A 57,671-nucleotide genomic window follows, 5' to 3' on the forward strand; every position below is an offset into this window, starting at 1 on the left:
AATACAGCTTGCAAAAACTCAGTTTCGTTCGGATTCTTTTTTGTAACCGAATCGATAAAATTAGTAATACTTTGTGACATGATAGTATGATTATAAAGACGTTAAAAACGCATTGTTAATGATTACAAATATAAATCAAAATGATAAATTTGACCTATTTTTTTCTAAAAATGCATAAAATTATCTTTTATACAAGCATTTATAAATAAATACTAATATAAACGCATACTTTTTACGAAATCGTTGTAGTATGTGTAAAGAAAATTAAATTTAACTAATAATTAAAGGTTTAACTTTTTACCCCTCTTTAAGTGTTAATAGATTTTATATATTTGCGCGCAATTAAAATGCCACAAATGTTCAAAAAATATATTTTATCTTTACTACTAGTGCTCTTCAGTACTTTTATAGCTTCAGCACAATGGAATACCTCGCATGAAATAGGAATACTAACCGGTCCTATTGTTTTTAAATCCGATTATGGAGAGCGTGGCGACATGGAAACCAATGTAGGCAATTCAGGTTATTCCATCGGTTTTGTTCACTATTTAAACTTTTCTTCTAGAGCAGATAATGAGCGTTTTTTTTCTGAACATTTTAAAATAAGATCTGAAGTATCCTATGCCACCACCAACTTTAATCATTTTGGTAAATGGGTAGATGAGGGCAAACCTTCGATAGGAAAAGAACAACTTAAAGCCATGTCAGGCTCGTCCAGAATAATTAATCTTGGCGTACAAGCAGAGTTTAACTTCATTAAAATCCATGATTTCGAAAACAGTATTGGTACTTTTGGCCCTTATGCTAGCTTAGGACTTACTTATAGTTTTTATGATACAAAAGCCTCTTCTACAATAGGCCCTTTAGGGCTGGCTAGTACTACCTTTCCCAAATACCTAACCCCTTCTGACGGAAGACCGCACGGTTTTTCTAGCGAAAGCAAATCGGTTGTGTCTGTGGTTGCTGGAGTAGGTACAAGATACAAACTGGGTAGAATGAGTGACTTATTAGTTGATCTCCGTTTTCAATATTTTACATCGGACTGGGTGGATGGACTGAATCCGAATAAAGATATTTATAAAGAGAATAAGTCCAATGATTGGTTGGTTGGTTTTAATATTGGTTATATCCATTACCTAGAATTCTAATAAAAAAAGCTCAATTTTAAAATTGAGCTTTTTTTATATCATAATTCGGAACTATACTAATGCTTGTTCTAAATCGGCAATCAAATCCGATACGTCTTCAATACCAACACTTAGTCGCACCAAATCATCGGTAATTCCTACTTCTTTTCTCTTCTCTTCAGGGATAGACGCATGCGTCATTAAAGCGGGGTGATTTGCCAACGATTCTACTCCACCTAATGATTCTGCCAAAGTAAACACTTTCAGCTTTTCTAAAAATGCGATTGCATCTTCTTTCTTTTCAGACTGAAAGGTAAAGGAGACCATTCCGCCAAAACCACTCATTTGCTTTTTGGCTATTTCATGAAACGGATGCTCTGGCAAACCTGGATAATATACTGTTTTAATCTTAGGATGTGAATTTAAAAAAGCTACTACTTTTTCGCCATTTTCACAATGTCTTTGCACACGTAAATGCAAAGTTTTAATACCTCTTAACACCAAAAAACTATCCATTGGCCCCAAAGTGGCTCCGGTAGCAAACTGTTGAAAATGCAATTGATCACCCAATGCTTCGTCTTTCACAATCAAAGCTCCAGCAATCACATCCGAATGACCACCTAAATATTTGGTTGCAGAATGCATTACAATATCGGCTCCAAGATCTAAAGGTTTTTGCAAATAAGGGGTTGCAAACGTATTATCTACCGCAAAAAGAATATTCTTAGCTTTAGTAATTTGAGCAATTGCTGCAATATCCGCTAATTTCATCAACGGATTAGTAGGCGTTTCTACCCAAACCAATTTAGTGTTTTCGTTGATTAAAGATTGAAATTTTTCCAAATCATTCATGTCAACAAAATGAAATCTGATGCCAGAATCTTTATAAATACGGGTAAACATTCTATACGTTCCGCCATACAAATCATCCATAGCGATAATTTCATCCCCGGCCTTGAAGGAACGCAACACACAATCTGTTGCCGCTAATCCTGAAGAAAAAGCCAAACCGCGTGTACCGTTTTCAATACTCGCCAAGGCCTGTTCCAAGGCTGATCGTGTTGGGTTTGCCGCCCTGCTATATTCGTATTCAGGATTCAATGGCTGCCCCGGACTAGTTTGTACAAAAGTAGAGGTTTGATACACCGGCGGCATCACTGCTCCTGTGGCAGGATCATGATGTTGTCCACCATGAATTGCTTTAGTATTGAATTTCATAACTATAATTGTTTTTATTTTTTTGTTGAACGAACTTTAGGTCTAAATAAAAAAGAGTTACCCAAAACCACAAATACTACTGATCGTCAAAGCAATACATAATAGACACAAGCAATAATGGTAACCATAGAAAATTCATAATATCTTTTTGTTAAGAATAGATCTATTAGTTTTAAAAATGCAAATTTACCGTTAAATAATGAGAATACAAGTTATAACTGAGCTACCTTTGAGTGTAATCAACAGTTTTTTATCCATGACTATAAGAATACTTTGCGTTTTTTTGATCCTCATTTTAAGTGCTTGCTCCAATGAATTAGAATTTTCCACAAAAGAATTCAAAGAGAAAAGCACTATCCTCTGTAAAGAAAATTGTACCGAAATAAAATTACAAATCCCGTTCACCACTAGTAATTCTATTGCCGCTGATAGCATCAACAAAAAAGTATTTGGAGTGGTCAAAGAATTAGTATACGTTAACGAAAATCCTGTTGCTGATAACGATTATGAGGGTTTAACAAAAGCATTCATCTCCACTTTTGAAAGCACTAGAGATGAATATCCAAACTCTACTTTTGGTTGGGATGCCAAAATCGAAGGCGAAGTTACTTATCGTTCCAAGGCTATTATTAATTTAGAAATTAACCATTATACTTTTACAGGAGGCGCACATGGTTTTGAAGGCAAACAATCATTACTATTCGATCCCGCTACTGGAAAAAAAATCACCAACAGAAGTCTTTTCAAAAATTACGATGCGTTCAAAAAAATGGTTGAAAAAAAGTTTCGCATCAAATACAACATTCCGTTGACTGGAAACATCAATCAAACGGGTGGCTTATTTGAAGACGACACCTTTCAATTACCCAAAAATATATTTTTTACCAGCGATGGATTACTGTTATATTACAATCAATACGAAGCCGCTGCTTATGCTGAAGGACCTAAAGAATTATTTCTTCCGTATACCACCATAAACAACTATCTATTGATCAAATAAAAAATGCTTCAAAACCTGAAAGATCTCAAAGCATTTCTAGTGATTCCGTGGTGATGTTTTACAGAAATTTTCTAATACTCATCATAATTCCAAGGTGTATTCCTTCGTGAAAAGCATTAAAGGTCATGGCTTCTTCTACATTGTGCAATGTGAATCCAGTTGATGTAGGGTATTCTGTATACTTTTCAAAAACGTTGTTTTCGTAATCATTTTTCATTTGCTCTACCGTTGAAAAAAGTAAGGCTTTAATTTCTGCTAATTCTTCAGCAGTAACAGTATGCTCAGGTTTGGTTCCTTTTTTATATTTCTCTACCATTTCGTCTGAAACTTGCATGGGTAAACCTGATAATTTGTAAACTAATAATTGTTGGGTAACTACAATATGAGCAATATTCCAAAATAAATTATTAGAAAATCCTTTGGGAATTTCATTTAATTGCTCTAAAGTATATTTTTCTAGAAAAGGAGCTACCATTTTTCGGCTCGTTGCTGTCAACTCAAATACTGCATTCATAGTTTTTATTTTTTGGATAAAAATACTCATTTTTAGTAGAAATGATTTTCCTTTGTAACCATAAAAAGTCAACTACATGAACAAAATATACTATTTAGCTTCTTGCGATACCTGCAGAAAAATCATAAAGGCCTTGCCTGCAAACCACAATTTAGCCTTTCACGACATCAAACAAAACCCAATAACTATTGAAGAATTAGAGGAAATGCATCGCCTTTCAGGAAGTTACGAAGCATTGTTTAGCAAAAAAGCACAATTGTACAAGTCGATGAATTTAAAAAATCAAAACCTTACCGAGGACGATTTTAAAAAATACATTTTGGAGCATTATACCTTTTTGAGCCGACCGGTATTTATTATTAATGACAAAATTTATATTGGCAATAGTCAACAAAACATACATCAAGTTCATCTAGCTCTCCATGTCTAAAAGAAATCTTGCCTTAGTTGGTGCCACTATCGTTTCGATCATCTACGGTGTAACGTTTACCATTGCCAAGGATGTAATGCCATTGTATATCGATGCTTTCGGTTTTATTGTTTTACGCGTTGGAGGTTCGAGCCTTTTGTTTTGGCTCACTTGGCTTTTTATGCCTAAGGAAAAAATTGCTCCTCAAGATTTTCTAAGGATTTTTGCTGCAGCTTTTTTTGGCGTAGCCCTTAATATGCTTACCTTTTTCAAAGGATTAAGCCTTACTTCTCCCATTTCGGCGGCGGTAATTATGGTTTCTACACCAATGATTGTACTGGTTTTATCAGCAATTATAATGAAAGAACGCTTAAAGAAAAGAATGATTCTTGGTATTGTTCTCGGATTACTTGGTACCACATTTTTGATTCTGTATGGCAAATCCATTGGCGCCACCTCTGATGCTGGACTGGGCAACTTTTTGGTATTAGTCAATGCCATTTCGTATGCTTTTTACTTGATCCTTGTCAAAAAACTAATGCATACCTACCATGCTTTTACCTTTGTCAAATGGATTTATCTTTTGGGCTTCATCATGGTTCTTCCTTTTGGATGGAGCGAATTGGAGGTTGTACAATGGCAAACTATTCCTTTATCTATTTATTATAAAATTACTTTTGTCGTCGTGGTTTCTACCTTCTTGACGTATTTATTGAATTTACTTTCGATGAAAGAATTAAAACCTACTACGGTGGCCGTTTTCATTTACTTACAACCTCTTTTTGCTTCCATTTTTGCGATAGGACTAGGCAAAGACCAACTCAACTGGGTCAAAATTGGTGCTGCAATATTGATTTTTTCTGGTGTCTATCTAGTAACAATGAAAACTTCTCAAGAAACGGATGCTAATTAATAGCCTTCGCTCAAAAACACACAAATAACTTTTTGTTATCTTTACAGCTTTTTACAACAATTATGATACAATCCATGACGGGTTTCGGCAAAGCAACCTTGCAATTGCCTACCAAAAAAATCTCTATAGAAGTAAAATCCTTAAATAGCAAAGGCTTGGATTTAAGTGTCCGAATGCCCTCTTTATACCGTGAAATGGAATTGGGGCTTCGTACTCAAATTGCTTCAAAACTAGAAAGAGGTAAAGTTGATTTCTCCATTTATATCGAAAGTACTGCAGAACAAACCTCCACACGAGTAAATGTTCCTATTGTAAAAGCCTACATCGAGCAATTGCGTGAAGTGTATCCTGATGCTGACGCAACCGAATTGATGAAAATGGCCGTACGCATGCCAGACACCATGAAAATAGAGCGCGAAGAAATCGATGCCAACGAATGGGCGCAAATCCAAACCGTTATCGAAGAAGCGTTGCAAAACATATTGAATTTCCGAAGAGACGAAGGCCTTTCGTTAGAAAAGGAATTCCAATTGCGTATTGCTAACATTCGTCAATTCATGAACGAAGCCTTGGCTTTGGACCCAGAACGTGTGCAAGCCATCAAAGATCGTTTGCAAACCGCTATTGCTGAATTGCAAGTCAACGTAGACGAAAATCGTTTTGAACAAGAGCTTATTTATTATTTAGAAAAGCTAGATATCACCGAAGAAAAAGTACGTTTAACCAACCATTTGGATTATTTCCTAGACACCATCAAAGGAACTGAAGCTAATGGTAGAAAACTAGGTTTTATCACACAAGAAATGGGTAGAGAAATCAACACTATGGGTTCTAAATCCAATCATGCTCAAATGCAGAAATTAGTCGTTCAAATGAAAGATGAATTGGAGAAAATTAAAGAGCAAGTACTGAATGTATTATAAGTAACTAGTGAATAGTGATTAGTAATTAGCTAATGACTATTCACTAATCACTAATTACTAAAAATATGAAAAAAGGAAAATTAATAGTTTTTTCAGCTCCGTCTGGTTCAGGAAAAACAACAATCGTTAGGCATTTATTAGGAAAAGAAGATTTGAATTTGGAATTTTCTATTTCGGCAGCAACCCGTTTACCTCGTGGCGAAGAAGTAGATGGCAAGGATTACTATTTTATGTCATTGGAACAATTCAAAAAACACATCAAAGCTGAAGAGTTTGTTGAATGGGAGGAAGTCTATCGCGATAATTTCTATGGCACACTAAAAAGCGAAGTGGAACGCATTTGGGCTATGGGCAAAAATGTGATTTTTGATATTGATGTGGCTGGCGGATTACGCATTAAACATAAATTTCCAGAAGAAACCTTAGCTGTTTTTGTGAAACCTCCAAGCGTTGATGAATTGAAAAGAAGACTCAAAGAACGCTCTACCGAAAGCGAAGACAAAATCAACATGCGCATTGCCAAAGCCTCAGTAGAATTGGCTACCGCTCCACAATTTGATGTGATTATCAAAAATTACGATTTGCCTATTGCACTTGAGGAAGCGTATCAATTGGTGAAGGATTTTGTTTCTGAATAGTGATTAGTAAATAGTAACTAGTGATTAGTAAAAAGTAATTAGTGATTAGTAAAAAGTAATTAGCTTGAAATGGGGGAAATAAAATCATATAAAGATTTATTGATTTGGCAAAAAGGCATTAAAATAGTCTGCTTAGTTTATCAGTTAGTAAAATCATTTCCTCAGGAAGAATTATATGCTCTAACAAGTCAATTAAAAAGAGCTTCAGTATCTATTCCTTCTAATATTGCTGAAGGTTATGGAAGAAATACAGATAGATCATTTAGTCATTTTTTAGATATTTCAAGAGGTTCACTATTCGAAATTGAAACTCAGCTACTAATTGCTAATGAACTTGGTTTTATAACAAATGAAACTTTGTACACAGAAATTCTAAGCCAAATAGAGGAAGAATCTAAAATGATTAATGCTTTTTGGAAAACACTCAAAAACTAATTATTTTTTACTATCACTAGTTACTAAGTTAAATGAAAATCGGACTATATTTCGGTACTTTTAATCCCATTCATGTGGGCCATTTGATTATTGCCAATCATATGGCAGAACATACCGATTTGGACCAAATCTGGATGGTCGTGACGCCACACAATCCGCTAAAAAAGAAAAGTACTTTACTAGATGATTATCATCGGTTACATATGGTGCATTTGGCCACTGATACTTATACAAAAATAAAGCCTTCGGATATCGAATTTAAATTACCGCAACCCAATTATACGATTACCACACTGGTACATTTACAAGAGAAATATCCAGAAAACGAGTTTGCTTTAATCATGGGCGAAGACAACTTAAAATCGTTGCACAAATGGAAAAACTATGAAGCCATTTTAGAGCATTATTCCATTTATGTCTATCCGAGAATCGAAGCCATAGAAAACAACCAAAAAGCAATTGATACTGGAGCCGAAAACCCCTCTTTTGCCAATCATCCCAAAATCAAAATCATAGATGCCCCAGTTGTTGAAATTTCGGCTACTTTTATTCGCAATTGCATCAAAAAAGGCAAAAACATTCGCCCTTTATTACCGCATAACGTGTGGGAATATCTAGATCATAATAATTTTTACAAAAAATAATTATTCCAAAACCACTTTTACAACAACAGCTATTTCTTGAGCAATAGCATTTAAATTATCATTCTTTCCTGACAATAAAAATACAGGTGTAGTAGGCATTTTGGGACTGTCCCATACCAACTGTAACGCTTTATCCTGAATCTTTGATGCAACATTACAGTCCCAAACCACACTTATACCCGTGTTTTGAGCAAGAATTGCAATCATTTCATTTTCTGATGGAATGATATAATTGGCTATGATGGCAGGTCTTTTTTTATTAAAAACATGTAACCAAAATAGCTTAATGTGCGGTATTCCAGAGTCATGACTGTACCACTTCTGATCGTTCATCCAATGTTCTATAGCTACCAAATCATTGGCAGTAATATTTTCTTTTACGATTTGAAGATCAATATCTGGAGTAGCCACAACGACTTGTTTTATTTCACCTAATTGCTGCTGTAGCGTGTCAAAAGTATCGTACTGTTTGGTTACTATCGCAAAATCTATTTTCTTTGAATTTACTAAATCAAATAACTCCTCGTTGGCCCCAAAAGTGAAGTCAATAAAATCAAATTTTGATACTAATGAACTACCAAAACAGCCCAACAAATGCTTAGAAATTCCAATAGACACTAACCGATTAGTATTGAAGGCCTTAGCCCTAAAACCGTTTTCTACATTTTCTAAGCGATCCAAAGCATCAATAATTAAGTTATTGAGTAACTTTGCGTATTCCGTAGGCACCACCCCTTTTGATTTACGGTTGAATAATGTATATCCTACATGGGCTTCAAGCATAGCAATTTGCTGACTGACTGCAGGCTGACTAATGAACAACTCCTTAGCGGCTAACGAAAAATTTCCGTTTTTGTATACTGATTTAAACGTGCGATACCATTCTAAATTTACCATTGCTATAAATATATTTATCACAAACATAATTTAAATTATTTTTACTAATACCATATTCGCTATAAATTTGCAGTCTCAAATTAAAACAAGCGATGAAAAAAAGCACCTTATTATCGATTCTAGTAGTAACCTTGAGTTGCTTTGTAGCAACTGCACAAAAACAAAATAAAAAGATGAAAAAAGTATTATTTGTAGTGACCAGCCACGATCAATTGGGTAACACAGGAGAAAAAACAGGATTTTGGACAGAAGAATTTGCTGCTCCCTATTATGCATTGGCCGACAAAGGTGTTCAAATTGATATTGCTTCACCACTGGGAGGACAACCACCAATTGACCCAAAAAGTGCCGATCCAGCATCAGCAACTGAGGATACTAAACGATTTGATGCAGATGCTGTAGTTTTAGAAAAACTAAAAAACACCAAAAAACTAGCCACTATTAATCCTGCAGATTACGATGCTGTTTTTTACCCTGGAGGTCACGGTCCATTATGGGATTTGGCCGAGAATACAACTTCTTCAAACTTAATTGCTACTTTTTACACACAAAATAAACCAGTAGCATTTGTATGTCATGCACCTGCTGCCTTAAAAAACGTAAAAGTAAATGGCCATTTCTTGGTTAAAGGTAAAAAAGTAACTGGTTTTACGAACTCCGAAGAAGCAGCCGTGGGATTAACCAATGTCGTACCTTTTTTGGTGGAAGATATGTTACAAAAAAATGGTGGTTCTTACAGCAAAGCTGGCGATTGGGAATCCTACGCCGTAGAAGATGGTATATTGATTACAGGACAAAATCCTGCTTCATCAAAATTAGTTGCCGAAAAATTATTGGCTCAATTGCATTCAAAAAAATAAGAGAACGTCTCTAAAATGCTGAGAAGCTAAGTTACTGAGATTTAAATGTGCTTTAAAAACTCAGAATCTTAGTATCTTAGTAACTCTTTAAAAAAAAATCATGTTAAACTTCGAATTATACAATCCTACGAATTTAATTTTCGGAAAAGGACAAATAGAAAAAATAGCGACCTTGATTCCTGCAGAAGCAAAAATCCTGATTGCTTACGGAGGAGGCAGTATCTTCAAAAACGGTATTTATGATCAAGTAAAAGCAGCGCTTCCAGATCATAACATTGTTGAATTTGGTGGTATTGAACCAAATCCTCATTACGAAACATTGATGAAAGCGGTAGCCGTAATCAAAGAACAAAATATCGATTTTATTTTGGCAGTAGGTGGCGGTAGCGTCATTGATGGCGTGAAATTCATATCGGCAGCTGTACATTTTGAAGGCAACCCGATGGATATTTTACAGAAACGCTTACTCATCAAAGACCTTAGCAAAGTAGTTCCTTTTGGTACTGTCCTAACAATTCCAGCGACAGGATCTGAAATGAATTCAGGCTCTGTTGTAACGATTGAAGCTACACAAGAAAAATTGGCATTTGGCGGAAGTGCTTTGTTTCCTAAATTTTCCATTTGTGACCCAACAGTGATTGTTTCATTGCCAAAGCGTCAATTACAAAACGGCGTTGTAGATGCCTACACTCACGTATTAGAGCAATACTTGACCTATCCACATGAAGGTTATTTACAAGACCGTATTTCCGAAAGTATTTTGCAAACCCTAATCGAAATTGGACCAAAAGTAGTAGAGGACCCTACAGATTATGCTTTGGCCTCAAACTTTATGTGGAGCTGTACTATGGCACTCAACGGACTAATCCAAAAAGGAGTTCCTAGCGACTGGGCTACACACATGATTGGACACGAATTAACGGCATTGTATGGAATTGATCATGCTAGAACATTGGCGATAATTGGTCCTAACTTATACAAGGTAATGTTTGAAACGAAAAAAGCAAAATTAGCCCAATATGGTCAACGTATTTTTAATCTAACTGGAAGCGAAGACGAAATGGCTAAAGAAGCTATCAACAAAACTGCTGCCTTCTTTCATGCAATGGGAATGCAAACCCAATTATCTGACTACACCAAAGATTTCGAAAAAACAGCCGATTTTATAGCAAAAAGATTTGAAGAAAGAGGTTGGAAGGGCTTAGGAGAAAAACAAAACATTACTCCTGAGAAAGTTAGAGAAATTGTAACAGCAAGTTACTAAAGTTTAAAGAACAATAACGATAAAAGGCGTTTTACACAAAGTAAAACGCCTTTTTCAATAACTAAAAACAAAACTAACTAAACCAAATAATAATCAAAATCATCAAGACCTTAATTATTAATCACTTACAACGCAACAATAGTATTTATATTATGCAGTAAGCTAACTTTTTTTATCAAAACGAATAAAGATTTCCACACGCTTACTTGACATTGATTTAAAGGTACTCACAAAATTAATTTGTGTAATTACTAGTATTTTGAGTACTTTTGATAAAATTTAATAAAAAAATGGCCGATAAATTAAAATTTGCAGTAATTGGTGGTGGAAGTTGGGCTACTGCTATCGCTAAAATGCTATGTGTGAACCAGGAAGAGATTTGCTGGTATATGAGAAATGAAAATGCAATTGACCACATAAAAAACTTTAAACACAATCCGAATTATTTAAGTTCAGTTGAATTCGATACCCATAAACTTTTTCTTACCTCGGATATTAATGAAGCCGTAAGCTACGCCGACTATCTGATTTTTGCCATTCCTTCGGCTTTTTTAGATGGAGAATTAGCCAAAATCACCCTTCCTTTACAAGATAAAATTATTTTTTCTGCTATTAAAGGTATCGTCCCAGAAACCAGTTTAATTGTAGGGGAACATTTTCATGTTCAATACGACATACCCTATTACAACATTGGAGTAATTACAGGGCCTTGTCATGCTGAAGAAGTAGCATTGGAACGCCTTTCCTACTTAACCATTGCTTGTAGCGATGCCGATAAAGCTAAATTTGTAGCCCAAAATTTGTCTGGTAATTATATTAAAAGCAAGATTTCTGATGATATTATTGGTACCGAATACGCGGCAATGCTTAAAAATATCTACGCTATAGCAGCAGGAATCGCCCATGGTTTGGGGTATGGCGATAACTTTCAGTCGGTTATTATGAGTAATGCCATTCGAGAAATGAAAAAGTTTATCCGAAAAGTGCACAAAATGAAACGAAACATCAATGATTCTGCCTATTTGGGTGATTTATTGGTTACGGGTTACTCTGTTTTCTCTAGAAATAGAATGTTTGGCAACATGATCGGAAAAGGCTACACTGTAAAATCGGCCATGATGGAAATGAGTATGGTTGCTGAAGGCTATTATGCCGTAAAAAGCGCTTACAAACTCAATCAAGGTTACGGAGCAAAAACACCAATTATTGATGCTGTGTATCAAATTTTATACGAAGGGAAAGAAGCCAAAGCGGTCTTTAAAAAACTAACCGATCAATTGGATTAACCACGGAACACTATTTATAAAGTAGTAATTCCGTAAAGAAACACTTTAACACAGCGTATGAAATTTTTATATTCACTTTTTTTATCAAGCCTATTTTCAATTTGCACAGCGCAAAATACCTCAGGCGCTACTGAATTTTGGACCGAATTACAAACGCATTGTGGACAATCTTTTGAGGGACAAATCACTGCAGGTGGCTCGGCAAACGATTCTTTTTCAGGAAAAAAATTGGTTATGCATTTAAAAAGCTGCGAAAATAATCGCATTCGCATTCCTTTTTTTGTCGGCGACGATAAATCTAGAACATGGGTATTGACTTTTGAAGGCAATAAAATTCAGCTCAAACACGACCACCGTCATAAAGATGGAACCCCTGATAAAGTAACGCAATATGGCGGAATGGCTCCAAATACCGGAATGGCTAATCTTCAGTTTTTTCCGGCCGATCAAGAAACAGCTGATTTACTACCCAAAGCGGCTACTAATCTTTGGTGGATTACCTTAGACAAAAAAGTATTTAGTTATAATTTGCGACGTATCGGTTCAGATCGATTGTTTACCGTAACGTTTGATCTTTCGAAACCAATAGACAATCCAAGTGCTCCTTGGGGATGGAAGGAATAACACTAAAATTTACTTCAAAAAAAATACCGTTAAGCGCTCACTTAACGGTATTTTTTTATGCTCTGTAAAGCACTATTTATCTAACAATTACTCCTTCAACAAATAAAATTGGTACTTCTTCCGTATCGGTTTCGTTGATGCTATTGGCTTTGAAAATGAACTTTTTATCGTACAAGGTACCATCAATAAAATACGTTACCATAAACTCGTTATTGAGCGAAAGCACACTTTTCTCAATCATTTCAACTTTCACTACCGATACTGAAGGAACGTGTACAAAAGCATGACGCAAGAGTGAAGTCTTTTTCATTTCGCCATCGATAGTACCAAATGCTTTGGAAACTACCATCACACTTTCGATGTCAAAATCACTATCGTTCACCAAGTAGGCGTACCACACTTTTTCCATAAAGTCGTCGCTCCATTCTTGAACGGCGGCCATGAATACATTTTCTACAACAGGTATGATGATGTCTTTTTTCATAGTTTAAAAAATGAGTCCATAGTACTTAGTCCACAGTCAATAGATACTATGACTGCAAAAGAACTAACTGCTAAGGACTATTAACTTGTTACTAAATAATCGATTTAAATTGCTCTAAGAAACGCACGTCATTTTCATAAAACATACGGATATCACCAATTTGATACAACAACATAGCGATACGCTCTACTCCCATTCCGAAAGCAAAACCATTATACTCATCTGGATTGATACCACAATTGGTTAAAACATTAGGATCTACCATTCCGCAACCACCAATTTCCAACCAACCTGTACCTTTGGTAATACGATAATCCGTTTCGGTTTTTAAACCCCAATAAATATCAATTTCTGCACTTGGCTCCGTGAACGGAAAATAAGACGGTCTAAGACGAATTTTTGATTTACCGAACATTTCCTTCGTAAAATACAAAAGTGTTTGTTTTAAGTCTGCAAAAGAAACCTCCTTGTCTATGTATAATCCTTCTACTTGATGGAAGATACAGTGCGAACGCGAGGAAACAGCCTCGTTACGAAACACACGGCCTGGCGAAATGGTACGAATAGGCGGTTTGTTGTTTTCCATGTAACGTACCTGAACCGATGAAGTATGCGTACGCAACAACACATCAGGATTGGTTTGAATGAAAAAAGTATCTTGCATATCACGAGCCGGATGGTATTCTGGCAAGTTCAAGGCTGTAAAATTATGCCAATCGTCTTCAATTTCTGGTCCTTCAGAAACATTGAATCCAATGGTTGAGAAAATATCAATAATTTGATTTTTTACTAAAGATATCGGGTGACGAGAACCAATAATAATAGGCTCTCCTGTTCGGGTCAAATCGCCATAAACGCCTTTGCTTTCTTGCTGATTTTCTAAACGCTCTTGAATTGACTTTACTTTTTCTTCAGCAGTAGTTTTTAGCAAGTTAATGACTTGTCCAAATTCTTTTTTCTGATCGTTAGGAACATTTTTAAACTCAGCAAACAAGTCTTTCAAAAGCCCTTTACTTCCCAAATATTTAATTCGGAACGCTTCCAATTCAGCTCCATTTTGAGTAGAAAACGCTTGTGCTTCTGCAATGTATTCTTTTATCTTATCTATCATTTTCATTCCATAATTGAGGTGCAAATATATGATTTTTTGTTTGTAGGGACAAGTCGCGACTTGTCCCTACAATAAAATATATTATTCAATCACCTCGCGTTCTACAAAATAATTTACAATCGCCTCTTTCATCAAAACGGATTGTTCACCCGCTTTTAACGGAGGTAATTCTTCTTTAACTTTATAATGCGGCCAACCTTCTTCATCAAAAAAGTCAAACTCATAAAACCCATAAGGTTCAAGCAGTCTACAAATCGCAATGTGCATTAGGTTGACTTTTTCGTCTTTTTTAAACTCGCGGTGCACCTGACCTAACTCTTGTACACCAATAAGGTAAATTATGGCATCCAAATCCAAATCTTCGCCTTGCGAAAATCGATCGGATAAAAGGGTAACGAGTTGTTCCCAGCGTTCTTTTAGTTGTATATCTCTAGACATTTAATTTTTGATTGTAGATTAACGAATTATGGATGTAGATTTGAACTACAGCTTTGTAAAACGTAAATTAAAATTATTTTGCACAAAGATAAGGACTTGAAAATTGAGTTCAGGTATCGCCTATTTCTTTTATATTTGCGCCTTTAATTTTTACCCTAAAAACATGACATTTTTTGATCTTTTAATTGGTGGTCTATTGGCTTATGCGCTGTTCAAAGGCATTCAAAACGGACTTTTTGCCGAATTGGCTTCGTTGGTTTCCCTAGTAATTGGAATTTATATAGCCGTGAAATTTTCGGCGATTATGGCTTCTTTGATTTCGAGTATCGTACATTGGAATCCCTACACCATCAAAACCGTAGCCTTTGTGCTTACCTTCATTGTAGTAGTAGTGGGTATTTATATGCTCAGCAAATTTTTCACAGGCCTAGCCGATTTTGCTTATTTGGGTTGGATCAACAAAGTGGGTGGCGGTGTGTTTAGAGTTTTAAAAGCCATCCTGATTATCAGTATTTTTTTAACGATTTTTGAAAAAATCAATTACCATAATTTCTTGGCAAAAAAAGAGACCTTGGATAAATCGCTATTTTTTAATCCGATTCAAAAAACCGCTGACTTTCTTTTTCCATCACTAGAAAAACTTTACGAGAAGGCAAAAAAATAAGTACTTCATTTTTAAATAAAAAAAGCGCTCTTGGAATAAAGAATTTCAAGGGCGCTTTTTTTCAATAGTTACTTTACTTTACGATAGGATTGTATTTTTTATAAACAGATTGGGGGATTCCATAAGGATTTTTCATAATTGTAAAGAAATCATAAGTAGATCCTTTTAGGCAACTACAGAAAGTGATCTTACAGAAAAATGGCAAAAAAAACGCCTCAAAAATTGAGGCGTTTTCTAGTATAAGGATAAAAGCAACTATTATCTAGTTCCTCCGGCCCACCATACGTTTTCAGTATAAACATAATTTCCATCACCAAAAGCCGCTTTAACATTTGGATTAGCCAATACGTCCGAATTTCCGTAACCAAATCGTTTTGGAAACAATTCAGGATTTGGATGGACTAACGGAATTAAATCTCCATTACCAAGAGCTTGAAGACGTCTAATGTCATTATAAGCTTCAACACCTTCATTTTCATAGAAAGAAATATGTTTTTCAACCATAATTTTCTTTAACAAATCGTTTCCAGTCAAATTAGGGATTGTTGCAATATAAGTATCTGCTTGAGCAGCAGTAAATTTAACAAATTGATCTTTTAAATAAGCTGCTTTGATGGCTAATTTAAGTGTTGCTAAGGCATTAGCATCCTGATTCAATCTTGCTTGAGCCTCTGCTTTTAAGAACAACAATTCATGATAACTCATCATGTATATTGGGTTTTTCTCACTGATTAATGCTGAAATAGAATAAAAACCTTGTAAATCTGGCTCAGTTGAAATAGAGTTATTGTATGGTCTAACGGCTCCAGATTTTTTGGTAAACATACCATCTAAACGAGCATCAGCTGCACCATTAGCTACCAATCTATTATAAAAACTTTTTGAAACTGCTAACGCTCTCCTGTCCAGTTCAAAACGAGCATATGGATTAGGCACTAAAGAATTAACTAACTTCAACTCTTCACTTGCATTGGCAAAAGAGGCGTCTACATAGTTAATTACACCTTGATAATCTGGTCTTTTCAAAGACAAACGCATTGTATATCTAGCTAATAAAGCATTAGCTGCTTTTTTCCATTTTGCAGCGCTTCCAGCATATATCAAATCTTGATTTACTATACTACCATAGCTAATAGAAGTTCTATTCAAATTAGCAATACCCTCATTTAAATTATTAAAAACCTCTGTATAAATAGCTTCTTGCTTATCTAATTTAGGTTGCTTGTTAACATTTGGGTTTAGAGCTTCTGAATAAGGTACATCACCAAATAAATCCGTTAATATTGCTAAATTATACGCATATAAAACTTGCGCAATACCTAATGTTGTATTATTACCAGCTTCACTTCCACCAACAGAACATTTTTCAATAATACCTTTTAAAGTTCTTAATTGAATATAACTACTATTCCATGTATTATTATAAGTTGAAGCTAATTGAGGCAAACCACTTCTTCTTTGAGCATCAAACATTTGCCCAAAACAACCTGCATTTAATTCAGCATAAACACCTGCATAAAATGAGTTATCAGAACCCGTAACACTAAACGCCGAAGCAGTCATTACATCTGTAATAACAAAACGAGTAGGAGCATCTAAAGGATTATTTAAATTACTATTAATCTCGTCCATTTTATCATCAGAACAAGATTGAAGTAAAAACAAGGCCATAAAAAAGGCCAAGGTGTTTTTTATATTTTTCATATTACAATTTTTTTTTAAGAGTTTACCAATAGAATCGCCTTTAAAAATCTTTGCTTAAACAAAGTGTTTAAGGCGATTCATGTGTCTGCTTTTGATTAAAATGTAAGGTTCAATGAGCAACCAATACTTTTAGTCTGTGGTATAGACAAACGCTCAAAACCACCACCCATATTATTATTTCCTTGAGATGCTTCTGGGTCAATATTTGGCAATTCTGACCATAATAGTAGATTTCTAGCAAAAACGCTTGCTTTCAAATCAACCAAATTATTTAATAAATTAGGGAAAGTATATCCTAAATTGATTTCTCTTAATTTAACAAAACTTGCATCATAAACATAAGCCTCAGTAATATTACTTAAGCGGTTATATAGATTTTGATGTCCATTTGGATTTCCTGCGCCACCGAGAACAATATTATTTGTAGTTCCGTCTGCTTTTACACCAGGATAAATAAACTCTTCAGCTCTATTTGCAGTGATAGCATCAACTCCGTAAAGCTGCATCAATGAATTAGTTCCACTATACATTTTTCCACCGTTTTTCCAATCAAAAGTAGCTCCTAATGAAACTCTTTTGTAAGTAAATTGAGTAGAAGCGCCTAAGGTAAACTTTGGAGCAACTTCTCCTAAAGCTTTAGCTTCACCAATTACAGGTAAACCTGTAGCGTCAACCAAAACATTACCAGCTGCGTCACGTTTAAAACTTTCACCGTATACTACAGGAAATCTACTACCTACACTCGCTCTAATTTGAGGAGTAGTATATCCTCCCAAAAATATGCTTTCAACTCCAGGAGCCAATTCATCTACATAAGAATCAATTTGTGTGTAATTCAAATTGAATGTCCAATCGAAGTTTTTAGTTTTAATTGGATTAACGTACAATACAACTTCATGACCATTAGTGTGAATTTTACCACCATTTGTAACAAAAGAAGAATAACCAGTCGATCCAGCTAAGGGTACATTAAAAATCTGATCTTTAACATTTTGTCTTGAATATGTATACTCAAGTCCTAAACGATTATTAAAAAATTTGAAATCAACTCCAAATTCATAAGAACGCGTATTTTGAGCTTTTAGATTTGGATCATACAATACAGTAGTTGGTATAAATGAACTTACATCTCCAATTGGATATTGAATAGGTGTTCCTGTCCAAAAACCTCCACTATATCCTGGCTTAAGATAAAAATCTTCTAAATAAGTACCAGCTTGTCCAACTTCAGCAATAGAACCTCTGAATTTTGCATAAGAGAAAATATTTGATTCTTTAACAAAATCAAGTTCAGACAACACAAAAGATAAAGATGCAGAAGGATAAACAAAATCTCTATTCCCTCTTGGCATTGTAGAAACATAATCTTTACGTAAAGTACCGTTTAAGAACAGAATACTTTTGTATGATAACTCAGTACTACCAAAGAAACCTACATTACGTTGTTGTGATCTATTTTCGGAAGATGTAACCACTCTAGCATTTGAAATTGTTGGAAAACCACCAAAATTTAAACCAGCTCCATAATCACTATAACTTTTATTGTTTTTATGATTATATTCATTACCTACTAAAACATTCAAATTGAAATCATTTAAGAATTCCATTGAGTAATTCACAGTGAACAAAGAGTTAATTACATCTGAAGTAATACCGTACAAATTCACATTACTACTATTTCCTGTCAAATCATGTTTGCTTCCATACTCATTGATATCTCTGTAATTAGTAGTATAAGAATCAATACCAACTTGATATTTGAAATTCAAATTTTTGCTGCCATCCGTACTTATAACTGGAGAATATTGAACATTTGTATTACCATAGAATCTATTGGTCTTTTCGCTATATTCATTGTTTTCAGCAGCCCAATAAGGATTGTTAAATACATTCGGTCTATAATAAACCTGATCATAAGGATTGATTGCAGATTTGTATCCTATTCCTTTTAAATCATAACTTCTTGGCGCTCCAAACACACCTGCAAGAACTGCATCATTTGCTGAAGGCGCTTTAGTTATTTTAGTTTGAACATAATTGAAGGAAACACCTGTTTTCCATTCATTATTCAATTTTGTTTCAGTTACAGCTTTTACTGTATAACGATTCATACCTGTACCTGGCATGAAACCATTTTGATTCGAGGTACCAATACCAAATGAATAATTTGTTTTCTCTAAAGCTTGACTAATATTTAAAGAATTATTTACAGTAACACCTGTTAAAAAATAATCACCAATGTTATCATAAGAATTTGGAGCAACCCATGGATCTAAACCAGCTTTAGCTCTTTGAGGCACATAATACTTTCCAGATCTTAAAATACCACCATTTAAAGTATTTGCTACATTACCTCCATAAGTTTTATCATTTGGCAATTCAGAGATTTTAGGTCCCCAGTTTAATGAAGATGTAGGATTATAGCCTCCTTGAGTACCTTGAGCATATTCATTTTGAGTTTCTGGTTTTTTAGAAATGGTCTCAAAACTTGTTGAATTGTTATAAGTAATCACAGGTTTTCCTCCTTTAGCTAAACCTCTACCACTTTTTGTAGTAATAATTATCACACCATTAGAAGCTCTAATACCATAAATAGCTGCTGCTGCTTGTCCTTTCAAAACAGATATAGATTCTATATCAGCTGGATCAATATCCACCGCACGATTTGCAGTGTCAGTACCTGTTACACTATTCCCAGTTGAATAATCCGCTGTTGAAGATACTGGCATACCATCAATAACATACAAAGGTGTATTGTTTCCAGTGAAAGACCTTGCTCCACGAATAACCACTTGTGATGAAGCTCCTGGAGCACCACTTGAAGGAGTAATTTGAACCCCAGCCAATTTTCCTTGTAAAGCTCCTGCTAAACTGTTATTAGAAGCTTTATTCAAATCAGCAGTTTTAATTTCTTGCACTGCATATCCGACAGCTTTTGAACTACGTTTTATACCAAAAGCAGTAACTACAACCTCAGACAGTTTTTCAGCTTCGTTGCTTTCCAACTTAACATTTAATTTGTCTGAAGCATCAACTGCTTTAGACACATCTTTCATACCCACAAAAGAGAAAACTAATACATCTCCTTGTTTGGCTTTAATAGCATAGCTTCCATCGAAACTAGTTTGAGTACCATTTTTGGTTCCCTTTACCATTACATTCACTCCAGGAATTGGACCCACTGCGTCCGATACTGTTCCCGATACTGTCTTCACCTGAGCGGAGACCACTTGCATTGACAAGGCCAATAGCAAAGAAAAAATCCATTTGAATTTTGATCGCATAAATTTGAATTTTGATTTAGTTATGCGACAAAAATGATAACATTTTGTTAATAAAAAAAACCAATAGCGGCTGCGAGCCCAACAAAACAAGAGAAATCAATAAACATAATACCACTATTACTCCAAATACTTAAAACAAAAACAAACAGTTTAACATAATGTAAACACATAATAAAAATTATATCTAAATATTAATAAGAATACGGCATAATTGAAGGAATCCAAATTTTAACACTTTTTCAAAGAAAAAGACCCAAAATTAGCACAGTTTTGAGTAAAAAAAAAGGTGTTCCTATAGATTAGAAACACCCAAAATTGGTAAAATTAACATAAATTATCACTTCACTTCCTTAATAGCATTGGCATTTAACCAACCTTCTGTACCATCGGTAAGCTGAACTTTTCTCCATTGATCGAGAGATTCTATGATATAAACTTTGACCCCTTCATGCAGAGTAATGACAACCGAACTTGAAGACTGCGGCTCACTTTTGACATCTGTCATAGCCGCAAAAAGAATGGCTGGTCGATCATTTTTAAAATGACTTTGCTCAAAATAACCCGCAAAAACACTTATCAAAACGAGTAGCAATCCAAAAAACATCCCAAAGAAAAAAACACGTTTCGCTAAAGAAGTTTGAGTAAAGTAATACCCTAAAAAAAGTAATAGTACTACCACAGCAAATCCTATAGCTATCCACGCCCAAGTATCATAATGAAAGAAAGCGGTAAAATCGTGTACCAGTTTCTCGAAACCTACTTTGGGAACCACTTTAATCTCATCAATGGTTTTCTTTTGGGCAAATTTCAAATTGTTTAGAATTTCTGAATCATTAGGTTTTAAAACCAAAGCTTTTTCATAATTATAAATCGCTGGCGCTACCTGATTGAGCTTGTAATAACAATTGCCCAAATTGAAATACAAATCGGCCGATTCTTTTTTCTCCGTTTGCACCACCGATTCATAGGCCTGAATGGCTTGCTCGTATTGCCCTTTTTTGTACAATGCATTCCCTGACTCAAACCCATTTTGAGCAGTTAAAACACTGGTTATAAATAATAATAAATAAACTATATTTTTCATATGTTGATTTAATTTTAAACACAAAGATCACAAAGGAAGGACTAAGAACACTATTTTATAGTGCTGATTTGATTACACTTCTATTCTTTGTGGTTAAACAATTTGTTTTTCTAATCCCGAAATAATTTCGATGGCTTTATCAAAATCCTGCTGAATTGCCGCGCTAGAAGAAGGCGCATAACGAGCAATCTCACAATTCTCCGTCAAGGCAATAAAATCGTTTACAGCTTCAGGATTGGCTTTTCTAGACAACAATAACTCTTGAATATTATCCTTACTCATTTCTGAAGTTTCGATGTGTAATTTGGCTTTTAAGAAATTATGCATCGCTTTTTCGAGTGCCACATAGAACAACTCTTTGTTCGCAATTTGTTTTTTGGCTTCCGATAAATATTTTTTAGCCAATTTATTGTTCATTTTGATTCGGTTACCAAAGACATCGCTATCTATGGCTTCTTTTTTCTTTCTGAAAATCACAATCAAAGGGATTATTCCAAAAGGAAGCAATAACAAAGCATAAAAGCCATTGGATCCTAAGAAATCCTCAGCATGAATATCTGCTAGCTCTGTTTTTAGCTTGATGAATTTGAATTGTTCCAGATTACTAATCTTATTTTTAGCCGTGCTTGCCACTGCGGTACTGTCTGTAGCGGTTGGACCATCTAAAACAGTCACCAAAATCTCTGGAGAAGTAATCGTTTTGTAGCTGCCCGAATTCAAATCAAAATAAGTGAATTGCATTGGTTTGATCGGATAGGTTCCTTTGAACTGCGGAATAATGGTATAACTGTCCGAAATCTTACCTGCCATTCCAGAAAGTGGCGTATTTACGGATTCCGTATGAACAGGGTCATACATTTCTAAGGCGTTTGGAACTACAGGTTTGGGTAAGGTGAATAATTTAAGATTTCCTTTTCCAGCGGCGCTTACTACCAATTCTAAACTTTCACCATTGCGCAGCGTTGTTTTGCTTGGTGTAACTTTAAAATCAAAACTTCCCACGGCACCAGAAAAATCTGCTGGCTTGCCCGATTCTGGCAATCCTTTTACCGCAATCGTTCTTGCTCCTGTGGTTACATTCTTAGTTACATCTTTTACAATTAATTGCCCGAACATATCTCTTCTATTGGTAGGCAATTGAACAGGAATATCTAATGAAAGTGGTTCAATAACTAGTTTTCCAGATTTTTGAGGATACAAAACTGTTTTGCGAAGAACTACATACCTAAAACGTTCCCCTCTAAACATTCCCTCTTCAGGAACCAATTGCTTGATATCAATATTTTGGCTCCAAAAATTATTGTATTTAGGTTTACTCTTTTCTTCCCAATTACCTCCAATTCCGATATTATAGCTGAAATACAATTTATAAACTACCGTAATGGGCTCGTTGATATACGGATTGGTTTTAGAAATATCCGCAACTAAATATAAATTATTATCGACAGAAATTTGTCCGTCATTCTCTTCCTCAGATTGCTGCACTGCATTGGTCACAGTAATCTTTACAGGAGATGTTTTATACACCTGCCCATTAAACTCAATTGCCGCCTGTTTAATTACCAAAGCTCCTTTTCGGGTAGGAACTAAGAAATAGGAATACGCTTTCTCGAAAGAGCTTCTACCGTTGACCCAAGATTGACTTACTTGTTGGCTAGGTCCAGCGATGATTCGGAAACCATCGAAAGAAGGTTGAATAAAATTATCACCATCTACATTCATAATAAAATCAACACGAAGGCGTTCATTTAACGCTAAAGTGTTTTTACTCACTCGTGCCTCAAACTGAACTTGAGCCAGAAGCGGGTTAGCAATTATAAAAAGTGCAACTGCAATAAATTTTTTCATTTTAAAATGCGGTTTTTGAATTACCAATCTTTTTCGGTTTGAACTGGTTTTCCTTGGCCTTGTTTGGCTTTTACTTTATCTTGAATTTTCTTTTCTTCGTTGTTTACAGCATCCAAAAGGTTTTCTAAACGATCTTTAGAAATGTCTCCAGGTTTTGGTTTGGGTTGTCCTTTTTGGTCTTGATTTTTGCTGTTTTTTTGCTCGTTTTGATTAGGATCTTGTTTTTTGTCCTGATCGCCTTTATCGTCTTTTTTGTCTTTGTCTTTATCGCCGTCTTTCTTTTCGTCCTTCTTATCTTTATCCTTGTCTTTGTCTTTGTCTTTTTTATTATCCTTATCGTTTTTCGGTGGATTGTCTTTTAGCATTTTTTTGGCCAAAGCATAATTGTAACGCGTTTCTTCATCTTCGGGATTAGAACGTAAAGCATTTTTATAAGCATCTACAGCGGCTTCGTAATTTTTATCTTTCATAAAAGTATTGCCCAAATTGTGCAATATTTTGTGCTTTTGCGATTTTACTTTTGCTTTGCGTAATGCTTCAACATAGGCGTATTGTGCTTCGGCATTTTGATTTTGTTTGTAAATTGCATTTCCTAAATTGTAGGGAGCGACCGTTCGGTTAGGGAATTTCGATTGTGAAATTCTATAATTTGCCTCCGCTTCTACAAACTTTTTTTCTGCAAATTCTTCATTCGCTTTTGGCAAAGCTTTGTATTTTTGTTGAGCAAATAGACCTCCTAGCCCCAAAAGGGAAAACAAGAAAAGGAATATGAAATATTTTTTAATCATTTGTAATTTTGTATTTTATCACTTTCAAGTACATTTATCAACTTCACATTGGGAGGTTAAAAAACTTTATTTCTCGTTAAACAAATTCAATTTTTTCACCCAACTTGTTTTGCGCTCTAACAGAAAAACATCTACCAAAAGCAGCAGAAATCCAATGGCTAAAAACCATTGAAATTGAGATTGGTACTCTGCCATTTCAGTTGCTTCAAATTCTGTTTTTTGGATTTTATCCAAAGTATTTTTTACGAATTCTAACACTTCTTTGGTATTCGCGCCGTTTACATAGTTTCCATTCGTTGCTTTTGCGATACTTTTCAAGCTTTCTGGATTCAATTTTGTGATAACGATTTGATTGTCTTTATCTCTTTTATAGCTTTCAATCACACCATTACGACGCAAAGGAATCGTACCTCCTTTTTCTGTTCCGACACCAATGGTGATGATTTTCATACCAATTTTATTGGCTTCTTCAGCAACGCTTTCGGCTCCTTCTGAATGGTCTTCGCCATCAGAAATCATAATCATCAATTTACTCGTTTTGCTTTTTTCGTCAAAATAAGTAGCCGATAATTTAATCGCTTCTTCTAAAGAGGTTCCTTGAGACGAAACAATGTCGGTATTCATACTTTGCAAAAACATCTTCGCCACACCGTAATCGGAGGTGATTGGCAATACAGGAAAAGCACTTCCTGCATAAGCTACAATCCCAATACGGTCACTGCCGAGTTGATTGATGATTTGAGAGACGATTTGCTTGCTTTTTTCTAAACGACTGGGCGCGATATCCTCTGCCAGCATACTTTTAGAAACATCGACTGCAAAAACAATATCAATACCTTCACGCTTAACCGTTTCCATTTTGGTGCCAATCTTAGGATTCACCAATCCTAAAATCAAGCAGGCAAAAGCCAATACTAACACAATTAATTTCAATACCGATTTAAAACTAGAGCTATCTGGACTTAACTTTTGCACCATTTCAACCGAACCAAATTCGCGTTGTTTTTTTCTTTTCCAATACAAATTGTACAAGAAAACCACTACCAAAAGAGGCAATAAGATGAGTAGGTATAAATATTTTTTTTCGTCTAATTCCATTTGTATTTAACCACTAAGGGCACTAAGTTTTCACTAAGTTCACAAGTTAAATTGCAAACTGATATTTATTATTTTCTTTGTTTTAACTTTAAATAAAACTTCTGTACACTGTATTTCTCAAACCAACTTCAATTAGTAACAATAGTCCTGCTAGCAACACAAAAAATCTAAACTTTTCGTCGTAATCATAGAATTTTAATTCTTCTATTTCTGTAGTTTCGAGTTTGTTGATTTCGTTATAAATCTGTGCTAGTTTATCGTTGCTTGTTGCTCTAAAATATTTACCGTCGGTTTTTCGGGCAATGTTTTTCATTAATTGCTCGTCGATTTCTACTTTCATCATTTGGAACAAAAAGCCTCCGTTCGGTGCGATTGCATAAGGAAACATAGCCATTCCGTTTGTTCCAATTCCGATAGTGTAGACTTTGATTCCGTATTGTCTGGCAATATCTGAAGCGGTTTCTGGTTCAATAAAACCAGCATTGTTTACACCATCCGTCAAGAGAATAATGACTTTACTTTTAGCTTTGCTGTCTTTCAAACGGTTTACGGCTGTCGCCAATCCCATGCCAATTCCAGTTCCGTCTTGCAAAACGTTGTCGTATTTTATGCTTTTGATGGCTTCTTGAACAATCGCTTTATCACTAGTCACAGGAGTTTTAGTATACGATTCGGCAGCATACACTACCAATCCAATACGGTCATTGGGTCTTTCGTCAACGAAACTGGCTGCCACACGTTTTAAGGCTTCCATTCGGTTCGGCTTTAAATCTTTGGCCAACATACTTCCAGAAACGTCAATCGCCATAACGATATCAATTCCTTTGGTGGTTTTCGTTCTATTGCTCACATCGACTGTTCTTGGTCTTGCCATTGCCACAATCAACAACGCTAATGCCAAAATTCTAAACACGCTTAAGTAAGGTTTCAACTGCACCCAAAATGATTTTTTTCCTTGAAAACCTGCTGTTGAACTCATTTTAAGCGCAGCCACTTGATGATTTCTTTTCCAGAATAACCAAGCAATCACCACTGGCAGTAACAAGAACAACCAAAAAAATTCTGGATTTAAAAACGTTATCTTTTCCATTAGTTTCTTGCTAGTTTTAATTCAACAGAATTCAATATACGTTCTGCTATTTTTGTGGCGTACTCATCTCCTTCTTCGTGCAAAATCATAATTTGCTGCAATCCACCATTTTGACTAAACAATAAAATCTCATAATACAATTTAGTACTGCTATTGGATTTATCGTCAACTTTGGAGAATGTTCCGTAACCTTTGATTCCTTTAAGTCCTTCGGGGGTTTCAAAATCCGCTTGTTTAACAAGCATATTTTGAGCGCCTTGCAGCTCCATCATTTGAATAGAGCTTTCTAAAGATTTACTCAAATCGAGGGCATTTTCTTGTTTAAAACTATAGGTCGAAACCATCAAATAGAAATCATTTGCAAAACTACCGTAACCAAAAGATTGCATGTCTTTAATCAAAGCTAATCCGTCTTTAGGCAAGGTTTTCTTCAAGTCTACTCGAGTCAATACTTCTGGAGTTTCTATAATAACACCTGGATTTCCGTATTGACTTTTCACCCATTCTCCTTCAAGTAATTCTTTGGTTTGATGTCCGATAATAGAGTGTACCGTGTACATAAATCCTTTGGTCACCACAAAAAACAAGAATACTCCGATTACGATTCCTACACCAAAACCTACATAAGTCCTGATTTTCGCTTTGCGTTCTTTTTCTAATTGTAGCTGAAGTTGTTTTTGTTTTTGAGCTTCGTTCAACACATCTTCTTCCTCGGATTCAACTACTACAGGAATTGCATTATCTAAGGTTAAAATCGCTTTTTGAATTTTATTTCTATCTTCAGTGATTTCAAAATCTAGAGGTTTTGATTTCGCAAATTTCACCAAATCGGCTTGTTTCAATACACGTTCTAAGTTATCGATTGTTTCTTGAGATAACTTCATTTTCTTTTTCTGAGAAGCCGCTTTTAATCCCGCAACTAATTCCGCTGTGGTACTTTCCATTGCTGGAATGGCTATGGCTTCTTCGATATAATTTCTAGCAATATCAGTCAATTCGCTATAATATGCTTTTACATCGCCTTTTTGCCAAAGTTCTTTTTGCTCTAAAGTATTCAATAAACTCGTGGCTTTTTCGATAGGCGTTTTGTAAACGACAACTTCTGGTGCTACTGTTTTTTTACGAATTTTGAAGTAACAATAGGCTACTGCCCCAACGATAAGAAGAGCTATCAAAAGATACAACCACCAATTGCCCCAAGAATCTTGCGCTTTGATGATGCCTTTGATGTCGTACATTTTTTGTTTCAATGTATCAACAGCAACATTAGCGACTTCCACTTTAATAGAATCCGAGAAAAAAGGTTTTTTATCGATTAAAATTTTAACCGCAGGAATGGTATATCTTCCAGAATCAAACTGAGTCAAACCATACTTTTTGATTAACTCAATTTGGTCATTTTTTTTAACCGTATCAATTGGATAGGATTCGATAACTTCTAATGGTCCTATCTTTTTTAGGTTAGGAAAAGCAACCTTTGAAGTAGTTTTTACCGTAGTCTTTAGAGTTAGTTTAAACTCCGCGCCAATTTTATTTTTGGTGGTGTCTATAGACGTGAGCACTTGTTTTTGCTGAGCAAAAAGAGAAGTCGATAGCGCTATAAATAATAGGTAAAGTTTAATTTTCATTTGTTTTTAACTTTAACCCTTACAAAGTTTAAACTCTGCAAGAATTAGTTTAACGAGATTTAAAATAACTCAATAGTTTAGTCACGTAACTTTCATCGACTCTGGTGTTCACAACTCCTGAGCCTGACTTACGAAAGGTTTCCTTAAAATAATTCACTTTATCTTGATAGTGCTTTTCATAATTCATTCGAACTGTTTTTGAACCTGTATTGATTAATTGAGTTCGTCCTGTTTCGGCATCGAGCATCGTCACCATTCCTAAATTGGGCATTTTTTCTTCGCGAATATCGTACACTCTTATTCCAGTAATATCGTGCTTTTTGGAAGCAATCTTCAAGGTTTGCTCGTAGTTTTCACACATAAAATCAGAAATCATAAACACAATCGCTTTCTTTTTTTGAGTGCTTGATAGAAATTTCAAGGCTTGACCAATATCCGTTTTATGACTTTTAGGCTCAAATTCGATTAGTTCACGTATCAGACGCAAGACGTGAGAACGTCCTTTTTTGGGTGGAATGTACAATTCTATTTCGTCAGAAAACAAAATCAAACCTATTTTGTCATTGTTTTGAGTGGCCGAAAAAGCCATAGTAGCGGCAATTTCAATGACAATTTCTTTTTTGAACTGACTTGTAGAGCCAAAATTTTCAGAGCCCGAAATATCGACCATTAACATCATCGTCAATTCGCGCTCTTCTTCAAAAACTTTTACGTGGGCTTCGTTATAACGGGCAGTTACATTCCAATCGATAGCGCGAATATCGTCACCATATTGGTATTGACGCACTTCGCTAAACGTCATTCCGCGGCCTTTGAAAGAGGTATGATACTCACCAGAAAAGATATGATCGCTCAATCGTCTGGTTTTGATTTCTATTTTTCGTACTTTTTTTAAAAGCTCTTTTGTATCCATTTATTAAGTGATTAGTGATTAGTGAATAGTGAATAGTAACCAAGGCTAATTACTTTTCACTTTTTACTTTTCACTTTTTAGGGCACTTCGATTTCGTTTACGATTTTGTTGATGATATCTACTGAAGTTACGTTTTCAGCTTCGGCTTCGTAAGTCACCCCAATACGGTGACGCAATACATCGTGAACCACAGCGCGAACATCTTCTGGAATTACGTAGCCACGACGTTTGATAAAAGCATAACATTTAGCAGCATTGGCCAAGTTGATACTTCCACGAGGCGAAGCTCCAAAACCAATCAAAGGTTTCAAATCGGCTAGTTTATATTTTTCAGGGTAACGCGTTGCGAAAATGATATCCAAGATATATTTTTCTATTTTTTCGTCCATATACACCTCGCGAACCGCTTCTTGAGCACGTAAAATTTGTTCGACAGAGACTACTGGATTTACTTTTTCGTAGCTACCTTTTAAATTTTGACGAATTACAAAACGTTCGTCTTCCATTTTCGGATAGTCAATTACTGTTTTAAGCATAAAACGGTCCACTTGAGCTTCTGGTAACTGATAGGTTCCTTCTTGCTCAATTGGGTTTTGTGTGGCTAATACCAAAAAGGGTTTGTCTAATTTAAAAGTAGTATCACCAATGGTTACTTGCTTTTCCTGCATCGCTTCTAGCAAAGCCGATTGTACTTTTGCAGGTGCACGGTTAATCTCATCGGCAAGGACGAAATTGGCAAAAATGGGTCCTTTTTTGATAGAAAATTCATTTTGCTTGATGTTATAAATCATTGTTCCAACAACATCGGCAGGCAATAAATCTGGGGTAAATTGTATTCTGCTAAAAGAACCTTGAACCGCTTGAGACAAAGTATTAATCGCTAACGTTTTGGCTAAACCAGGTACTCCTTCCAAGAGAATGTGTCCTTGACCCAAAAGTCCAATTAGCAATCGCTCTACCATATGTTTTTGTCCCACAATAACTTTGTTCATTTCCATGGTAAGCAAATCGATAAAAGCACTCTCCCTTTCTATTTTCTCATTGATTGCTCTAATGTCTAAAGTCGTTGTATTTTGTTCCATCGTTATAGTTTTATACCTATTGTTATTTGAAGCTAATTTTGATGGTGCAAATTGAATTTTTTTTTAGAGGTTTAGTGTTAAAAATAGGTTAAAAAAACAAGATGAATCACTATTTTAAGTAAGAATTATGACACTATCTATTAATTTTTAAGAACTTTGAAGAATTAACTTTTAAACCTAGGTTAAATTCAAAATAATCAAAATTTAAGCATGACTACATCAACATTATCACCCATTATTGCCGGCGCCATGAATTGGGGCGTTTGGGACAAAAATCTCAAGACAAAAGAAATGGAAAACCTGATCCATATTTGTTTTGAAAATAAGATTTCTACTTTTGACCATGCGGATATCTATGGAAGTTATACTACTGAAACGCAATTTGGAAAAGCGTTATTCAATTCAAAAATTAATAGAGAACAAGTACAGTTGATTTCAAAATGCGGAATTCAGCTGGTATCCGAAAAACGAAATACTATAGTAAAACACTATAATTACTCAAAAGAATACATCCTCAAATCGGTTGATGCTTCTTTGAAAAATCTTAAAACGGATTATCTTGATGTTTTTTTGTTGCATAGACCCAGCCCGTTGATGCAAGCAGATGAAATTGCTGAAGCAGTTGAAAAATTAAAAAGCCAAGGGAAAATTATTGACTTTGGGGTATCGAATTTTACGAGTTCACAAACCGAATTAATTCGACAAAAAACTGCGGTATCTTTTAACCAAATTCAATTTTCGGCTACTGAATTTCAACCGATGGTGGATGGAAGTTTGGATTATATGCAACTGCACCAGATTCGTCCTTTGAGTTGGAATCCGCTAGGAAGTGTGTTTCGTCAGGATAATATGCAAACGTTTCGTTTGAGAAAATTATTGGCATCATTAGTTTCTAAATATGAAATTGGAGCAGATTCGATACTTTTGGCTTGGATTTTAAAACATCCGGCTCAAATTATACCCATTGCTGGAACGGTTAATGTAGCTCGCATTCAAAACTTGCTCAAAGTCTCTCAATTGGTTTTAGATAACGAAGATTGGTTTGCTATTTGGACCGAAAGCATGGGACACGAAGTAGCGTAGTCAATGTCATTAAGTTAAGGATTAAATGATAAAATGATTGCTGATTTTTGATTAACGATATTTGATTGCTGATGTTTAAGATACTGAAAATCATTTGTTTTTTACTCACTTGCTCAAAAATCTAAAATGCTTCGCCAGTTCGCTAACGCCCGGGTCAAGAATCGTTAATCTTCAATCTAAAATCTCTTAACTTAATGACATTGGTAACTTAGTGGTCCTATAAATGATGCCAAAAAGGCACTTTGTTTGTTTTTAACCCCGATAGGAGCGGCATCCTTTTTTTATAAAGCTGACAGGTGTTAAAGACCTGTCAGCTTTATAAAAAAAGATATAGCGGATAGCGGGACTTTGCCTCCTGATAAATCCCATTGTTACTGTTCCTGAAAATTCTTATACTCTTATCAAATTACATTTTATGATAAAAACTGCCTTAATCACAGGTGCTACAAGCGGTATCGGAAAAGCAACCGCAACATTACTGGCTCAAAATAATTTTAAAATCGTGCTTTGCGGCCGAAGAAAAGACCGATTGGAAGCCTTGGAAAAAGAATTGAGCGCTTTTACTGCTGTTCATACCTTGTGTTTTGATGTTCGCGATAAAAAAGCGGTTTTTGAAAGCATTGCGTCTTTGCCCGAAGCTTTTTCAGATATTGACATTTTGGTAAATAACGCCGGAAATGCCCACGGTCTTGACTCCATCCAAAATGGTGACATGGACGATTGGGACGCTATGATAGATATCAATGTCAAAGGATTGCTGTATATTTCTAAAGCGATTATTCCAAAAATGATTGCCAAAGAATCTGGACACATCATCAACATTGGTTCGATTGCAGGGAAGGAAGTGTACCCGAATGGCAATGTGTATTGCGCTTCGAAATATGCGGTAGATGCTTTGAACCAAAGCATGCGAATGGATTTGAATCCTTACGGAATTCGTGTTGGGGGAATTCATCCCGGAATGGTAGAAACGGAGTTTAGCGAAGTACGTTTTAAAGGTGATAGTGAACGCGCTGCCAATGTTTACAAAGGATTAACGCCTTTGCGACCGGAAGATATTGCGGATATTATTCACTTTGTGGTGACACGACCTTATCACGTCAATATCGCAGACTTGATTGTGTATCCAACGGCTCAGGCTTCGCCAACTATTGTAAAAAGAGCGTAATCCGACTTAATAAAAATGGCTAAGCTAGTTATACTTTTTTTTTTAAAAAGCGTAACTAGCTTTTTGGTTTTCTTTTGTTTCCAATTGAAAAAGCGTACTTTTAAAACTTCTAGTACAAATACTTAGGACATGATTAACAAACGCTTGCTTATCAAAAATTTATTGGCTCATAACGATGAGAGTAGTTTTTATGATAAAAAGCGTCAGTTGAATTTACATTCTCGAGAAGGGAAAGCTAAATTCTTGAAGCATATTTGCGCACTGTCCAATTCCAATCCTACTAACAATTCATATATAGTCGTTGGCGTTGAAGATCAAGATAATGCCATTGTTGGCGATGATTTTTTTGACGACAGTCGGATTCAGAATTTAGTGAATGCTTTTCTGGAAAACCCTCCACAAATTCAATACGAGAATGTGCCCTTTCCACAATTGCCCAAAGACAAAGTTGTGGGACTAGTGACCATAAAACCCAATCCGAAAACTTCCTTTTTCAAAAAAGGCATTCATACCATTTTGACACAAAGTATTTTTATTCGAAGTGGCAGTAATACGCTACCGGTTGCAGGTGAAATAGAACGAAATTATCAAAATACCGAAACGGTGATTGGCATCGAAAACAATTCGCGCAACAGCATTGGATATACTTTAGATGGCGTTTTTGATTTCATGAATTTTCGTCACAAAGACATGGCTCCTAAATACAAAGTCTTCAAGGAATTATTTGTGATGTGTTGGGCTGGCATTGGCAAGCATTACAAAGGAAAAACCTATTTGTCTCGAGTCGACATCGAGCTGATTAACGAACAAATCAAACTCTTTTATTCCGCTCAAGATGTGGTAGAAATCACTTTTGACGAGGATAGTTTTACCATCATTGAATATGTACCGCTGGGACTGAATGACAAGACCAGTTTTTATCCTTTAGAACAACAAACCATCCATTTTCATGACAATGGTTATTACAAAATAGATCGGAAATTTCTGTTTGAACCTCCAGAATTCAACACTAAAATGTTGTATCATATTTACAATACCAATAGCACTTTGTTACACAAACTCCAAAAAGGACAAACGCTACACGATAGAGAACAAAAAGATCTTGAAAACCTGCCTTCAACCCTCATGATTTGCTACCTCAACGGATTTGAAGAGGCCAAGCAAAAATTGATTGATGCCAAACCTTTGCTCAAACCCTTCCCGCAAGTGTATCTCTCTTTTAAAGAAGCACTACGAATTTTGAGAAAAATGAAGTATGACAAAGCTGTTGCTGAATAAGTTTTTTTCTACTTAAAACACCTTATTTATTTTACACAAAAAACAGTAAATCAAAAAATAAACTGTTTTATATTCAATCTTTTATTTAATTTATACCATAAAACAAAAAAATAGACTTCTTTTGTTTGAGTATACTTTTTTTATTAAAAAGAAATAAAACCAGACTATAATTCTCTATGTTTGCAGTTCCTTAACACTATTTTAACCATTTATGAATTCATCCATAGCGTCTACTACTGAAGCTTTGATTCTTTCACAAATTGCCAATGGCAACGAATGGGCCTATACACAAATGGTAGGAAAATATTGGAAAAAAGTAGTTTTACATGCTTTAAGTTTTGTCAAAGCTTATCCTGTTGCTGAGGAATTGGCACAAGATGTATTTATTCAGATCTGGGAAAAAAGAGAAAAACTAGAACAGATTCAAAGTTTTGATAATTATCTTTTCATTGTAAGTCGCAATCTAATCATTACTCATATTCGAAAAAAACTGATAGAAACGGCTTCTTTAAAAGAGGAAAAACTACAAGAATTATTCCTTAAACCCGATGAACAATACGAACTTGAAGAACTCAATACCATCATTCTTGAAGGAGCAAATTTATTGACGGATCCTCGCAAAACCATCTTCATTTTGAGTCGATTGGAAGGCAAAGACACCGACTATATTAGCAAAGAATTGGGTCTTGCCAAGAGAACTATTAGATGGCATTTGCTCGAAGCACTCAATTTTTTGAGAACACACATGAACAGTCAATATGGATGGTGTTTTTGGATTATTTTTACACTTTCACTATTTTTTTTCACAAAATAATTAGCTTACAAACAAGCTTTTACGAATTATTTTTATTTTTTTTCACTTTTCCATTGCCACTTTCGCTACCACAACTCGTCTTTAATTATAGAAGGGGTATATGCGGGCTAAAATCATAAATCTATGTATCAAAAAAAAGAATTTAAAACGTTAATGCAACAGTATGTTTCAGGAGAAATTACTGCTGAAGGTAAAGCGCGTTTACTTCAAATGATAGACGATCCGCAATACGCCAAAGATCTTGATGGTATCCTTCGAAACAATTATGATCAAATTCAAGAAGGAACAGCTGATGCCGATGCTACCACAGTGTTTATTGAAGCGTTAAAAGAAAAAATGCATCCAAAATCGGAACAAGACGAGGAAGAAACCATATCCCTTAATGTACATTGGAAAAAAATCTTAGCCGCTGCCAGCATACTCTTGCTTTTAGGAATAGGCTATTACAACTACAACCAAAAAACAACCCTTCCCACTGTAGTTGCGGTTGAGAAAAACAAAATCACCCCTGGTACTTCAGGCGCAATACTCACCTTGGCGGATGGTTCACAAATTGTACTCGATAGTGTAGCCAACGGCGTTTTGGCGAATCAAAACAGTACCGTAGTATCCAAAAAAGATGGAACATTAGTTTACTCTGGTGGAAACACCAACACCGCTGCCCAAAACAGTATGGTGACTCCAAGAGGAAGACAATATCAATTGGTGCTTTCAGACGGGACCAAGGTTTGGCTTAACGCTTCATCTTCCATCACATTCCCGACCACTTTTGTTCAAAACGAAAGAAGAGTTAGCATCACAGGAGAGGCGTATTTTGAAGTGGCAAAAGATAAAAATCATCCTTTTATCGTTACCGCAAATGCAACCGAAGTAAAAGTACTAGGAACGCATTTTAACATCAACAGCTATCCTGAGGAGAAAAGTACCAAAACCACACTTTTGGAGGGAAGTGTAGAAGTGCGAAACCGCAACGAGAAATCGCTTTTGCATCCCGGTCAACAAGCCGTGCAAACAATTTCTGGTGCACTAAGTGTAAAAAATATTGAAAACTTTGACGAAGTAATGGCGTGGAGAAAAGGTCTATTTTATTTCAGCAATACTAGCCTTGAAAATGTGATGCAACAACTCAGCCGATGGTATGATGTAGCCATTGTTTTTGAAAAAGGAGTGGTACCGCGCAATTTTGATGGCGAAATCAGTCGCGAATTAAATTTAGATGAAGTATTAAAAATTTTAGAAACCAATAACATTCATTTTAAAATAGAAGGAAAGACAATAAGGGTATTGCCCTAAAAAACATTCATTTGTGATCCAAAAAAAACCAGCACATGTTGGAAGCATTGCTGGCTTATTTTTCTTCTGGAAAAGAAAATTAAAATTGGAAAAACAAATCAATAACCAAGCAAGGAAATTTTATTATTAACCAAATTCATTACAAAAGTATGAAATTATTACCAAAATGCAAGTCAAGAAATTCTTGGCTTACACCTAAATTCTGGAAAGTTATGAAGTTATCAACTGTTTTGATAATTGCTTTTACCCTTCATGTTTCAGCAGCTGTTTCTTCTCAAACCATTACCTTCTCAGGTAAAAAGGTACCTGCTAAAAAAGTATTGAACGTTATTAAAGAACAAACCAATTATGTTTTCTTTTATGATGTTGCCATTTTAAACAAAATCGACCCCGTTTCTTTGGAAGTAAAAAACGCAACCATTGAAAATGTTTTGCAGAAAATTTTTATGAATGCTCCCGTAAAATGGATTATTCAAGGCAATGTTATTTCATTAGTCCCTAAAAATGAAATGAAAGCTATGCCCAAAACTCTTGAAGTTGAAAAAAAGATCAAAGGAAAGGTAGTAAACGAAAAAGGGGAGCCACTACCTGGCGTAAATATTCTAGTGAAAGGGACAAAAATCTCGATACAAACTGATTTTGACGGCTCTTTTGTGCTTTCAGTTCCTGATAATGCTACCGAATTGTTAGCCACTTACATTGGACTTCAAGATCAAGTAGTAAAAATTGATGGTGACAAAGACCTTTTAATCGTATTAAAAGAAATTGGCCAACAAATGAACGAGGTAATCGTAGTAGGATATGGTTCTCAAAACCGTAGAGCCGTAACTACTTCCGTATCGAAATTAGACAAAAAAGTATTGGAAAACGTTCCGTATTCCAACGTGACTCAGGCCTTGCAAGGAAACGTAAGTGGGGTTATTGTTCGTACTGCATCTGGACAACCTGGTAAAGCTTCTAACATTTTGGTTCGTGGCGGTACTTCGATCGACAATCCTGCGGGAGCCACTCCGTTATATATTGTTGATGGTGTCATTCGTTTGCAAATTGACGACATTAACCCTGCCGATATTGCTTCTTTACAAGTATTAAAAGATGCGGCTTCTACTTCTATTTATGGAGCAAGAGGATCTAATGGGGTTATCATCATAACTACAGCTAATGGAAAACCTGGAAAAACAAAAATTTCATATGGGTATTCCACTCAATTTAGCCAAGTGGCTAAAAAATATGATTTTCTTGGAGGCGAGGATTTTATCAGATTGTCAAGGTTAGGTGTAAAAAATGCAGCAGATATCTTCGGAGGGACTCGTCCCAATGCAAGAGATAATCAATTGGCTGGCGCTACTCCTTATGGAACAGGCAATAACTTAACATCAGGAACTCCGTTTGCTAGTTTACTCAAATCGAGTTTAACCCCAGATGCCATTGCTACATTGCAAGCCAAAGGATGGCAAGAAATGGTAGATCCTTTGAACAGTGCCAATATCATTATGTATAAAAGCACAAATTGGAACGATGTTTTGTTTCAAAATGCCATTACACAAAACCACAATTTGAATTTTAGTGGTGGAAACGACCAAGCATTATTCGATTTGAGTTTAGGCTATTTAAAAGGAGATGGTGTTACGATTTTTACAGGCTATGAGCGTTTTACTTCCAAAATGAACGCTTCATTTAAACTGGCAGACAACTTTACAGTGAATGGAAAAATGCTCTATGCTAGATCCAATAATAATCAAGTAGTGAGCAATAGTGTGGTGTTTAACCGTTACTTAGGCAATGCACCTACCACTAAATTTTTATTAGAAGACGGATCTTTAGCTCCTGGTCAAAACAACATCAACGGAAATCCTTTGTACCAAATGGGCAAAGTAAAAGGAATCAACGAAAACGAAAAATTACAACTTGCCGTAGATGCTGATTTGGGCATTACTAAAGATTTGAATTTTGTTCCTTCGATGTCTTTGTATAGCGAAAACAACGCGGGCAACGTGTTCCAACAAGCATTCTTGAGTGGTACCGGAGTTTTAGACAATACAAGAAATGCTTCTCAATTTAACAATCGCTATTTTCAAACCCAATTTGAAGGTGTTTTTACCTACAAAAAAGAGCTAGAAGCCATTGGTAATTTTGAGGCCAAACTAGGAGGTTCTAATTACAACCGAGTGATCAAAGCATTCAATGCGGCTGGAAAAGGCGGTGCATCAGATGTAACCGAAACCTTAGATTCTTCTCCTATTCCAGTATCGGTTTTTGCCAACAATAGCAAACTTATCATTAATGGCGTTTTTGGACGATTGAATTACGATTACAAAGGCAAATATTTGTTTACCGGTTCCTTCCGTTATGATGGTGCTTCAAGTTTAGGCCCAGACAATAAATTTGGATTCTTCCCAGGAGTTTCAGTAGGATGGAATGCACACGAAGAAGGATTTTGGCAACATGTACCTAAAGTGGTTTCTTCCTTAAAAATGAGAGCCAGTTATGGAGTAAATGGTAATCTTGGAACCCTTGGTGATTTTCAAGCTGGCGGATTGTATTCAGGTTCTACCAACGGTTTAGCGAATAATTACAACGGACAATCTGCCATTGTGAACTCACAAATTGCTAATCCAGGCTTGAAATGGGAACAATCAAAAACCAACAATATCGGTTTTGATTTGGGTATTCACCAAGACAAAATCCGTGTGATTGGAGATTTCTACAATAAACTTACCACCGATTTGTTGACCAATCTAACCTTGCCTTCTAACAGTGGATTCTCTACCGTTTTGACCAATTTAGGTGCTTTAAGAAGTAAAGGATTCGAAATGGAAATAAACGCGGCGATTTATAACAACGAAGATCTTAAAATCAATGCTGGTTTCATTATCTCTCACAACGTAAATACCGTTGAAAAACTTCCATTTAATGGCAACTTGAATAACCGAATTGGTGGAACTGAAGTTTGGGATACAGCAACCGGTAAATATAAATTTGTTGGAGGATTACAAGAAGGTCAAAAGATTGGCGATTTTTATGCGCATAAACAAATCAAAATTTTGTCTACACAAGCCGAAGCTGATGCGTATAATGCCATCTACAAAGACACTTACGTTGGAAAAACCTCAGCAACCGGAGGAAATCCTAATGGTATAAAATTACCTGGAGATGCCATCTTCGAAGATGCTGATGGTAATAAAACCATTGATAGCAAAGACCGTAAATTTATGGGGAATATGTTTCCGAAATATGTGGGAGGTTTCAATTTTGATGTCAGTTACAAAGGATTTTCATTAGCCGTAAGAACAGATTACTCATTGGGAGCCACGATCTATAACGAATCAAGAGCCCGTTTTGTAGGTCAGTTTCAAGGAAACTACGGTTTAATCGCCGAAAGTTTACAGTCATGGCAAAAAGAAGGCGACATCACGGATGTTCCTCGTTACCGTTGGGCGGATCAAACCAATCAAAATAACCTCTTCCGTTCTGAAGCTAGTGGAGCCGCTTACAACACCAACATGTTTCAAGGTAACAGCCGTTATTATGAAAGTGGCGACTTCTTGTGTTTAAGAGAAATTACGCTTGGCTACACGGTTCCAAAATCGTTTGTTGAAAAAATCAAACTTTCTTCAGCTAGGGTCTATGTTACAGGAAGCAACTTGTACTATTTTACCAACTATAGCGGATTAAGCCCAGAAGTTCAAGGCATTGATGGTGGATCAAGTCAAGGACTCAATTCGGCAGGTGCAACAGGTACGTATCCTGTTCCAAGAAATATCATTTTTGGAATCAACATTAGTCTGTAATTTAAAAATCAATACCATGAAAAATAAACATATCCTATATATATTTTTAGTTGCAGGACTCACTCTTTTAGGGTCTTGTGCCGATGATTTAGACCTACAATCCGAAAGCAGCATCACCTCGGATGCCTTTTGGAAAACCGAAGACGATGCCAAAGCTGCTGTGAATGGTTTGTACTACAGTTTTAGAACCCAAACCCAACAAAACTATTATTTGTTGGGAGGCGCTCGAAGTGCTGAGATTAAAGGTGGTGTGCAATCGCCTTTAAATCTTGCCAATTATTACAACAACAACCTCAACGCTCAGAATATTGATGTGGATTGGAGCGGATTGTACACTGTGGTGCAACAAGCCAATTTGATTCTGAAATATGTACCAACAATCACGTTTAGTCCCGCAACTGCAAAGGAACAAAAACGTTATTTGGCTCAGGCTTACACTATGAGAGCTATGGCTTATTTCATCATGGCACGTTCTTGGGGTGGAGTACCTGTTGTAACCACTCCAACAGAAAACACTAATCAAAATGAGTACATCATTCCTAGAAACACGATTCAAGAAACCTTTGCTTTTATCAAATCGGATTTAGAATTGGCGTTGAGCAATTTTCCTGATGACACCAACAACAAAGTACAATTATCAAAATCAGCCGCGAATGCTTTAAAAGCCGATGTTTTTCTATGGACTGCGAAACAATTAGGAGGTGGAACCGCTGATTTGAATGTGGCGCTTACCGCAATAAATGCTATCACTCCCCTATCTTTATTGCCTAATTTTAAAGATGTATTTAGTTACGCTAATAAAGGAAATGCTGAAGTATTATTTGCCATTCGTTATTCTTTGACCGATGTAACTTCTAATTTACAAGACAACTGGAACTCATTTATGTATGTTGGGCCAGCCGATTTTTCTGGAGCTACTGCTTCAGCCGCTACAGCGTTATTCGGAACTTTAGGCTCAGGAGCTGGTAATGCGGGAATTTCAAGAGTTCAGCCAGATGCTTCTCGTTTTAATTTCTCTGCTACAGATACTCGTAAAGACGCTACTTTCTTGACTTTGAGAAACACGGCCAATACCGCCGATGTGGTGACAGGTTTAATGAAATACAACGGTACGGTAGACGGATCTTTAAGAAGATTTACTAGTGATATCATCATCTACAGATGGGCAGATATTCTCTTGATGAAGGCCGAAATCAAAAATGCTTTGGGTCAAGATCCAACAACCGAGATGAATTTAGTGATGCAAAGAGCTGATGCAACAGCTTCGTTCACTAATGGTACTCAAGCCGCCAACGACGATGCCATATTAAATGAGCGTTTGAAAGAATTAGCCTTTGAAGGCAAAGCATGGTGGGATTTAGTACGTTTTAACAAAACATCTTTAGTGCCATCAATGGTAGGGAAAACCATTTTATTCCCAATTTCTCAGAATACCATCAACTACAATCCAAAAATTAAACAAAATTAAGGGCTACTAAAACCTTTTTTTTACTGAAAAATGACTGAGTCGACTATGAATATAGTTCGGCTTGGTCTTTTACATTCCAACCTTAAGATTATAAAAACAATGAAAACAACACATTTACAAGGACTTATAGCTGCACCATTCACTCCTTTTGACTCGAATGGGCAATTGGATTGTAGTCGCATACCCGAATATTATTCCTTTTTAAAACGCAATAAAGTGACTGGTGCTTTTATCAACGGATCTACAGGAGAAGGGGTTTCGTTAACCCTTGAAGAAAAAAAAGCTATGGCACAAGCTTGGGCCGATTGTTCTAATCACGATGAAGATTTCAAAGTCATGGTTTTCCTTGGAGGAACTTGTATAAACGATTGTATTGATTTGGCCAAGCACGCTTATGAAATAGGACTTTATGCCGTTTCGTTGACAGCTCCCTTTTATTTCAAACCAGCCAATGTAGAGATGCTAGCACAAGCTTGTATTATGGTAGGAGAAAGTGTGCCCAATATGCCCTTGTATTACTATCATATTCCAGTACTAACAGGCGTTAACTTCCCGATGTTTGATTTGATACAAGCTTTAGATGGTCAACTCGACAATTTTGCAGGAATAAAATACACTCATGAGGATTTCATGGACTTTCAAAGCTGTATGAGTTATAAAGATGGCAAGTATGATATGCTTTGGGGACGTGACGAAAATATGTTATCCGCTTTGGTATTAGGTGCCAAAGGAGCGGTAGGAAGTACTTTTAATTATGCCGCTCCTTTATACTATGATTTAATAGCGTCCTTCGAAAGCAACAACTTACCAAAAGCTCGGCAGTTGCAGCAAAAGTCCATCAATATGATTCGATTACTGGGAAAATATGGTGGAATTTCAGTTGGAAAAGCATATATGAAAGTGGCTGGTTTGGATTTGGGTGATTTCAGATTACCCGTAAAAAACATGAACGCCTCCCAATTTGAAGCCTTTCAAAAAGACGTTCAAAGCTTAGATTTCAAAAGTTTTAAATCGAATTAATGCATCGATTTACAATGAAAACGATAAGAAAACAACTGTTTTCTTTCACTCTAATCATCACTCTTATGCCAAATACCACCTCTCTTTTTGCTCAAGCAAAAGAACATAATGAAATAGAATGGGAACTAGCCGCCGTCATGCAAACTCACGATGGAAAACCCACACTAGGCTTTGCAGGCGCCATAAATGGTGTACACCAAAATGCATTGATCGTGGCAGGTGGCGCAAATTTTCCGGATAAAATGCCTTGGGAAGGAGGACAAAAAAAATACCATAACACGATACATCTTCTAGAAAAAAAAGGCGAAAATTATGTTTGGAATACCGAAGTTGATTCGTATTTACCAGAACCTATAGCCTATTGTGGTGTAACTTCTACAGATTTGGGTGTGGTTTATGCAGGCGGAGAAAATAAAAAAGGTCTGTCACAAAAAGCATATCTCATAAAATGGGGAAAGAAAAAAAATGAAATCACTTTCCATCATCTTCCAGATTTGCCCAAAGCACTATCAAACATCGCGTTAAGCAATTACGAAAAAGTGGTCTATGCCGTAGGTGGGGATGAAACACAACAATCCTCGAAAGATTTTTATAGTTTAAATCTGAATCAAGAACAATTGGAATGGAAAAAACTAGCTGATCTTCCTTTGGCATTAGCCAATGCTACAGCGGTAGTTCAAGAGACAAAAGAAGGACCATGTCTTTTTGTTTTTGGCGGAAGAACCAAAACACCTTCTGGGATTAGCGTTTTACACAGCACGACTTTTTCATACAATTTCAAACAACAACAATGGAAAGAAATGGCTACTATTTCAGATGAAAAATCCTTAATGAACTTATCAGCGGGTACAGCCCTTCGCATAGGGAAAAGTAAAATTTTGCTTTTGGGCGGAGACAACGGAGTCGTTTTTCATCAAATAGAAACGTATTTATCACAAATCACACAAACGAATTCACCAAAAGAAAAAGAGATCCTAATCGGCAAAAAAAACGAACTCGTTACCCACCACGAAGGCTTTTATAGAGGAATTCTAGCCTACGACACGGTAACAGATTCTTGGGAAAAAATAGGCGAATTGCCCTTCCTGACTCCGGTAACCACTACTGCATGTTTGTGGGATGATGCCCTAGTGCTCTCTAATGGCGAAATAAAACCCGGCATTCGAACTCCAAATATTATGATAGGAAAAATAAAGAAATAACGCTGACTATTAACTACTACTCCATTTATAAAGTACAAAAAAATCATGAAAAACTCAAAATATTATCCTTGGATAGTGGTCGCCCTACTTTGGTTTGTGGCCTTGCTCAATTACATGGACAGGCAGATGCTAGCCACCATGCGTCCATCCATGGAACAGGACATCCCTGAGCTGGTTTCAGGAGAAAATTTCGGAAGGTTGATGGCCATTTTTCTTTGGATTTACGCATTGATGAGTCCGGTTTCTGGCCTTATTGCCGATAAAATGAACCGAAAATGGTTAATCGTAGGCAGTTTGTTTGTTTGGTCTGTGGTCACCTATGCCATGGGCTATGCTACAAGTTACCAACAAGTGTACTGGCTCAGGGCCTTAATGGGCGTAAGCGAAGCCTTGTACATTCCGGCTGGGTTATCCCTCATTGCCGATTATCATCAACAAAAATCCAGATCCTTAGCCATCGGAATTCATATGACAGGGCTTTATGTAGGCTCCGCTTTGGGTGGTTTTGGTGCAACAATTGCTGGAGCGTATTCTTGGCACAGTACTTTTCATTATTTTGGATTAATCGGAATCATTTATGCTTTCGTTTTGGTCTTTTTTCTTGCTGAAAAGAAAACGGCTACGAATACTAAAATAACCAACGACTCTCCAACAGAAAAAATAGCGGTTTTAAAAGGTGTAGCGCTATTGTTTACGAATCTTTCCTTTTGGATTATTCTCTTCTTTTTTGCTACGATTAGTCTTCCTGGTTGGGCTACCAAAAACTGGTTACCTACTTTATTTTCAGGAAATTTAGGCATTCCGATGGAGCAAGCGGGACCTCTGGCGACCATTACCATCTCGATTTCCTCATTACTCGGCGTTCTTTTTGGTGGTGTTCTTTCGGATAGATGGGTGCTCAAAAATGTAAAAGGAAGAATTTATACCAGTGCCATTGGATTGAGTTTGACCATTCCTGCCTTATTACTCATAGGTTTTGGGCATTCCATCGTGCATATTGTAAGCGCTGGACTGTGTTTTGGCGTGGGTTATGGTATGTTTGATGCTAACAATATGCCTATTCTTTGTCAGTTTGTATCTTCAAAATATCGAGCGACTGCTTACGGAATTTTGAATATGACTGGCGTAGGCTGTGGTGCTATGGTAACTTCTGTTTTAGGAAAGTATGCCGACAATGGAACGCTAGGTTATGGTTTTGCAATGATGGCAGGCATCGTCGTTTTGGCTTTGCTAGTTCAACTTTGCTTTTTAAAACCACAAGTCAATGATTATTGTGAAGCATAAATAAATCGCATTTGTTAAGAGTGGTTAAGTTGAATTTTGGTTTTCTGAATCTACTGAGGCGAGATTCACCTTTCGTCTCGGTAGATTATTTTAAAAAAACACTATGTCTTTTATCAAAAAATCTTATTATCTGTTTTTCCTGTTGCTGTTTTGGTTAATTGATGTGAGTTTCGCACAAACCAAAGTAGCTTGCTTGGGCGATTCTGTTACGGCAGGTTATCTTTTGGGCAATCCAACATCCGAGGCTTATCCTGCTGTTTTACAATCTTTATTAGGGAAAAATTATGTGGTAAAAAACTTTGGTCACAGTGGCGCGACGCTTTTACAAAAAGGACATCGACCGTATGCTAAAACCAACGAATACAAAGCCGCACTAGCCTTTAGTCCTGATATTGCTATTATTCATTTGGGGCTCAACGATACCGATTCTAGAAACTGGCCCAATTATAAACAAGATTTCCAAGCGAATTATCACGAGATGATTGCCGCTTTAAAACAACAAAATCCAAAAGTAAACCTATTCATCTGCAGGATGAGTCCTATTTTTAACGAACATCCCCGTTTTAAATCGGGTACGCGAGACTGGTTTTGGGAAATCCAATCACAAATCGAAGTTGTAGCCAAAGCAAATGAGGTGACCCTAATTGATTTACATGAAAAATTATACGCGCGTCCTGACCTTTTCCCAGATGCGTTACATCCTTCCAAAGAAGGCGCGAACCTTTTAGCTACTACAGTATATTCGGCCATTAGTGGCGACTTTGGTGGTTTGGCTTTAGCCCCTGTTTTTACCGACAATATGGTGTTGCAACGCCAACAACCTCTTGCCATTTATGGAAAAGCCAATGCTGGTGAGTCCGTTGAAGTGGTTTTTCATACTCAAAAGCAAACGGTTATCACCAATGCCAAAGGAAAATGGAAAGTTCAATTTCAGGCTATGTCGCACGGAGGGCCGTATGAATTAGCAGTAAAAACTAAAACAAAAAGTATCGTTTTAAAAAACATTCTTTTGGGCGATGTTTGGTTGTGTTCCGGACAATCCAATATGGCTTTTCCACTAGAAAAATCAGAAAACGGAAAGGCAGAAGTTCAAAAAGCCAAAGCGAATGCTCAACTGCGAATATTTCATTACCAACCCATTCAAGAAACCGATGAAACCGCTTGGGACTCCCTAACCTTGGCCAAGACCAATCAACTGAATTATTTTTCAGGAAATTGGAAAGTATGCGACTCAACTTCTGCGAAAGACTTTTCGTCTATTGCCTATTATTTTGGAAAAAAAATCATTCAGGAAGAAGCTATTCCTATCGGATTGATACAAGTGGCCGTGGGTGGCTCGCCTATTGAATCTTGGATAGCTCGTTACACCCTAGAACACGACGACAAAGCCGTGGAGGTTTTATACAACTGGCGCAAATCAGATTTTTTGATGCCTTGGGTAAGAGAAAGAGCCGATATAAATTTGAAAAACACTACTAATCCCAAACAACGTCATCCCTACGAACCCTGCTACAACTTTGAGGCAGGAATAAAGGACTTTACGGCCTTTTCTATCAAAGGGGTGCTTTGGTACCAAGGCGAAAGCAATGCACACAATACCAATTGGTACGAACATTTACTTCCCGTTATGGTAGCGAGTTGGCGAGAAGCTTGGAAGGGAAATTTCCCCTTTTATTATGTACAACTTTCTAGCCTCAATCGTCCTTCTTGGCCAGAATTCAGAGCGATGCAAAGTAGGTTAGAAAACAAAATTCCTAATTCTGGCATGGCAATAAGTATGGATTATGGGGATGAAAAAAATGTCCATCCGATACAAAAAAAAGAAATTGGCGACCGACTGGCTAGATTGGCCTTGAAGCAAACGTATCATAAAAATATCGTTGCTTCAGGTCCAAAACCCATAAAAGCTTGGCTAAAAAACGATGCGTTATGGATTTCTTTTTCTTCGGTTAAAAAATTGACAACCTCAGATCAACAACCCCTAAAAGGGTTTGAAATCGTAACTAAAACCGGAAAACACCTAGAAGTCGAAGCCAAAATTATTGGTAATCAAGTGGTGATATTCCCGCCGAAAGGAACAACTGTTCAATCCATTTTATATGCTTGGAAACCTTTTACAAATGCCAATTTAATCAATGAAGAAGGATTGCCTTGTTCCACTTTTTCGCTGGATGTTCTTTAGGTACATCCAAATTTTATAAGCGAATTCAATCAAAAAAATAAATGACAATTATTAAATAATAAAAATGAGCTATTCAAAAACAGAACTTCAAAACTTGAAAGAATTTTATCAAAATCAATTATTACACGATACAATCCCTTTTTGGTTTCCTCGCTCGATAGACACCCAATTTGGCGGGTTCTTACTAATGCGTGATCACGATGGAAGTTTGATTGATGACGATAAGGCAGTCTGGATTCAGGGTCGTGCTTCTTGGTTATTGGCCACCCTTTATGCAACAGTTGAACCCAAAAAAGAATGGTTAGAAGGAGCAAAATGTGGGGTAGATTTTTTGAACAACCATTGTTTTGACACGGATGGACAAATGTTTTTTCATGTCACTCGTGAGGGACAACCCATTCGAAAAAGAAGGTATTTCTTTTCGGAAACTTTTGCAGTGATTGCCATGGCAGCTTACGCAAAAGCGAGCGGGGATGAAGCTGTTGCTGAAAAAGCTCGTTTTTTATTTGGAAAATGTATAGCCTACGCAACAACTCCGGGTTTGTTGCAACCTAAATATACTACAACCCGACCATCCAAAGGGATTGGAGTTCCTATGATTATGATCAATACTGCGCAACAATTGCGAGAAACGATTGGCGATCCGCGCTGCGATGAATGGATTAGTCAATGGATTGCTGAAATAGAACGCGATTTTGTAAAAGATGACATTGCGTGCGTAATGGAACAAGTGGCTCCTGACGGCAGCATCATCGATCATATTGATGGACGTACACTAAATCCTGGACATGCTATGGAAGGTGCTTGGTTTATTTTGCACGAGGCCAAATACCGCAACAACGATCCTCATCTAATTGCCCTAGGTTGCAAAATGCTCGATTATATGTGGGAACGAGGATGGGATAAAGAACATGGCGGCATATTGTATTACAAAGATGTATACGATAAACCGGTGCAAGAATATTGGCAGGACATGAAATTCTGGTGGCCGCATAACGAAGTGATTATAGCTACTTTATTGGCTTACACTATGACCGGTAATGAAAAATATGCTCAATGGCACAAAATGGTTCACGAGTATGCGTATGAAAAATTTCATGATGCACAAAATGGCGAATGGTATGGTTACTTACACCGTGACGGAACCATTGCACAAACCGCCAAAGGAAATTTATATAAAGGGCCTTTCCATTTGCCACGACAAGAATGGTATTGCCTTCAGATTTTAGAGGAGTATTTGAAAAGATAAGCCTTTAAACAACAAAAGCATATAATAAAAATTTTACTATTAACTAAATACCACAGATTATGAAAAATGGATTACACAAGTTCTGTTTGTTTGTTTGTTTTGTTTTAGGTTTTAATCTATATGCTCAAAGTGGCAAGGTCTTAAATTTAGATGGGATCAACACTTATATGTCGGTAGCAGATCATCCTGATCTTGATTTTGGATCAGGCCAAAACAAAACAGTCACGTGCTGGGTAAAAACCACAACCAACACTGGAACCCCCAGAATTTTTGCTAAAAGAGCAGGAACTTCTGGAAATGGATACGAATTCTGGACAGGAAACGGATCCAATGCAGGCAAATTTGCGATGAATATGAGCGGAACAGGATCGCCTAATAATATCAGTACTGCTGGTTATTCAACCTTAACAATTGCTGACGGAATATGGCATCATGTGGCCTTAGTCCTAGACGCCACCAGTACCCGTACAATATATGGATACTTAGATGGCGTTTTGGTTAACACAGGCAAAACATTTACCTCGGTAACTTCCGATTTCTCTAATGCTTTGGATTTTATTGTTGGCGCTACTTCAGACACCAACAAAAATTTCAAATGGTCAGGACAAATAGACAATGTCCGTATTTGGAATACTGCGATGACTCCTGCTGAATTACAGTTAGATATGACTTCAACAATTACAGGTCCTTCCACGAATTTATTGGGTGCATGGGATTTTGAAAACATTACAGGTTCCACTGTACCAGATGTTTCTGGAAATAATCATCCCGGAACCTTATTTGGCGGTCCAACTATCTCAAATGCATTTCCTATGGTTTTGAATTTGGATGGAATAAACGATTATATGTCGGTTGTTAATCATCCAGATTTCAATCTCGCCGCTGGCCAAAGTCTTACTATAACCTGCCGAGTAAAAACAGCTGACTTTTCTAAACGCCTCCTGAGTAAAAGACCTGGGGGAAGTGGCGTTGGCTATGAATTTATTAATAATTCCTCTTCTGGAGGTGGGCAGTTTGGCGTCAATCTAACCACCAGTGCAGGAGCAGCAGGCCCTCCATACGGAACATCCTCCATTTCAAACAATGTATGGCATCATCTTGCTATGGTTGTAGATGTAGCCACTACAAGTTGTAAAATATATGTAGACGGACTTTTGCAACAAACTAAAACCACTGTTAACATTGGAGGATCTAATACTGTAATCAATACTGGAAATTTATTCTTTGGAACCCTAAATACGTTTTCCTCTTTTCTGAATGGACAAATAGACGACATCCGATTTTGGGGAAAAGCAATGAATGCAACTGATGTTTTGGCTGATAAAACTTCAGTAATCATTGGTAATGAACCTTTGCTTTTAGCAGCATGGGATTTTGAAAATGTGAGTGGAAATACTGTACCCGATATCTCAGGTCGTAACCATCCTGGGACATTAAATGGTGGAGCTTCTGTGATTGCCCAAACAAATACGATGCAGATCAACTCCGTTTCATTAGTACAAACTGTAGTACCAACAGGAATTGGAGACACAGACCAACGCATTCTTGCAGTAAAAGTTGCGACCAGTGGCACAATTAATCCACTAACAGTAAACACATTAAAATTCACTATGACGGGAACTACTTCCACAGCTGATGTTACCAACATCAAAATCTATTCAAGTGGTAGTTCAGCCATTTTTAATCCAACAACAGCAACCTTATTTGGTAGCACAACACCGTCCACTGGAAATTTAATTGTAAATGGAAATCAACCTTTGAATTCTGGCGATAATTATTTTTGGATTACCTATGATATTGCAGCAGGAGCTAGCGAAGGAAATTTTCTCGATGCTACTTGCGAATCCATCGTAGCCAATTCAATAACTTATAATACCACAGCCAATAGTGTTGCAGGTAATCGAGTTATTTTATTAACTAATACACTATTATTTACACCCGGTGATGCTGGCGCTGCTAGTTATCGTATTCCTGCTATCATTACAGCGGCCGATGGATCTTTGGTTACAGCCACAGATAAAAGATGGAATGGAGCGGGTGACTTGGCAGCCAAAATTGATCCGGTAATCCGTCGCAGTACAGATAATGGCAAAACTTGGTCTGCGCCTGTAACTATAGCAAATTTTGGAGCTCCATCAGGAGCGGGAGATTGCGCATTAGTATTGGACAAACCCACTGGAAACCTACTTTGTCTATTTGTGGCCGAAAAAGGTTTTTTTTCATCCACTGCAGCAAATCCTATAAAAATCAAGTATTGTAAAAGTACAGATAATGGAATCACTTGGGGAGCACCTATTGATATCACCAATCAAATCTATGGTGCAGGATGTAGCAATCCTATTACTCAAAATTGGAAAGGAGTATTTATTGGATCTGGGAGACAGTTTCAAATGCGTGACGGAACTATAGTAGTGGCACTTGTTGTTAGAGACGAAACAAGCACCATAAATAACTACATGATGTCTAGTTCAGACGGTGGTAGTACGTGGACCGTTTCTACTGCCAAAGCAGAAATAGGAGGAGACGAGGCCAAACTTGTAGAATTGAACAATGGTAATTTATTGATGAGCATTCGCAATGCAGGCACCCGAAGATTCAATGTTTCTACAGATAAAGGACAAACTTGGAGCACTCCTTACAATCAAACCGATATTACCGATCCAAATTGTGATGGCGACATCATTCGTTATACCTCAACTCTTGATGGTTATGACAAAAATCGTTTATTACACACCATTCCATTTGCTGGAAACAGAACCAATGTTTCGGTATTGATGAGTACTGACGAAGGAGCTTCTTGGCCAATACGCAAAACCATTTTCTCTGGCGCTTCTGCCTATTCAAGCCTCACCGTTTTACCCGATGGTACTATGGGAATTTATTATGAAAATGGAGAAAATTCAACCTATCAAATGTATTTTGTACGCTTTAGTTTAAATTGGTTAACCAATGGAGCAGATACCTTTGTTCCAAATGTAGTACCCTCTGCTAAGTCCACATCAAAAAAGATTGTGAATTCAAATCAAGACAAAGAATTAAACTTTAACATCACAATTCATCCAAATCCTGCATCAGACCTAGTGAATATCAAAGTTGAAAATGCAACAGGTCCCTTAACTCTTTCTTTATTTAATTTGAATGGCCAATTATTAAACACTATGTCATTGAAAAATAATGAAAAAGAAACCAGCCTTTCCCTAGCACATCTAAGCAAAGGAATTTACACCCTTAGAATTAGTGATGAACAGGAGATCGTTTCTCAAAAAATAATTAAAAAATAACAGTTATTAAACACTCTTAATTTTTAGATTGAGAGTGTTTTAAAGATCAGTAATAAACAAAACACCATTATGAAAAAAGCACTACTAAACGGAATAATTCATACTGGAGATGAAGTACTAAAAGATAGTGTCGTCATTATCGAAAACGGAATTATCCTTTCCATTCAAAACGAAATTCCGCAACACGCAGAGCTGATAGATTTGAAAGGAAATCACCTTTCGGCTGGCGCCATTGATATTCAAATTAATGGTGGTGAAAAATTTTATTTTAGTCAATATCCAACAGAAGAAACACTTCAAGACATTTATGAAACCAGTATAAAATATGGCACTACACATATGCTCCCATGTATGATTTCTTCCTCAAAAGAAACCATTCTACAAGGCATTGAAGCCATCCGATCTTATAAAAACAAACATAACAACGGCGTGTTAGGCATGCATTTAGAAGGGCCTTTTTTGAATCCTTTAAAACGGGGCGCTCATAGCTTGGCTCAAGTCCGAAAACCCACAACATCCGAATTAGAAGAAATCATCCGATACGGGAAAGATGTGATCAAAGTAATGACGATTGCCCCAGAATGTTTTACCGAAGACCAATTAAACTTGCTTTTAGAAAGTGGCATCGTACTCTCGGCTGGACATTCAACGATGACCTATCAAGAGGCACAATCGTATTTTTCAAAAGGCATCCCATTAGTCACACATTTATTCAATGCTATGACACAATTTGGACATCGAGATCCAGGCCTAGTAGGCGCTGTTTTTGACAACAAGAACGTATATGCTCCCATTATTTTGGATGGAGCCCATTGCGATTATGCCGCAGCCCGAATTGCTTATGCCTTAAAAAAAGACAAGTTGTTTTTGATTACTGATGCCGCTTTTTTAGGTCGAAAAGTAGAGCATTTTAAATGGGAGAATTTTGATGCGCATCTCGACAATGGTTTCTACCGCAATGATGAAGGCAATTTGGCAGGTGCCAGTATATCTATGGAAGAAGCCATTCGAAATGCCATACAACATTTGAATATTGACATAGACGAAGCCATAAAAATGGGCACTTCTCGCGTGGCAAAAGCCATAAAAATGGAAAATGAATTAGGCAAAATCAAACCTGGATTTCCAGCGCGTTTCCTTCGTTTTACTCCCGATTTCTCAGAAGTAAGCGCATTAATATGCTAATACTTTATCCAAATCCGTCAGCAAATACTTTAATTAAATAATAAAAAAATATCCCACAATTATGGAAATAGCAACCCAACCAAAATCACCCATTAGTTACCAACCCGCAGGCCAATTTGAAGATACGCGTTTTGAAAAAATCCACAATGTCATTTTTAAAAATGCTGCTGAAGCCTCCATTTTAGTCGCTCAAGAAATAGCTGACTTAATTCGTACTCAACAAGAAAAAAACAAAAAATGTGTGCTCGGATTGGCTACTGGCTCCTCACCTATCAAAGTGTACCAAGAATTAGTACGCATGCACAAAGAAGAAGGATTAAGTTTCAAAAATGTGGTCACATTTAATCTAGACGAATACTACCCGATGCCCAAGGAAAGTGTTCAAAGTTATCATTATTTCATGCATCAACATCTCTTTAATCATGTCGATATTCTACCTGAAAATGTAAACATTCCAGAGGGAAATATTCCTTTAGAATACGTTAATCAATACTGCATCGATTATGAAATGAAAATTAAAAATGCGGGAGGATTGGATTTTCAACTATTAGGCATTGGAAGAACTGGCCATGTCGGGTTTAATGAACCTGGATCTCACATTAACTCAAGTACCCGCATCATAACCCTAGATTACATTACCAAAGTAGACGCTTCTGGCGATTTTAATGGGATCAACAATGTTCCTAAAAAGGCAATAACAATGGGAGTTGCGACCATTTTACGATCCAAAAGAATTGTACTATTAGCTTGGGGACAAAACAAAGCCGCGATTGTCAAAAGAACCATACAGGGCGATTGCAATGCTGAAGTTCCTGCTACTTTTTTACAAAATCATTCCAATACCACTTTTGTTTTAGACCAAGGTGCAGCATCCGAACTCACTAGAGTAGAAACACCTTGGCTGGTTGGAGAATGCCAATGGACCGAAAAACTAAAACAAAAAGCGATTGTATGGTTGTGTCAACATACTCAAAAAGCCATCTTAAAACTAACCGATAGAGACTACAACAACAATGGTATGTCTGATTTGTTAGCAACGGACAGTACATCCTATGATTTGAATATCAACATGTTCAACATCCTGCAACATACCATCACAGGATGGCCAGGTGGAAAACCCAATACCGATGACACCTACAGACCCGAACGCGCTGAACCCGCCCAGAAAAAAGTGCTTTTATTTAGTCCACACCCTGATGATGATGTTATTTCTATGGGAGGTACATTTGCCAAATTAATAAAACAAGGTCACGAAGTTCATGTAGTGTATCAAACCTCAGGCAACATAGCCGTTACAGACGACGAAGCATTGAAATTTGCAGAAGTGGCCGCTGATTACCTTCAAAAAAACCAGCCCGAAATCAATTTTGAGGCCCTAATTGAAAAGATTAAAACCAAAAAAACAGGGCAAAAAGACAGCCATGAAGTTCGAAAATTAAAAGGATTAATAAGAAGAAGAGAGTCGTATGCCGCTACCAGATATCTAGGATTGAAAGATGAAAACGTTCACTTTCTAGATTTGCCCTTCTACGAAACGGGAATGATTCAAAAAAAACCGTTAGGCGCAGAAGATATTGATATTGTCAAAAAAATTATACAGCAAATTCAACCAAATCAAATTTTTGCAGCTGGTGATCTAGCCGACCCTCACGGCACCCATGAAGTCTGTTTGAATGCCATTTTTGCGGCTCTAAAAGACTTAAAATCATTGCCTTTTATGAACGACTGTTGGCTGTGGTTGTACCGAGGCGCTTGGCATGAATGGGATCTTCACGACATAGATATGGCAGTCCCTTTGAGTCCCGATGAAGTAATGCTAAAACGACAAGCCATACTTTTTCACCAATCCCAAAAAGACAGAGTAATGTTCCAAGGCAATGACTCCAGAGAATTTTGGGTAAGAGCCGAAGACAGAAATAAAAATACGGCGAAACAATATGACCAATTAGGACTGGCCGAGTACGAGGCGATCGAGGCCTTTAAACGATTTGATTATTAAAATCTCATCCTAAGATATTGTTTTTTTAGCAAACACAACCTGTATCCCATCCATAAAGCACTAACCTTTTTGGGATGGAATACAGGTTTTTGATTCTTAGCATTCTCGCTTTTTCTTCAAAATACCAGATTGTCTATTGCAAATTCAAACACAACAATACCAATTGCAGCCTGCTTTTCTTGGATTCAATTGTTAAAAACGTCCTATAATTTACACCGATACGATTCATTTGTTACAGCAAAAAAAGGTTTTCTACTAATTTCTACTATTTTTGTAGGTATCGAAATTGGAGCACATGAGAACATTGGTTATTGGAGACATTCACGGCGGCTTGCGCGCCTTACATCAAGTACTAGAGCGAGCAAAAGTAACCCCACAAGATCAACTGATTTTTTTGGGCGATTATGTCGATGGTTGGAGCCAGTCCCCACAAGTGATTGATTTACTTATCGAAATGCAACAAACACACAATGTAATTTGCATCCGTGGCAATCATGACGAACTGTTCATGGACTATCTCGACAGCGGCAAAGACAATCCCTTGTGGTACAAACATGGCGGCGAAGCGACCGTACTCGCCTACGAAAAAGTAACACCCGAAACCATTGCCAAACACCTAGTTTTTCTAAAAAAATTAAAAAATTATCATCTTGACGAACACAATCGTTTGTTCATTCATGCTGGGTTTACCAACCTAAACGGAATAAATTATGAATACTTTCCGCGATTGTTTTATTGGGATCGTACCCTTTGGGAAACCGCCGTTGCCCTAGACAAAACACTTCCAAAAAACCATTTGTCGTACCCAAAACGCTTAACACTTTATCACGAAATCTACATCGGACACACACCTGTTACGCGTTTAGAGCTAACCACACCCGTACAAATGGCCAATGTTTGGAACATCGACACAGGAGCCGCTTTCAAAGGACCACTCACAATTATGGACATCGATACCAAAGAATACTGGCAAAGCGAACCCTTGCATCAATTGTATTTCGACGAAAAAGGCAGAAATTAACACTATCTAATTATCAATTTATCTATAAAAAAATGAAAAAATTAGCCCTTATCACCGCTCTATTGACCTTCAGTTGTATCCATGCGCAGCAAGCGTTTACCGGAAGAGGCGACAACAAATTTAGCGTAGGCGTAAACATTCAAGATGGCGGCAATGCCATACAATTGGCCTCCGATTTCGGTCTGGGCGAAAACCTATCATACGGCATTGTAGGTTCCTACATACTGGGCTTCGACCGACTACCAGGCGCCAACAAACCCGCCTTCAAAGATCGTTTTGATGCCAAAATTCGTATCAACGCCAATTTGGGTAGCGTGTTGCAAATTGACGAAAAACTAGATTTTTATCCCGGTTTAAGCCTAGGACTAAAAAACTTTGGCGGACATGTAGGGCTTCGCTACTTTTTTACCAATGGTTTTGGTCTATTCTCCGAAGCCGGATTCCCTATTGCCAAATACGAAAACAAAGACCGAGGCTACTACAACCTAAACAACCAATTTACCTTTTCGATAGGCGCAACATTTAGCATGTAAAAAAGGTTTAGGAGCAGCAACATAAGGCCTTTTTAGCCACAAAGTTCCCGCTGTCCTTCCAATCTTTTTATCCCGAAAAAGGGATAAAAAGGATTTTCCCTCCCATCGGGGCTAAGGAGTTACATTAGGATTTTTTTGGAAACAATTAGCCATAAAAAACCCTTTCAGAGGTTGAAATTCTGAAAGGGTTTTGATATATTTAAAAGCGCTATTACAAATCAAATTTAATCCCTTGTGCCAAAGGTAAATTGGTCGTATAATTAATCGTATTGGTTTGGCGACGCATATACACTTTCCAAGCATCAGAACCTGATTCTCTTCCGCCACCAGTTTCTTTTTCTCCACCAAATGCACCACCAATTTCAGCTCCCGAAGTACCAATATTCACATTGGCAATGCCACAATCTGACCCTGCTACTGACAAGAAACGTTCTGCTTCACGCAAATTATTGGTCATAATAGCAGAGGATAAACCTTGTGCTACACCATTTTGTAGTTTGATGGCATTGTCAACATCGCCACTGTATTTCAACAAATACAATACAGGCGCAAAGGTTTCGTGTTGTACAATTTCGAAGCTATTTTGAGCCTCAGCAATAGCTGGTTTTACATAACAACCGCTCTCATATCCTTCACCCGAAAGTACGCCACCTTCTACTAGAATTTTACCGCCTTCGGCTACTACTTTAGTCAATGCTTGGTTATACATTTCAACGGCTTGTTTATCAATAAGTGGTCCCACGTGGTTTTTTTCATCCAATGGATTTCCAATTCGCAATTGCCCGTAAGCCGCCACAATAGTGTCTTTTACTTTATCATACATACTTTCGTGGATGATTAATCTACGGGTTGAGGTACAACGTTGTCCTGCGGTTCCAACAGCGCCAAAAACAGCGCCAATTACCGTCATTTTGATATCAGCATCAGGAGTCACAATTATCGCATTGTTTCCGCCCAATTCTAAAAGCGATTTTCCTAAACGACCCGCTACTGTTTGTGCTACAATTTTTCCCATTCTAGTAGAACCTGTAGCCGAAATTAGAGGTACACGAGTGTCTTTGGTCAACATTTCACCAATAGTGTAATCTCCGTTAATCAAACAAGAAATTCCTTCTGGAAGGTTGTTTTCTTTTAACACTTCGGCAATTATATTTTGACAAGCTACTCCGCAAAGAGGCGTTTTCTCAGAAGGTTTCCAGACACAAACATCGCCACAAATCCAAGCCAAAGCCGTATTCCAAGCCCAAACCGCTACCGGAAAGTTGAAGGCAGAAATAATACCTACTACACCAAGCGAATGGTATTGCTCATACATTCTGTGCCCAGGGCGCTCAGAGTGCATCGTCAATCCGTGTAACTGACGAGACAATCCTACTGCAAAGTCACAAATGTCAATCATTTCCTGAACTTCGCCGTAGCCTTCTTGCAACGATTTCCCCATTTCATAAGAAACCAATTTCCCTAAAGCTTCTTTGTTTTTGCGTAATTTTTCTCCAAACTGACGTACAATTTCACCACGTTGTGGGGCTGGCATCAATCGAAATGTTTTGAAGGCAGCTGTCGCAGTTTGCATCACTTTTTCATAATCCGCAGCAGAACTTGTGGTTACTGAGGCAATTAATTGTCCGTCTACAGGAGAATAACTTTCTAACAAAGAACCGCTTGCAAAGTGCTGCGTTCCAGTAGAAGTCCCTTCATTTACTGCTTTAATACCTAGTTGCGCTAGGGCTTCGTTCATTCCGAATTGAGTCGCTATTGTTGTCATTGTAACTTTTTTAGTTAAAATTGTTATATTATTTCGTAAAGATAGTATTTAGATGCAAATTTCAAAGAAGTGCTCCTAGTTAAAATT

48 protein-coding genes (1 of these 48 running past the window's edge) are annotated in these 57,671 nt (G+C 36.8%); 30 read left to right on the forward strand and 18 right to left on the reverse strand.

Features of this window, described 5'->3' with window-relative positions; translation table 11 throughout:
* Nucleotides 1–80, reverse strand: the beginning of a protein-coding gene (gene gdhA, locus BXU11_RS00950) for an NADP-specific glutamate dehydrogenase (RefSeq protein WP_024979816.1). 1,264 nt of this gene lie to the left of the window's left edge; only the first 80 of its 1,344 coding nucleotides appear in the window; the start codon lies at nt 78–80; the stop codon falls past the left edge of the window.
* Between the two features lie 276 nt (nt 81–356).
* On the opposite strand from gdhA, the gene BXU11_RS00955 reads away from it, so the two are divergent.
* Nucleotides 357–1,148, forward strand: coding sequence for a glutamate dehydrogenase (locus BXU11_RS00955; protein WP_078212003.1), 792 nt, complete (start codon nt 357–359; stop codon nt 1,146–1,148).
* A 51-nt stretch (nt 1,149–1,199) separates the two neighbouring features.
* Here the strand turns inward: BXU11_RS00955 and BXU11_RS00960 are convergent, their stop codons facing one another.
* Nucleotides 1,200–2,345: a cystathionine gamma-synthase gene (locus BXU11_RS00960; protein WP_024979814.1), complete on the reverse strand. Its 1,146-nt coding sequence runs from the start codon at nt 2,343–2,345 to the stop codon at nt 1,200–1,202.
* A gap of 199 nt (nt 2,346–2,544) precedes the next feature.
* On the opposite strand from BXU11_RS00960, the gene BXU11_RS00965 reads away from it, so the two are divergent.
* Nucleotides 2,545–3,345, forward strand: coding sequence for a DUF3298 and DUF4163 domain-containing protein (locus tag BXU11_RS00965; RefSeq protein ID WP_223253643.1), 801 nt, complete (start codon nt 2,545–2,547; stop codon nt 3,343–3,345).
* 58 nt (nt 3,346–3,403) lie between these two features.
* Here the strand turns inward: BXU11_RS00965 and BXU11_RS00970 are convergent, their stop codons facing one another.
* Nucleotides 3,404–3,859, reverse strand: a complete 456-nt coding sequence (locus tag BXU11_RS00970) for a DinB family protein (protein ID WP_078212004.1) — start codon at nt 3,857–3,859, stop codon at nt 3,404–3,406.
* Between the two features lie 76 nt (nt 3,860–3,935).
* On the opposite strand from BXU11_RS00970, the gene BXU11_RS00975 reads away from it, so the two are divergent.
* From BXU11_RS00975 to nadD, 6 genes are all read left to right on the forward strand, one after another.
* The gene (locus tag BXU11_RS00975) at nt 3,936–4,289 is read left to right on the forward strand and encodes an arsenate reductase family protein (RefSeq protein WP_024979811.1); all 354 of its coding nucleotides are present in this window, start codon (nt 3,936–3,938) and stop codon (nt 4,287–4,289) included.
* The gene (locus tag BXU11_RS00980; RefSeq protein WP_078210676.1) at nt 4,282–5,181 is read left to right on the forward strand and encodes a DMT family transporter; all 900 of its coding nucleotides are present in this window, start codon (nt 4,282–4,284) and stop codon (nt 5,179–5,181) included. Before BXU11_RS00975 ends, BXU11_RS00980 begins: the two co-directional genes overlap by 8 nt.
* 62 nt (nt 5,182–5,243) lie before the next feature.
* Nucleotides 5,244–6,104, forward strand: coding sequence for a YicC/YloC family endoribonuclease (locus tag BXU11_RS00985; protein ID WP_035717179.1), 861 nt, complete (start codon nt 5,244–5,246; stop codon nt 6,102–6,104).
* 65 nt (nt 6,105–6,169) lie between these two features.
* Nucleotides 6,170–6,742 carry a guanylate kinase gene (gmk, locus tag BXU11_RS00990; protein ID WP_078210677.1) on the forward strand — a complete coding sequence of 191 codons (573 nt, stop codon included), beginning with the start codon at nt 6,170–6,172 and terminating at the stop codon, nt 6,740–6,742.
* 69 nt (nt 6,743–6,811) lie between these two features.
* On the forward strand, nt 6,812–7,177 hold the full coding sequence (locus BXU11_RS00995) for a four helix bundle protein (RefSeq protein ID WP_078210678.1): 366 nt from the start codon (nt 6,812–6,814) through the stop codon (nt 7,175–7,177).
* Between the two features lie 32 nt (nt 7,178–7,209).
* On the forward strand, nt 7,210–7,821 hold the full coding sequence (nadD, locus tag BXU11_RS01000) for a nicotinate (nicotinamide) nucleotide adenylyltransferase (RefSeq protein ID WP_024979806.1): 612 nt from the start codon (nt 7,210–7,212) through the stop codon (nt 7,819–7,821).
* On the opposite strand, the gene BXU11_RS01005 is transcribed toward nadD, so the two are convergent.
* Nucleotides 7,822–8,739, reverse strand: coding sequence for a LysR family transcriptional regulator (locus BXU11_RS01005; protein WP_223253644.1), 918 nt, complete (start codon nt 8,737–8,739; stop codon nt 7,822–7,824).
* Nucleotides 8,740–8,810: 71 nt separating this feature from the next.
* On the opposite strand from BXU11_RS01005, the gene BXU11_RS01010 reads away from it, so the two are divergent.
* The 4 genes from BXU11_RS01010 (at nt 8,811) to BXU11_RS01025 (ending at nt 12,752) form a co-directional block, all read left to right on the forward strand.
* Nucleotides 8,811–9,578, forward strand: a complete 768-nt coding sequence (locus tag BXU11_RS01010) for a type 1 glutamine amidotransferase domain-containing protein (protein ID WP_078210680.1) — start codon at nt 8,811–8,813, stop codon at nt 9,576–9,578.
* A 100-nt stretch (nt 9,579–9,678) separates the two neighbouring features.
* The gene (locus BXU11_RS01015) at nt 9,679–10,842 is read left to right on the forward strand and encodes an iron-containing alcohol dehydrogenase (protein ID WP_078210681.1); all 1,164 of its coding nucleotides are present in this window, start codon (nt 9,679–9,681) and stop codon (nt 10,840–10,842) included.
* A gap of 290 nt (nt 10,843–11,132) precedes the next feature.
* A complete protein-coding gene (locus BXU11_RS01020; RefSeq protein WP_078210682.1) occupies nt 11,133–12,128 on the forward strand; it encodes an NAD(P)H-dependent glycerol-3-phosphate dehydrogenase in 996 nt (331 codons plus the stop codon).
* A 57-nt stretch (nt 12,129–12,185) separates the two neighbouring features.
* Nucleotides 12,186–12,752 carry a hypothetical protein gene (locus BXU11_RS01025; protein ID WP_078210683.1) on the forward strand — a complete coding sequence of 189 codons (567 nt, stop codon included), beginning with the start codon at nt 12,186–12,188 and terminating at the stop codon, nt 12,750–12,752.
* A 76-nt stretch (nt 12,753–12,828) separates the two neighbouring features.
* On the opposite strand, the gene BXU11_RS01030 is transcribed toward BXU11_RS01025, so the two are convergent.
* The 3 genes from BXU11_RS01030 to BXU11_RS01040 form a co-directional block, all read right to left on the reverse strand.
* A complete protein-coding gene (locus BXU11_RS01030) occupies nt 12,829–13,236 on the reverse strand; it encodes a hypothetical protein (protein WP_078210684.1) in 408 nt (135 codons plus the stop codon).
* 91 nt (nt 13,237–13,327) lie between these two features.
* Nucleotides 13,328–14,347 carry a phenylalanine--tRNA ligase subunit alpha gene (gene pheS, locus BXU11_RS01035; RefSeq protein ID WP_078212005.1) on the reverse strand — a complete coding sequence of 340 codons (1,020 nt, stop codon included), beginning with the start codon at nt 14,345–14,347 and terminating at the stop codon, nt 13,328–13,330.
* A gap of 81 nt (nt 14,348–14,428) precedes the next feature.
* Nucleotides 14,429–14,785 (reverse strand): hypothetical protein, encoded by a 357-nt coding sequence (locus BXU11_RS01040; protein WP_024979798.1) that lies wholly within the window; start codon nt 14,783–14,785, stop codon nt 14,429–14,431.
* Nucleotides 14,786–14,948: 163 nt separating this feature from the next.
* On the opposite strand from BXU11_RS01040, the gene BXU11_RS01045 reads away from it, so the two are divergent.
* Nucleotides 14,949–15,449 carry a CvpA family protein gene (locus BXU11_RS01045; RefSeq protein WP_078210685.1) on the forward strand — a complete coding sequence of 167 codons (501 nt, stop codon included), beginning with the start codon at nt 14,949–14,951 and terminating at the stop codon, nt 15,447–15,449.
* A gap of 258 nt (nt 15,450–15,707) precedes the next feature.
* Here the strand turns inward: BXU11_RS01045 and BXU11_RS01050 are convergent, their stop codons facing one another.
* The 10 genes from BXU11_RS01050 to BXU11_RS01095 all read right to left on the reverse strand — a co-directional run bounded on the left by BXU11_RS01050 (nt 15,708) and on the right by BXU11_RS01095 (nt 29,968).
* Nucleotides 15,708–17,153 (reverse strand): SusD/RagB family nutrient-binding outer membrane lipoprotein, encoded by a 1,446-nt coding sequence (locus tag BXU11_RS01050; protein WP_078210686.1) that lies wholly within the window; start codon nt 17,151–17,153, stop codon nt 15,708–15,710.
* 95 nt (nt 17,154–17,248) lie between these two features.
* A complete protein-coding gene (locus tag BXU11_RS01055) occupies nt 17,249–20,437 on the reverse strand; it encodes a SusC/RagA family TonB-linked outer membrane protein (protein WP_078210687.1) in 3,189 nt (1,062 codons plus the stop codon).
* A 337-nt stretch (nt 20,438–20,774) separates the two neighbouring features.
* The gene (locus tag BXU11_RS01060) at nt 20,775–21,521 is read right to left on the reverse strand and encodes a tetratricopeptide repeat protein (RefSeq protein ID WP_078210688.1); all 747 of its coding nucleotides are present in this window, start codon (nt 21,519–21,521) and stop codon (nt 20,775–20,777) included.
* Nucleotides 21,522–21,614: 93 nt separating this feature from the next.
* On the reverse strand, nt 21,615–23,369 hold the full coding sequence (locus tag BXU11_RS01065; protein ID WP_078210689.1) for a BatD family protein: 1,755 nt from the start codon (nt 23,367–23,369) through the stop codon (nt 21,615–21,617).
* A 20-nt stretch (nt 23,370–23,389) separates the two neighbouring features.
* A complete protein-coding gene (locus BXU11_RS01070; protein ID WP_078210690.1) occupies nt 23,390–24,157 on the reverse strand; it encodes a tetratricopeptide repeat protein in 768 nt (255 codons plus the stop codon).
* 66 nt (nt 24,158–24,223) lie between these two features.
* Complete coding sequence (locus BXU11_RS01075) at nt 24,224–25,255, reverse strand: VWA domain-containing protein (RefSeq protein ID WP_078210691.1); 1,032 nt, start codon at nt 25,253–25,255, stop codon at nt 24,224–24,226.
* An 88-nt stretch (nt 25,256–25,343) separates the two neighbouring features.
* The gene (locus BXU11_RS01080) at nt 25,344–26,345 is read right to left on the reverse strand and encodes a VWA domain-containing protein (protein WP_024982511.1); all 1,002 of its coding nucleotides are present in this window, start codon (nt 26,343–26,345) and stop codon (nt 25,344–25,346) included.
* The gene (locus BXU11_RS01085; protein ID WP_078210692.1) at nt 26,345–27,973 is read right to left on the reverse strand and encodes a hypothetical protein; all 1,629 of its coding nucleotides are present in this window, start codon (nt 27,971–27,973) and stop codon (nt 26,345–26,347) included. Before BXU11_RS01085 ends, BXU11_RS01080 begins: the two co-directional genes overlap by 1 nt.
* Before the next feature lie 49 nt (nt 27,974–28,022).
* Nucleotides 28,023–28,886, reverse strand: a complete 864-nt coding sequence (locus BXU11_RS01090; protein WP_024982509.1) for a DUF58 domain-containing protein — start codon at nt 28,884–28,886, stop codon at nt 28,023–28,025.
* Nucleotides 28,887–28,963: 77 nt separating this feature from the next.
* Nucleotides 28,964–29,968 carry a MoxR family ATPase gene (locus BXU11_RS01095; protein ID WP_078210693.1) on the reverse strand — a complete coding sequence of 335 codons (1,005 nt, stop codon included), beginning with the start codon at nt 29,966–29,968 and terminating at the stop codon, nt 28,964–28,966.
* Nucleotides 29,969–30,178: 210 nt separating this feature from the next.
* Here BXU11_RS01095 and BXU11_RS01100 point away from each other — a divergent pair, with 210 nt between their 5' ends.
* The 17 genes from BXU11_RS01100 to BXU11_RS01180 all read left to right on the forward strand — a co-directional run bounded on the left by BXU11_RS01100 (nt 30,179) and on the right by BXU11_RS01180 (nt 55,819).
* On the forward strand, nt 30,179–31,051 hold the full coding sequence (locus BXU11_RS01100) for an aldo/keto reductase family oxidoreductase (protein WP_078210694.1): 873 nt from the start codon (nt 30,179–30,181) through the stop codon (nt 31,049–31,051).
* A gap of 415 nt (nt 31,052–31,466) precedes the next feature.
* Nucleotides 31,467–32,219: an SDR family NAD(P)-dependent oxidoreductase gene (locus BXU11_RS01105; RefSeq protein WP_078210695.1), complete on the forward strand. Its 753-nt coding sequence runs from the start codon at nt 31,467–31,469 to the stop codon at nt 32,217–32,219.
* Nucleotides 32,220–32,348: 129 nt separating this feature from the next.
* Nucleotides 32,349–33,497, forward strand: a complete 1,149-nt coding sequence (locus BXU11_RS01110) for an ATP-binding protein (protein ID WP_078210696.1) — start codon at nt 32,349–32,351, stop codon at nt 33,495–33,497.
* Between the two features lie 211 nt (nt 33,498–33,708).
* Nucleotides 33,709–34,311, forward strand: a complete 603-nt coding sequence (locus BXU11_RS01115) for a sigma-70 family RNA polymerase sigma factor (RefSeq protein WP_078210697.1) — start codon at nt 33,709–33,711, stop codon at nt 34,309–34,311.
* Nucleotides 34,312–34,434: 123 nt separating this feature from the next.
* Nucleotides 34,435–35,604 carry a FecR family protein gene (locus BXU11_RS01120; protein ID WP_078210698.1) on the forward strand — a complete coding sequence of 390 codons (1,170 nt, stop codon included), beginning with the start codon at nt 34,435–34,437 and terminating at the stop codon, nt 35,602–35,604.
* A 149-nt stretch (nt 35,605–35,753) separates the two neighbouring features.
* Nucleotides 35,754–39,395 carry a TonB-dependent receptor gene (locus BXU11_RS01125; RefSeq protein ID WP_078210699.1) on the forward strand — a complete coding sequence of 1,214 codons (3,642 nt, stop codon included), beginning with the start codon at nt 35,754–35,756 and terminating at the stop codon, nt 39,393–39,395.
* A 16-nt stretch (nt 39,396–39,411) separates the two neighbouring features.
* On the forward strand, nt 39,412–40,863 hold the full coding sequence (locus tag BXU11_RS01130) for a RagB/SusD family nutrient uptake outer membrane protein (protein ID WP_189318491.1): 1,452 nt from the start codon (nt 39,412–39,414) through the stop codon (nt 40,861–40,863).
* Nucleotides 40,864–40,962: 99 nt separating this feature from the next.
* Nucleotides 40,963–41,883, forward strand: a complete 921-nt coding sequence (locus BXU11_RS01135; RefSeq protein ID WP_024982501.1) for a dihydrodipicolinate synthase family protein — start codon at nt 40,963–40,965, stop codon at nt 41,881–41,883.
* A gap of 65 nt (nt 41,884–41,948) precedes the next feature.
* The gene (locus tag BXU11_RS01140) at nt 41,949–43,085 is read left to right on the forward strand and encodes a kelch repeat-containing protein (RefSeq protein WP_139363423.1); all 1,137 of its coding nucleotides are present in this window, start codon (nt 41,949–41,951) and stop codon (nt 43,083–43,085) included.
* Between the two features lie 45 nt (nt 43,086–43,130).
* Entirely contained in the window at nt 43,131–44,369 is a 1,239-nt protein-coding gene (locus tag BXU11_RS01145) for an MFS transporter (RefSeq protein WP_078210702.1), read from the forward strand.
* Nucleotides 44,370–44,472: 103 nt separating this feature from the next.
* The gene (locus BXU11_RS01150; protein ID WP_189318492.1) at nt 44,473–46,551 is read left to right on the forward strand and encodes a GDSL-type esterase/lipase family protein; all 2,079 of its coding nucleotides are present in this window, start codon (nt 44,473–44,475) and stop codon (nt 46,549–46,551) included.
* A gap of 64 nt (nt 46,552–46,615) precedes the next feature.
* Nucleotides 46,616–47,800, forward strand: coding sequence for an AGE family epimerase/isomerase (locus BXU11_RS01155; protein ID WP_078210703.1), 1,185 nt, complete (start codon nt 46,616–46,618; stop codon nt 47,798–47,800).
* Nucleotides 47,801–47,859: 59 nt separating this feature from the next.
* Nucleotides 47,860–51,081, forward strand: coding sequence for a LamG-like jellyroll fold domain-containing protein (locus tag BXU11_RS01160; protein WP_078210704.1), 3,222 nt, complete (start codon nt 47,860–47,862; stop codon nt 51,079–51,081).
* A 69-nt stretch (nt 51,082–51,150) separates the two neighbouring features.
* Complete coding sequence (gene nagA, locus BXU11_RS01165) at nt 51,151–52,266, forward strand: N-acetylglucosamine-6-phosphate deacetylase (RefSeq protein WP_078210705.1); 1,116 nt, start codon at nt 51,151–51,153, stop codon at nt 52,264–52,266.
* Nucleotides 52,267–52,327: 61 nt separating this feature from the next.
* Nucleotides 52,328–54,265, forward strand: a complete 1,938-nt coding sequence (gene nagB, locus BXU11_RS01170) for a glucosamine-6-phosphate deaminase (RefSeq protein ID WP_078210706.1) — start codon at nt 52,328–52,330, stop codon at nt 54,263–54,265.
* Nucleotides 54,266–54,560: 295 nt separating this feature from the next.
* Complete coding sequence (locus tag BXU11_RS01175; RefSeq protein ID WP_024982493.1) at nt 54,561–55,286, forward strand: metallophosphoesterase family protein; 726 nt, start codon at nt 54,561–54,563, stop codon at nt 55,284–55,286.
* Nucleotides 55,287–55,318: 32 nt separating this feature from the next.
* The gene (locus tag BXU11_RS01180; RefSeq protein ID WP_078210707.1) at nt 55,319–55,819 is read left to right on the forward strand and encodes a DUF6646 family protein; all 501 of its coding nucleotides are present in this window, start codon (nt 55,319–55,321) and stop codon (nt 55,817–55,819) included.
* 211 nt (nt 55,820–56,030) lie between these two features.
* Here BXU11_RS01180 and BXU11_RS01185 read toward each other — a convergent pair whose 3' ends face one another.
* Nucleotides 56,031–57,584 carry an aldehyde dehydrogenase family protein gene (locus BXU11_RS01185; RefSeq protein ID WP_078210708.1) on the reverse strand — a complete coding sequence of 518 codons (1,554 nt, stop codon included), beginning with the start codon at nt 57,582–57,584 and terminating at the stop codon, nt 56,031–56,033.
* Nucleotides 57,585–57,671 lie beyond the last annotated feature (87 nt).

This window comes from Flavobacterium sp. LM5 (genome assembly GCF_002017945.1).
Taxonomy (GTDB): domain Bacteria; phylum Bacteroidota; class Bacteroidia; order Flavobacteriales; family Flavobacteriaceae; genus Flavobacterium; species Flavobacterium succinicans.

Coding starts and splice junctions, on each gene's coding strand:
- BXU11_RS00955 (WP_078212003.1), top strand. CDS start 357: ATGTTCAAAAAATATATTTTATCTTTACTACTAGTGCTCTTCAGTACT.
- BXU11_RS00960 (WP_024979814.1), bottom strand. CDS start 2,345: ATGAAATTCAATACTAAAGCAATTCATGGTGGACAACATCATGATCCT.
- BXU11_RS00965 (WP_223253643.1), top strand. CDS start 2,545: ATGAGAATACAAGTTATAACTGAGCTACCTTTGAGTGTAATCAACAGT.
- BXU11_RS00970 (WP_078212004.1), bottom strand. CDS start 3,859: ATGAATGCAGTATTTGAGTTGACAGCAACGAGCCGAAAAATGGTAGCT.
- BXU11_RS00975 (WP_024979811.1), top strand. CDS start 3,936: ATGAACAAAATATACTATTTAGCTTCTTGCGATACCTGCAGAAAAATC.
- BXU11_RS00980 (WP_078210676.1), top strand. CDS start 4,282: ATGTCTAAAAGAAATCTTGCCTTAGTTGGTGCCACTATCGTTTCGATC.
- BXU11_RS00985 (WP_035717179.1), top strand. CDS start 5,244: ATGATACAATCCATGACGGGTTTCGGCAAAGCAACCTTGCAATTGCCT.
- gmk (WP_078210677.1), top strand. CDS start 6,170: ATGAAAAAAGGAAAATTAATAGTTTTTTCAGCTCCGTCTGGTTCAGGA.
- BXU11_RS00995 (WP_078210678.1), top strand. CDS start 6,812: ATGGGGGAAATAAAATCATATAAAGATTTATTGATTTGGCAAAAAGGC.
- nadD (WP_024979806.1), top strand. CDS start 7,210: ATGAAAATCGGACTATATTTCGGTACTTTTAATCCCATTCATGTGGGC.
- BXU11_RS01010 (WP_078210680.1), top strand. CDS start 8,811: ATGAAAAAAAGCACCTTATTATCGATTCTAGTAGTAACCTTGAGTTGC.
- BXU11_RS01015 (WP_078210681.1), top strand. CDS start 9,679: ATGTTAAACTTCGAATTATACAATCCTACGAATTTAATTTTCGGAAAA.
- BXU11_RS01020 (WP_078210682.1), top strand. CDS start 11,133: ATGGCCGATAAATTAAAATTTGCAGTAATTGGTGGTGGAAGTTGGGCT.
- BXU11_RS01025 (WP_078210683.1), top strand. CDS start 12,186: ATGAAATTTTTATATTCACTTTTTTTATCAAGCCTATTTTCAATTTGC.
- BXU11_RS01030 (WP_078210684.1), bottom strand. CDS start 13,236: ATGAAAAAAGACATCATCATACCTGTTGTAGAAAATGTATTCATGGCC.
- pheS (WP_078212005.1), bottom strand. CDS start 14,347: ATGATAGATAAGATAAAAGAATACATTGCAGAAGCACAAGCGTTTTCT.
- BXU11_RS01040 (WP_024979798.1), bottom strand. CDS start 14,785: ATGTCTAGAGATATACAACTAAAAGAACGCTGGGAACAACTCGTTACC.
- BXU11_RS01045 (WP_078210685.1), top strand. CDS start 14,949: ATGACATTTTTTGATCTTTTAATTGGTGGTCTATTGGCTTATGCGCTG.
- BXU11_RS01050 (WP_078210686.1), bottom strand. CDS start 17,153: ATGAAAAATATAAAAAACACCTTGGCCTTTTTTATGGCCTTGTTTTTA.
- BXU11_RS01055 (WP_078210687.1), bottom strand. CDS start 20,437: ATGCGATCAAAATTCAAATGGATTTTTTCTTTGCTATTGGCCTTGTCA.
- BXU11_RS01060 (WP_078210688.1), bottom strand. CDS start 21,521: ATGAAAAATATAGTTTATTTATTATTATTTATAACCAGTGTTTTAACT.
- BXU11_RS01065 (WP_078210689.1), bottom strand. CDS start 23,369: ATGAAAAAATTTATTGCAGTTGCACTTTTTATAATTGCTAACCCGCTT.
- BXU11_RS01070 (WP_078210690.1), bottom strand. CDS start 24,157: ATGATTAAAAAATATTTCATATTCCTTTTCTTGTTTTCCCTTTTGGGG.
- BXU11_RS01075 (WP_078210691.1), bottom strand. CDS start 25,255: ATGGAATTAGACGAAAAAAAATATTTATACCTACTCATCTTATTGCCT.
- BXU11_RS01080 (WP_024982511.1), bottom strand. CDS start 26,345: ATGGAAAAGATAACGTTTTTAAATCCAGAATTTTTTTGGTTGTTCTTG.
- BXU11_RS01085 (WP_078210692.1), bottom strand. CDS start 27,973: ATGAAAATTAAACTTTACCTATTATTTATAGCGCTATCGACTTCTCTT.
- BXU11_RS01090 (WP_024982509.1), bottom strand. CDS start 28,886: ATGGATACAAAAGAGCTTTTAAAAAAAGTACGAAAAATAGAAATCAAA.
- BXU11_RS01095 (WP_078210693.1), bottom strand. CDS start 29,968: ATGGAACAAAATACAACGACTTTAGACATTAGAGCAATCAATGAGAAA.
- BXU11_RS01100 (WP_078210694.1), top strand. CDS start 30,179: ATGACTACATCAACATTATCACCCATTATTGCCGGCGCCATGAATTGG.
- BXU11_RS01105 (WP_078210695.1), top strand. CDS start 31,467: ATGATAAAAACTGCCTTAATCACAGGTGCTACAAGCGGTATCGGAAAA.
- BXU11_RS01110 (WP_078210696.1), top strand. CDS start 32,349: ATGATTAACAAACGCTTGCTTATCAAAAATTTATTGGCTCATAACGAT.
- BXU11_RS01115 (WP_078210697.1), top strand. CDS start 33,709: ATGAATTCATCCATAGCGTCTACTACTGAAGCTTTGATTCTTTCACAA.
- BXU11_RS01120 (WP_078210698.1), top strand. CDS start 34,435: ATGTATCAAAAAAAAGAATTTAAAACGTTAATGCAACAGTATGTTTCA.
- BXU11_RS01125 (WP_078210699.1), top strand. CDS start 35,754: ATGAAATTATTACCAAAATGCAAGTCAAGAAATTCTTGGCTTACACCT.
- BXU11_RS01130 (WP_189318491.1), top strand. CDS start 39,412: ATGAAAAATAAACATATCCTATATATATTTTTAGTTGCAGGACTCACT.
- BXU11_RS01135 (WP_024982501.1), top strand. CDS start 40,963: ATGAAAACAACACATTTACAAGGACTTATAGCTGCACCATTCACTCCT.
- BXU11_RS01140 (WP_139363423.1), top strand. CDS start 41,949: ATGCCAAATACCACCTCTCTTTTTGCTCAAGCAAAAGAACATAATGAA.
- BXU11_RS01145 (WP_078210702.1), top strand. CDS start 43,131: ATGAAAAACTCAAAATATTATCCTTGGATAGTGGTCGCCCTACTTTGG.
- BXU11_RS01150 (WP_189318492.1), top strand. CDS start 44,473: ATGTCTTTTATCAAAAAATCTTATTATCTGTTTTTCCTGTTGCTGTTT.
- BXU11_RS01155 (WP_078210703.1), top strand. CDS start 46,616: ATGAGCTATTCAAAAACAGAACTTCAAAACTTGAAAGAATTTTATCAA.
- BXU11_RS01160 (WP_078210704.1), top strand. CDS start 47,860: ATGAAAAATGGATTACACAAGTTCTGTTTGTTTGTTTGTTTTGTTTTA.
- nagA (WP_078210705.1), top strand. CDS start 51,151: ATGAAAAAAGCACTACTAAACGGAATAATTCATACTGGAGATGAAGTA.
- nagB (WP_078210706.1), top strand. CDS start 52,328: ATGGAAATAGCAACCCAACCAAAATCACCCATTAGTTACCAACCCGCA.
- BXU11_RS01175 (WP_024982493.1), top strand. CDS start 54,561: ATGAGAACATTGGTTATTGGAGACATTCACGGCGGCTTGCGCGCCTTA.
- BXU11_RS01180 (WP_078210707.1), top strand. CDS start 55,319: ATGAAAAAATTAGCCCTTATCACCGCTCTATTGACCTTCAGTTGTATC.
- BXU11_RS01185 (WP_078210708.1), bottom strand. CDS start 57,584: ATGACAACAATAGCGACTCAATTCGGAATGAACGAAGCCCTAGCGCAA.